A 48,683-nucleotide genomic window follows, 5' to 3' on the forward strand; every position below is an offset into this window, starting at 1 on the left:
GAGGCCGTCCTATGTCAGAAGAAGATTTGACGAGGAAMCGAGGATCTTATGCGTGATTACCGCTTGATCCAATACGACATCACTGCAGGCAAGAATTATCTGAAGGACACTGGATTCATGACAACGCCATCGAGATAGGTTGTCTGTTTGTTCGTGTGGCATTGGTCACGGACTTGAACGTCTTGTGGATATGAGGCGTTCATATCCTTGACGTTTCTCGTGAAAATGGCTCGGGCTTAAGATGTGTCAAGAGACACATCTTAAAAGCCCGAGTCCATTTCAACGAGAAACGTCAAGGATATGAACGCCTCATATCCACAAGACGTTCAAGTCCGTGACCAATGCCACACGAACAAACAGACAACCTATCTCGATGGCGTTGTCATGAATCCAGTGTCCTTCAGATAATTCTTGCCTGCAGTGATGTCGTATTGGATCAAGCGGTAATCACGCATAAGATCCTCGGTTTCCTCGTCAAAATCTTCTTCTGACATAGGACGGCCCTCATTGTCCAAATAGACGGATTGGCCTTCGGGAATGCGATCCCAGCCCTGAATATTATTCACCACAGGTGGTTCCAAAGCGGCTATTTTCTCGTGCAATTCAGTCAGGAATGCCAAGTACGGGGAAACCTTGGCATTCATATGCTCCGCGGTCTGTGCCACAAAGAAATTCGGCGAAGAATACGCACTGTCGTCATTCTTCGTTCCCCTGCTCGCAGAAGCCGTATTGGACCAAATGAAGTAGTCAGTCAGATGCAATGCCAAAGAGTTATCGGCATTCGCCCCGGCCGAGGAATAAATACCCGGCAGGTGATCGCCATAGAATACCACGGTGACCGGTTTGTCAAGGGAATCGAGTTCATCCAGGAACGCCTGTGTGGCGTCATCCGTCAGGCTCACGCCCTTGGCATAGGTTTCTATGGAAACTCGTTCCCCATCATCCAATGGCGCCGCAGGATCAACGCTGTGTGCCGTGAAATCGTTATTGGCATACCAGCTGTTGTACGGCATATGGTTCTGCATGGTTATGATCTGGATGAACTGGTTGTCATCATTGGAGGAAATCGTCTCCAATGCGGACTCGTATGTCGACTCGTCAGAAACATATGGGGAATTGTCGATCTTATCCTGATACGCAATCACATCAGGAGCCTGCAATGTGTAGAAATGCGAGAACCCGAACTTCTTGTAGTTAGTGGCACGCGAATACATTGACGGCTCATATGGGTGGAAAGCAATGGAATTGGACGGCGCTCCCCACATCTGGTTGATCGTTGGTGTCCAATGTTCACTCGGCACCAACTGCTGATACGGACTGGTGAGTGAGGCATCGAAATTCGCCATGCTCAATCCGGTCAATCCCATATATTCAAGATTTGCAGTACCGCCGCCATAGCCAGAAGACAACATCAATCCGCTGGTGGTTTCGGATTTGATCTCACGGATATTGGGCATGGCATCCTTGTTGACCTGCAGACCGGGAACCCTTGCAGGATCCGAGAAGGACTCTGAAAGCACAAAAACAACCGTGTTGTCATTCAAATATGCGTTGCGCTCGGCATTGATGGAATCGGCATCCGAAGCATATCTTGCCGCTATCTCATCCATGGTCTCTTGACTGTATCCGTCAGGCTCCTCCATCACCTTGGGGTTGAGCTGGCGCAGGAAAGATACCAATGGGCCATTGCGTTGCGCATCATACACGGAATCCCACATTGATGGGATGTCTCCCATACGCTTGGAAAATGTGTTCGCCCACGAATCGACTGTGGCTACCTGATTGATATAGAGCGTGAGGAAAAGGCAAGGAATGGCCAGTAATATCAGCCGCAAAGAAATGGAAAGCCCTGCGTTCCTGAATCGAAATATCCTGCCATGGCGACCATCCATATGACTGAGCACAATGCACAGCACGGCAAATGCCGTGAAGGACACTATAGAACCGCTGATGACCCAGAACGCCCCTGTCGGAGAGAAGCTGAGAATTTCACCCGTGTTGGAACCCAGGAAATTGAGATCCGAAGGCAAAATGGCCTCATATCGAATCTGGATCTTGAACCGCTCGATAACCGCGATAACGATGGCAATAGCCATCAACACCGGCGTAGCGAGCCAAAATCTGTTGAATAGCAAGATTACGACGGCATATATTGCACCGAGGAGCAACAGATTGAGCAGAAATACATAATTCTGCTCGCCCCACATCTTCGAGACGATACCCCACACACCCAGCAATGGACTGGACAGCTCCACTCGTGTGCTCGATTGGGTCACACCCCATTGCAATACCATGACCATAGCAGCGTCAAAGATGACGAATAGCAGGGCATAAAGCCACAGCGGGAACCCTTTGCGCTTGGGTGTTTCTTCTGCATCATCCGAAGCGTCCGCGCGCTGTGCCACATCATCCGATGTTGCGACCCGGGCACCGCCCTGTTCACCATCTTGGCCGTTCGGGCCATTCAAAAAGGCATCCTGATCCTGAGCGTGAGATGTCGTTGGATTCAATTCCTCATCACGCACACTCATCTCATTGCCCGTATCTGGCATCTTCGCGTTCTCAGTCATAAGCCTTCTATTCGTATCCAGTTGGGAAAGCCAGCGTCTTCGTATGTCAATCTGGCATCGTGCACCCTTGCCGAATGCATATCGGTTCCAAGTCAATAGTGCACCATAATAGCCCTAGCTCTCAACCCATAACCTTTTACACAAGGGACAGGCGAGAGCTTTCATCAACGATTCACAAACCAAGGGCAAACCAAGTGATTTGAGGGCTCCAATCCCCAACGAATATCCTGCATGCATCCCGTATACACACAGGATATTCTCGATATGAGCCATTGCCTCTCGGCATATGCACTCAGGTTAAGCGGCGGCAAAGGCTTTGACCAGAGCACCGATCCATTCATGAAGGTCGGAATATTGCTGCGGCATTTGTTCACTGAGCTCCACAATGGGAATGTTGTGTTCCTTGGCAGTTGCGGCAATGCGCTCGGAGACGCTATTCGATTCCTGTGAATTGACGATCAGAAGCGCGGCATCACCGGATGACAATGTGTTTTGCATGGCAAGGATATCCGATGCGCTCGGCTCGCTTTCGTTGGACATCGCCTGCGCATATCCCGAATCAGTTCCGTCCTTCATGCCCAGATCATCTGCCAGATACCAACCGACTGATTCTGTCGCCACATACGTTTTGCCTTCGGTTGTGGATTTCGCGGTATCGATCTGTGACTGGAGATCCTGCTCTGCACTCTCCCACTGCTCAAAGTTCTTCGAGTACTCAGCACTGTGTTGGGGATCTTTCTGCGCGTATGCATCGCTCAATGCCTTGGCAAACGCTTTTCTGACCGCAGCAGAGAACCAAATATGTGGATTGCTGCCATCCTTGATCCCTGCGACCTGTGCGGCATTGACTACGGTCGCCTTGGTGGATTCTGCCGCCTGCTGTGCCCACGAATCATATCCTGCGCCATTCACCACAATGATGTCAGCTGCTGATATCGCGGAAACATCGGCTGTTGTCGGCTCATAATCATGGGCCTCCACCGAGGTATTGCTCAAAATATTGGTCACCTCGACATGAGATCCGCCCAAGGACTGGGCCACTGAGCCCCATTGGTTAATGCTCGATGAGACTCGAATCGCGGCTTGTGACGAGTTATTCGTCGAACCGGTGCCGCATCCGCTCAGCAAGAGTCCCAATGCCGCAATTCCGGCAACCACTGACACGATGTTGTGAACACGTTGCATATTCTTTCTCGCTTCCATTCATGCACTTCAATGTTTTCAATGCCATCGTACACTATATTGAGAATCATTATCATTATAGAGTGTCGACAATCCTCAGACTTGGTCACAATTCATTCATTCCACATGCCTCAGGCCATTGCCGACAACACTGTCGTCACAAGCAAGGATGCCTAGAACACCGATCTCACCGATCCATCCGCATATTATGCGGCAGCGCGGCAATCCTCACACAGGCCAAATACTTCCAAGGTATGCGAATGGACGATGAAGCCGTGCTCCCCTGCCACTTTGCGCACCCAGAGCTCATCAGGAGGTTCAATTTCTACGGTTTTGCCGCAATGTTCACACACCAAATGATGGTGATGCGCGTGATCTTCGCATAATCGGAACAGCTGCTGTCCATTAAGCTGGATGGTGTCCACATCACCTGATTCCGCCATCGATTTGAGCTGACGGTACACGGTCGCCAAACCGACCTCGACCCCGGTTTGCGACATCTGCTGATGGAGATCCTGGGCCGACATGAAATCACTGCTTCCACGCAACGCGCGCAATACGGCATCTTTCTGCCTGGTATGCCGCTGTGCAGAAGTCTTTTTCACGTTCACACCATCCTCTTTCCGTGTCGCAAGTAATGCACACCATATTCAAAAACAATGAGGTATGAAACCAACCCTTGCTCTCGGTTGGTTTCATACCTCTTCACCATACGGAAGGACTAGACCTCCGACTCAGTGTTGCGCCACGAGCCGAAGCATATCGCCAATCATTTCAGATCATCCCAGCATCCTGTGGCCTCAAGCTGTTCCACGATTTGCTCGGTGTCATCACCCAATACCGTGATATGCCCCATCTTCCGGTTATGCTTCACCGTGGCCTTGCCGTAATCATGCACATTCCATTCCGGATGATCCGCGATAAGCTCACGGGTTGGTGCCACATGCTGCCCCAGCACATTCACCATAACCGCATTGCTCAGCAATTTCGGTTGAGGAAGCGGCCAGCCTGCTATGCCGCGAATATGGGCATCAAATTGATCGATCGAACATGCCTCTATGGTGTAATGCCCCGAATTATGCGGCCTAGGAGCCAACTCGTTGACTATGACACGACCTTCGGAGGTCACGAACAACTCAATCGCAAGAATGCCGGAGAGCTCGAAGCCACGGGCCAAGCGCATGGCCAAACCCCTGGCTTGCTCGGCGACCGCAGCATCCACAGCAGCAGGAGCGATCGTCATATGCAGGATATTATTGCGATGTTCATTGCGCACGATGGGGAATGTCACATATTCATTGCCATTGCCGCACACCAGGATGGACGCCTCGAAAGCGAAATCCACGAAGCCTTCCAGTATGGAAGGTGGCATGCCGCCCTGTTCGCAACGGGACTCAATCTCATGCACATCCTGCTCAGTGCGCAATACCGCCTGGCCGTGCCCGTCATATCCGCCTCGACGTGTTTTCAATACTGCCGGAAAACCGATCTCTTCGAGTGCGGAATGGAGTTCATCAACGCTATCCACTTGTCGCCAAGGGGCCGTCGGAGCGCCATGATCGTTAATGAATTGCTTCTCGTTCACGCGGTCCTGCGTGACGCGCAGCAGATCAGTGCCTTGCGGCACAGCAACCGTTCCGCGAACGGTGTCGATTGCATCGGCATTGACATTTTCAAATTCATACGTGATGACATCACTGCGCTCAGCCAATTCACGAATCGCAGCATCATCGTCATAATCGGCAGTTACCTGGAAATCGGCGACCTGCGCGGTCGGGCAATCCTCGGTCGGATCGAGAACACCGATTCTGAACCCCATATATTTTGCCGAAAGGGCCATCATTCGTCCAAGCTGTCCTCCGCCGACGATACCGATCGTCGTACCCGGCATCAACTGCTTGACAGCACCCTTGGTTTCCTCAGATAAGCTCGGCATTGGATTGCTCCACCTTCTGCTTCAAACCATCGCGATAATCCTGCAAGGCCTTCGCCAAACGCTCATCAGTAGTGCTCAAAATACTCACGGCGAGCAAACCTGCATTGGTCGCGCCGGAATTGCCCACAGCGGTCGTGGCAACAGGAATACCACCCGGCATCTGGACAATCGACAGCAGTGAATCCCAGCCAGACAACGTATGCGAGCGCACCGGCACACCTATAACCGGCAATGTGGTCTGCGCCGCAACCATGCCTGGAAGATGAGCTGCACCGCCGGCACCCGCAATAATCACCTTGAGTCCCTTGGAACGGGCCTCATGCGCAAACGTACCCATCAATTCCGGGGTACGGTGTGCCGAAATCACTTGTTTGATGTATGGGACTTCAAATTGGTCGAGCATCTCGCAAGCATGCTTCATGGTTTCCCAATCGCTTGCTGAGCCCATGATTACCGCCACTTCGGGCGTTTGTTCTGCCATGTGCACCTCCAGGTTGGAACATGCTCCACTCTACGCAACGGCACAGAAAAGCAATGTCACCACTCGTCAGCGTTCAGCCACCACAGCACCGCAGCACCTAGGGATAGCAATGAATACGCAGCGAGCCCTCTTCACGGTGCGATGGCAGCCAGCTCTCGAACCTGTTCACCGGATATCCCCATGTATTCCCCAGTCCCAATACGGAGAAGTTGAGGGTATTTGCCCGTATGACTTCCATATACGAAAGCTTTGGTTAGAATGACGGCTTTGGAAACCCTCTGCAGGAAGGAGTCACGTGACAGGGGACGATATGAACGGCATCACTCCAGCCGAGCTGAAATCCATGGACGAGTCCGCTTTGGATGCGCTATGTTCGCAACTTCGCGGGACTTTGCTTGCATATGGCAGAGCGCATGGCGGGCATATCGGTTCCAATCTAGGCATGGTCGAAGCTATTGTGGCTTTGCATCGGGTATTCGACTCCCCTCGCGACGCGTTGATATTCGACGTATCCCACCAAAGCTATGTCCATAAGATGCTGACGGGCAGATGGGATGCGTACACGGATGCCGCACACTTTGATGAGGTGACCGGTTTTACCAATCCAGAGGAAAGCGAGCATGACCGCTTCGTGCTGGGACATACCGGCACTTCCATCTCATTGGCTTGTGGAGTGGCGAAAACACGGGATCTGCAACAGGCCGAAACAGGCAACAGTCCAACCGGCAATGTCGTTGCGATTATCGGAGATGGCGCATTGAGCAGTGCGGTCGCTTTCGAGGGATTGAATAACGCCGCATCCCAGGGAGGCAATCTCATTATTGTTCTCAACGACAATGAGATGTCCATCGCTCAAAATGTGGGCGGGATGTACGGCACCTTGGACAATCTCCGCCGCACGCAGGGCACCTATGAGCCCAACCTATTCCGCGCATTCGGCCTTGATTATCGATACATCGAATCCGGCAATGATGTGCATGCCCTCATACGCGCTTTTCAAGAGGTCAAGGATATCGATCATCCGATCGTTCTGCATATCCATACCTGCAAAGGGCTTGGTTTGGACGAGGTCGATGCACAGGATGGCTTCCTGCCCGGCCAATGTGAATCCAACCACTGGCGCACGCCGATAAGCGCACGGCAGCAGCCGCTTGGCGCCCGTAAATACTACGGGCAACTGGCCATGCAGTATCTGTTGCACCGATTCGCATCAGATCCGGGATTGACAGTCATCTCCCCCGCAACGCCTGGTTCGAACGGCATTACGCCGGAATTTCGTCAACTGGCCGGACAGCACTATGTCGATACCGGAATAACCGAAGAACATGCCGTGGCCTATGCCGCAGGAATCGCGCAGGCAGGAGGAACTCCTGTCCTTGCCACAAGCGCCACATTCTTCCAGCGCGCATATGACCAGTTGCAGCAGGAACTCTCATTGAATGCACAGCCCACAACCTTATTGGTATTCTCAGCAGGTCTTTCAAATGCGGACAATACGCATTCCGGTGCATTCGACATTGCCATGCTCGGCAATATTCCAGGAATGACGTATCTGACTCCAAGCAATGAGCGCGAATTGTTGACCATGCTGGATTGGTCCACGCGCAGTAGGGATCACGGTGCGGTTGCCATTCGCATCCCTTCCCAAGCCGTTTTGGACGAAGACATGGCCAGTGGGAAATCTCGCTATCCATCGCTTGCACTGGCAGACGAAATCGCCACGGGCAGCACAATGCCGATTTCAACGAAAGTCGGCCGGACTGCGCTCTCTTCCAACGGAACCATGCGCCGCACTGTTCCTTCTCCTTTCGAAGAGTATGTCGTGGAACACATGGGCAGCGAAGTTGCCATTATCGGCCTGGGCAATACCATGCCAATCGCACGCAAAGCAGGGTCAATGCTCATGGAGCGAACAGGAGTGAAGGCCAGTATTGTCAAGGCCCGGCAGTGCACCCGAATCGATACTGAAACCTTGACCAATATTTCCGCAAACACCAAGGTTGTCGTGACACTCGAGGATGGACAGCGTGAAGGCGGATGGGGCGAGCATATCGCCTCTTGGATTTCAGGCAATGCCGATCCGACTATCAATGCCATGCATACCGTGGTCATCGGCGCCGACAAGGAATTCACTGACCGCGTTCCGCTCAGCACACTGCAAGAACGTTATGGGCTCACTCCAGAGCTCATCATGCAGCGTATCGCATCTGCCCTATCCGATAATCGATAATGCGATTCAGCAGTAATGCAAATCATCTGCAATGCAAATCATCTGCAATGCATATCACCTGCAATGCGATTCAGGCGCAATGTGATTCGTTTAAAGTCACTGACCATCCGAAATTAATATCCGACGAAACCCAAGTGAAGTGAACGGGACTTGCTGCAGGAGTGGCGTATGCGCAGACTGTGCGGGAAGTATTCACAAGAGCAATCTGCACAATCTGCAACGCGGATTCGCCATGGGGACGTACAACAGGTATCCACCATGAGGGTTCACTACAACGATTCACAATTGTCATCCGAGACAGGCATCCGAAGCCGCATTGAGGCTGATCGGATCGAGAAGAACCAACGGCTTGACCTATTTCCGGTGAAATCCGATATCAATCACCGAAATAACGATTTCGGGGCAAACACTTGCCGAAAACAACGCAAGTGCTTGCCCCGAATACCATCTCAGTTGAGCAGAAAAGCGCTACTGCCTCATAAGATTACGCAAGACGAATTGCAGAATGCCGCCGTTACGGTAGTAATCGGCTTCGCCGGGCGTATCGATACGGACAACAGCATCGAATTCCGTCACACTGCCGTCCTGCTTGGCTGCACGCACATGCACGGTTTCGGGGATGCTCCCCTCATTCAATGCATCGATGCCTTCGATATCGAATACCTCGGTGCCATCCAGTCCGAGCGTCTCATAGGACTCTCCCTCAGGGAATTGCAGAGGCAGAACACCCATGCCGATGAGGTTGCTGCGGTGGATACGCTCGAAGCTCTGCGTAATCACCGCACGCACACCGAGCATCAAGGTTCCTTTCGCGGCCCAATCGCGGGAAGAACCGGTACCGTACTCCTTGCCCGCCAGAACGACCAAAGGCACTTGGGCCTTGCGGTATTGCTCGGAGGCATCGAATATCGTTTCCTCTTCGCCAGTGAGGAAATCATAGGTGAATCCACCCGGCGTGACTTCCTTGCCCACGGATTCCAGAAGCAAATTGCGCAAGCGAATATTGCCGAAGGTGCCGCGAACCATGACTTCGTGGTTTCCGCGACGAGAACCGTATGAATTGAAGTTCTTTTGTTCGATGCCATGATCAATCAAGTATTGTCCTGCAGGGCTGGATGCCTTGAATGCACCGGCAGGTGAAATATGGTCGGTGGTCACCGAATCACCCAGCAAGGCCAGAACACGGGCACCATGGATATTCTGCACTGGCTCCGGATCAGCGCTCATGCCGTCAAAGAAGGTCTGACGCCTGACATACGTGGAGTCCTCATCCCAAGCGAATAGCTCACCCTCAGGAACTTGAAGTCCCTTCCATCGCTCATCACCATCAAATACGCTCGCATAATCAGAGACGAACATTTCTCGTGAAACCGCGGAGTCCACCACTTGCTGAACTTCCTCATTCGACGGCCAAATATCTTTGAGGAAGATATCTTTGCCATCGCAATCTTGACCCAAGGGTTGGCTTTCAAAATCGAAATCCATGGTTCCAGCCAGAGCATACGCAATAACCAAAGGCGGTGATGCCAAGTAATTCATCTTGACATCCGGTGAAATACGGCCTTCGAAGTTACGATTGCCGGAAAGCACTGCGGTGACCGTCAGATCATTGGCATTGATGGCCTGAGAAATCTCCGGCAAAAGCGGTCCGGAATTGCCGATACACGTTGTGCAGCCGAAGCCCACCAATTGGTATCCCAGTGCATCCAGATCCTCTTGCAGACCCGCCTTGTGCAAATAATCCGCAACCACTTGGGAACCTGGAGCCAAGGAAGTCTTCACCCATGGTTTTGGCTGCAAACCCTTGGCATGCGCATTGCGAGCGAGCAGGCCCGCCGCGATCATAACCGACGGATTCGAGGTATTCGTGCAGCTGGTGATCGAAGCGATGGCGACATCACCATTTTTCACTGCAAAATCACCCTTGAATTCAGTGCTTACTGCCACGGGATTCTCATTGGTGTTCTCCGTAGTGTATGCAGGAAGGGTCTTTTCGAAGCTCTGACGTGCCTCGCTGAGCAATATGCGATCCTGAGGACGCTTCGGGCCTGCGATGGATGGCACAACCGTGGAGAGATCGAGTTCCATATATTCTGAATACTGAGGCTCAACATAGTCAGGAGATGTGGTGTCATGCCACAGCTTATTGGCCTTGGCATAGGCTTCGACCAATGCAATATGCTCCTCGCTGCGGCCTGTCAGACGCAAATAGTCCAATGTCACGTCATCGATGGGGAAAATACCGCAAGTCGAGCCGAATTCAGGGCTCATATTGCCTATGGTCGCACGATTTTGCCAAAGGCACCGAGCAACGCCGTCACCATAGAATTCCACAAATTTGCCGACCACGCCGTGCTGGCGCAGCATATCGGTTATGGTCAGGACCACATCGGTTGCGGTCACGCCTTCCGGAATCGAACCGGTGAGCTTGAAACCGACAACACGTGGCACCAGCATGGAGATCGGCTGCCCCAACATGGCTGCTTCCGCTTCAATGCCGCCGACGCCCCAGCCCAAAACGCTCAGGCCATTGACCATGGTGGTGTGCGAATCGGTACCGACACACGAATCCAAGTAGGCAAGCTGACGATCGGCATCGTTCTGACTTTGCTTGGACATCACCACCTGTGCCAGATATTCGATATTGACCTGATGAATAATGCCCGTTCCAGGCGGCACCACACGGAAGTTGCGGAATGCCTGCTGTCCCCAGCGCAGGAATTGGTAGCGTTCGCCATTGCGCTGGTATTCGATATCCATATTGCGTTCTACAGCGTCATCAACGCCATAGGCATCGATTTGCACGGAATGGTCAATCACCATGTCGGCTGGCACCTGAGGGTTGATGACTTCAGGATTTCCGCCCAGCTCCTTGACAGCATCACGCATCGTGGCAAGATCCACAATGCATGGAACGCCAGTGAAATCCTGCATAACCACACGAGACGGGGTGAACTGGATTTCATGGCTGGGTTGCGCCTGGGGATCCCAGTCCAACAATGCGCGAATATGGTCATCGGTGATATTGGCACCATCGATATTGCGCACCAGATTTTCCGCAAGCACTTTCAGGGAATACGGCAAATGGTCAATGCCGGGCAAACCTGCAATATCGTAATAATCGTAAGCAACATCATCCACATTCAATGTAGACAATCGGTCATCGCGCATGGACATAGGCAATCCTCCGAGCTGATTCGAGCAAAGCCGTCGACGAATCGAAACGGCATAGTCTCGATGAGTATCTCAGCCCATCGTATCCACGCTGTAAATTATCTCTGGCGTGTCTGCTTGGAATGCGAGATAATTCGCTCTACGCTCCGAGCCCCCATATTGCACAGCACGAATATTCCTGCCGAACAAGCAAGTGCGGCCAGTGTCGCCATAAGCATGCTCCCCTGAGGCACCTGCAAAGCGAAGAATGTGGCGACTGCCGGAGTCAGCAAGCCAACCAATCCAGCCAAGGCAAAACCAAGAACCAGTAGTCCGCGCCATGAACGCAAAGGTCTTGCCACCTGTGCGAGCACCAATATGCCAAGGAACAGCAGCACCAGTGCGCATGTTGCATTGAGCACAAACAGATCCTGCCTGTTGCGCAAATCCCAACCCATGATTCCCGGCAGGACCCACACGCAGAGCATTATCGAGAGTGCCACGGCAACGCCATATGGCACAGCAAAACGCAATACTCGTTTCAGGAATCCTGGCACATATCGTCGTGTATTCGGTGCAAGCGCCAGAATGAATGCCGGCATGCCGATGGTGAGTGCGCCCACATAGGTGATATGCCTCGGCAAATACGGGAAAGGCGAAGCAGATAGCACCGATGCCAGTGATATCAGCGCGGAATAGACTGTCTTCACCAAAAACAGACTGGCCACACGTTCCATATTTGCCATGACCTGACGTCCGCGAGCCACCACATCGGGCAGGTGGCTGAATTTGGAATCCACTAGTACCACCTGTGCAACTGCCTTGGTGGCAGCGGCAGCATTGCCCATGGCCACACCCAAATCAGCCTCTTTTATGGCCAAGGTGTCATTCACACCATCTCCTGTCATAGCCACGACATGACCACGGCTATGCAAAGCCTGCACAATCGCCTTCTTTTGTTCAGGAAGCACACGACCCAACACATCTACGCCTTCAAGAACCTCTGCCAGCTGTTCAATGTCCTTCGGCAAGTGACGAGCATCCATGGATATGGGCTCGCGATCCCCCGTAAGCCGGACTTTCGCCGCAATCGCACCCACTGTCACAGGATTGTCTCCTGAGATGATCCGGCATCGCACGCCTTGTTCACGGAACCAAGCCAGGGTGGATTGCGCATCTGCACGGATTCTTTCGGCGCATAACGCCAATGCCACGGGGTGAGCACCCGAGGCTATCGTCGGTGAGAGTTCGCCTTCACCATTGACGCCATCAACAGACGCCTTGGCAATCATCAGCACTCGATTGCCTTGCTGGGCATATGACGTCACCGCTTGAGCTACCTGCGCGTAATTGCCGTCCATAGCGGCGAGCAATACTTCAGGCGCTCCCAAATACCAAAGTTCTCCTGATTCGCGTTGAATGGCACTCCATTTGCGGGCCGATGAGAAGGGCAGTCGATCTCTGATCTTGCCTGCCGCGACGCCTTGGTCTTCCAACGCTTGCAATATCGCATCCGCCGTGGCATTGGGATTCTCTTCGTTACTCACGTCATACAGCGCCTGCATCGCTTCCGAGTGGTGCAGTGGCGAAGTCTGTTCACCCAGCATCACCATATCGATGAATTCGATGCCTCCGTCAGTGATCGTCCCTGTTTTATCAAGGTTGAGTGCATCCACCCTTGCCAAGGTCTCCACGGATTCCAACTCCTGAACCAGGGTGTTCTGCCTTGCCAATCGCATTGCGGCAATGGCGAAATTCAGCGATGTGAGCAGCACCAGTCCCTCTGGGATCATGCCCACAACACCTGCCACAGCGGAAATAATGGCATTGCGCCATTGTCCACTTGCAACGGCCTCATGCCAGCCACCGACCGCATTCATCTGCGACCATACGAGCAGCACACATAATGGCACCACGATGAAGGTCATATATTTCAAAATGGTATTGATACCCTTGCTGAGATCAGAAACCGTTTTGGTATATGTTTTTGCCTCGGCGGTGAGTTTTGCCGCATAGCTGTTATTGCCTACCGCAGTGACCGCAACGAGTGCCATGCCGGAGACTGCGGTGGAACCGGAAAATATGGTATCCCCCTCATGCTTGCGAACCGTTACGGATTCGCCTGTGAGCATCGATTCATCGAGTTCAAGCCCCCATGTGTGAACGATTGTCGCATCCGCAGGCACCTGCTCCCCTAATCGCACCCACAACAAATCGTCCATGACGATATCACCATGCCCAACGGCGATATTCTTGCCGTCACGTCGTACCACAACAGGAGACGCCACCAAAATGGACAGTCTATCCAAGGTCACTTTGGCTCTGAGCTCAGTGATAATACCGATTCCGGTATTGATAATGATGACAAAACCGAATACTGCATCACGCCACGATCCGGTAATCAATACTGTCACCATGGCTACCAAAATGATGGCATTGAACATCGTGAACACATTGGCTCGAATAATCGCGCCAAGCGAGCGTGAGGTACTGCGGTGAACCGTATTGCGTTGCCCCTGCTCAATACGTTGCTTAACCTGCTCGGCTTTCAGACCAGATTCCTGCACCTCCGGCATCACGTCATCGAATGGTTGCTCAGATTCCCTACCCGTTGATTGCTGCATATCCACACGACACCTCATATCCGCGGATTCCCCGTCTGACGGGATTCTCATGCCAACTGTATCGAAATCCGCAATCGCGCTGGCTTCAAGTTCACAGTCTTACCGTCATTCTTACATCGTGTGGATTGTCATTGGCTACCAGCATCAATGCATCATCCAAAGCCGTGCTATCCGAATCATGATCTGTGGCATCGCCATCGGATTGATCATCCGTGATAAACACCGCTGCATACAAGGTGTCATCCTGTGGCACATCGATCGGATCGATCAACACCACAGGGATTCCCGCCTGACGAACTTGCTCAAATGCATCGCGCCAATCTTGGGTCAATGCGGTTCCACCCTGCAAATCCAGATGATTGACCACAACAACGCTGACAGGGCGTGCTGTCAGATCAATCATTCCCTGTTGTGCTGCCTGGGCATATGATGCCACATCGCTTGTGGAAACATACACGGCCTTCAGCTGGGATGTTTGGCAGCTCTTCAATATGTTGACATCGGCAGCATCGTCGCTTTTTTCACCGATAAGACCTACGAGCATATCGCTGCGATCGATGCCATCGTGATGAATTGCAGCGCTGGCATCGCTCTGTGTGCGCCCGACCGCCGATCCCTGCGGCGTGCATGCGCTTGTTATGGCGAGCATACACAGTACGAACACCGTCAACCACCGCATTATCAGCGAGCGCCGCATATCCCTGCCTTAATAACCAACGATCAATACCACCAGCATATCAATGCGAGCCGGCATCGGAACATGTGATTTCTTCGATGTCTATGACGATACGTCGAGTCTAGAATCTGGAGTATCGTCAAATACTCAATCCACGACTATCCGCATAATCGTTCAATTGAACAACCACATTGTGATGGAACCATCGAACCATAGCTCTTTCCTCTTTTCTCATCCGCCTGACTCAGCAGGATATGAACCGAGAAGCCGCAGACTACCCTTCCGCCTTCGAAAACACAGCGACTGTCTCTACATGATGCGTCATGGGATAAATATCGAAAGCACGAATATCCTTCAATGCATATCCCAATCCGCTCAAGGTCGCGGTATCGCGGGCCAGGCTGGTCGGATCGCAAGCAATATACACAACAGTTGCAGCCCCGGAATCGGCAATGCTTCTGCATACCTTTGCCTTGGCACCAGCCCGCGGCGGGTCAAGCACGACCACATCGGGATGCTGCAGATCCTTGGGCAAGTGTCCCAGAGTAGCCGCCACATCACCCGTGCGCGCATCCACCATATGCAGATCACGTGCGCGCAAATTCTTTCGGGCATTGGCGGCTGCGACCTTGGCGCCTTCAACGCTCAAGACACGAACGCGCTGGGCGCTCATCTCCGCCAGAGGGAGGGTGAATAATCCCGACCCCGAATACAAATCCCAGACAATGGCGCTATCGGAACCTTGCAACGCTTCTTGTACCTTGGAAATCACATAATTGGGCAGCACTACGGGCGCGTGTCGATGCATTTGCCAGAATCCGGCAGCATCGACAATATAATCAAAATCGACTCCTGCAACATTGACCTGTTCGTGAAGCACTTTGTTTCCGGAGCGGAGCGCCCCATCCACAAGGATTGCGTAATTATCACCGATGGCTTTGAGCAAAGTCGCCGTATCAGGATTGGATTCAAGTCCTCTCGGCTCAGGAACGACCACACGAATCTGCGAACCTGGCTCAAATCCACCATCCCATAGGCCTTCCCGCTCAGCCACGGCGAGCAGTGCTTGTGAAGCAAGTGGCATGTCATCCAGCGGCACGCGGGTATGACTACCGCGACGGTGCATGGATACCTTGCCATTATTGTCAGCTATGAGTTCAATTCGCGTACGCCAGTGCAAGCCAGACAACGATTCATCTTCAGGCATGCGTTCCACAGGAACCGCCGCTATTTCGATGCGTCCCAATCGGCGTAATTGTTCAGCGATAATAGTGGATTTCCAACGCAATTGCCCATCCAAGGAGACATGAACCAGATCAGCGCCACCGACTCCGCCCCCATCTGAGACAGGACCCGCCAAAGGCCATACCGGTTCAACGCGATCCTCGCTTGCTTCCAAGACCTCAACGACTTCGCCTGTCCAGAAGCGATCTTCACGATTGGTAGGCTCATCCAGACGAACCTTGACCAATTCACCCGGAAGTGCGAAACGGACGAAAACCACTCGACCATCAATATGCCCCACACAGCGGCCTTGATCGGCATATCGTTCGATGCGAATCGTTGCTTCCACCACTATTACGCTTTACCTTTCGATCGTCACAACATCGGATATGGTTTGGTATGAAAATAAGGATGACATGCGGCGCGTGCTATGCGGCGATTAGCGAGCTGTCAACAGCCGTCCTATCCACACCGTCATGTGGTTCACGACCATTGCCCTGTTCATCCGATTCCGCGGACTTTTGTGCAATATGCCTGCGCATGGGATCAGCCACCAGCAGATACGAGACCCAAATAGCCAATGCCCAGAAAGGCAATCCCATAAGCAATCGTGTCGTGCCCAATAACGCCACCTGATTGGATAGATACAGCGGCACCTGCACGACCAATCGCAGCGAGAACACTGCAATCCACAGCAGGCTCACACGAACGTATGCGCGATACAATCCCTTGTCATTTCGCCAGTCATCTAGCCACTGCCTGAAGTGATCCATGGGCGTGGAGCGGATATATTCCACAATCAAACCCACGCCGGGCACACGCACAGGCAATGAAGCCAGTAGCAGGACAGTCCATACAGCGTTGGTTATGAAGCCGACCATGTAATAGTTTCTTGCCTCATGACTGGTCCAAGCCCAGATCAGGCATATGGCCACTGAGAACAAGCCGCTTATCGCTCCCATAACCGATTGTCTTTGGACAAGGCGGAGCAACACCTGCACCACGGCAAGCACTGCGGAGACAATCACCGTGAGCACAAGATCGCTTGTCGCTACGAAGAGCACAACAAACACCAGTCCCGGAAGCATTGATTCCACAACGCCACGGGGACCGCCGATGGCATCGATTACGGAAAAATCTTCATCGCCATCGGCGCTGGCCAATGCGGCAATGCCGGTACGTTGACGGGGTGTTTTCGTCATCGTTGCCTTTCGTCAAAGAGCCAAGCGACGATTGCTCAGCGAACCTCGGAGAACATAGGTCCTCTTGACAGCGTGGTCTTGACTTCAACCTGCTGGTCGGAATCAAACGGGCCCTTCGGCTTGTCAGGGATACTGAGCTCCTCCTGCTCTTCTTCGCTGGCCGTCGCATTGGCCGCCTTACGCTGTGCAGGAGAAACAGGAGGATGCATCGGGATCAGATCACGAGGAGCCAAAGGCTCTTCTCCTCGCTCCACAACAATATCCGCGAAGAAATGATTCAAGGCATCGCGTTCTTCGCCAGCTTCTGTCGCCGCTTTTCCTGAGAATATGCCGCGAAGCATCCAGCGTGGTCCGTCGACGCCAACAATGCGAGTCATCACGGTCTTACCGCTTTTCACCGTGACAGGCAGTTGCAGCTCAGTGCCAAACACACCTTCGACCTCGCTTGCCTTGGCGTTGGCCTGCAGCAGATCATCGCGGACATCATCCCACAATCCCATGGTCTTGGGAGCTGCAAATGCTTCGATCTCCAAGCTGGACGAACCGTAGGTTATCGTCGCACCCATGACTTGCTGGGTGGCACGGTTGGCTTTGATACGCAATTCAATGCCTCTGAGGAACGGCAAATAGTACGCGCCGACATCCAAATAGTCGTCATAATCCGGCACATGTTCATCATTGACATCCCAAGGACCGTATTCTTCGCCACGACCCTCATACACCGCTGACGGTTCGTCAGGATATGCGGATTGTTCCTCATCCTGATTCTCGTCACCTTCATCTTGTTGATCGTCCTCGACCGTTTTCTGCGAATACTTGAGCTCGTCGTCATCTTCTTCGTGACGCTTCTTCTTGCCGAATCCAAACAGACCCATGGTTCCTCGTTTCTAACAGGTTGCAACCGTGACTAGCCTAGCACCCTCATATGCGTCGACAACGCAAATTCAGCACATTCCCAGATAGCACGCTGAAGCCAGCATTCATCGCATATCGATTTGCCGTTCCGCAGCAGAACTCATACCTCATAGGTAATGGTCAATGCGGCATGATCCGACCAGCGAGTATCGTAACTAGGCGCCTTGTCGATAACAAATCCCTTTGCCGCCTGCGCGAGCTCAGGAGTGGCGAACTGGTAATCGATACGCCAGCCAGCGTCATTGTCAAATGCCCTGCCTCGCTGGCTCCACCAAGTGTATGGCCCTTGGATATCTCCTGCGAGATCGCGCATGACATCGACGAATTCAAATTCGTTCAGCCAACGGTCAATATATGCCCGTTCTTCAGGGAGGAAGCCTGCTTTGGTTACATTGCCCTTGGCATTTTTGAGATCGGCAGGCGTATGCGCAATATTGAAATCTCCGCAGAGCACAGCCTGTCTGCCACCCTTGGCAGCCTCTTCCTGCAATTGCCCAAGTCGCTCAAGCATGGTATCGAGAAAACGGTATTTCTGTTCCATCTTCACAGGATCTTCCACATCGCCATGGTGCACATATATGCTTGCCACAGTGATGTCATAGCCTTCAGGCGTAGTGATATCGTTCTCTATCCAGCGGCCGGAATCCACGTCCTCCGTCAGCCCCGGCAAACCATAGCGACGTTCAGTCACCGGCAGGTCAGACAGCAAAGCGACGCCGGCACGACCTTTGACACGACAAACCTCATTGGTGCTGTGCAAATCGGCCGCATCGGAAATAGCAGATGCGCTGACATATTCCTCACTGATTTGAGCGATTATTGGATCGATTTCTTCCTGTGGAGCACGTACTTCCTGCATACACCAGATATTCGGAGTTTTGGCCTTTGCCCAATCCAACATGCCCTTGCGCTTTGCGGCACGAATGCCGTTGAGATTGGCCGTCGTAATCGTGATCGTCATAATACCGACCATAGCAGCGGCTTGGGTCAATCATTGCCGCATCCACTCACAGACGAATGCCGATAATACCCCCCATGCTTAGTGAGCTGGACACGACGCCATTGTGCTGCATTGCATGCGTGAGATAAATGCCGAGAAACCAATTGAGGGATATGCGACGCCGAACTGAACTCAATGACTGTCAGAAACGCAATCCTTTAGTGACAATCATTGAGCGGCTTGGCACCGCATATCCCTCAAATGCACGTATTGAATTATTCAGCGCTGAAGCACCGGCACTCAGTCGAGTCCCAGCTGAAGCTTGCCTCCAGGAATGGCATCCAGCAGATCCTGCGTGTACTTCATCTTCGGATGCTCGAATACTTCGTCAGTCGTGGCATGTTCGACCAACTTGCCATGCTGCATCACCACTACCTCGTCGGCGATCTGACGAACCACCGCCAAATCATGCGTGATGAACAAGTAGCTCAGACCCTGCTCCGCCTGCAGATCATTGAGCAAACGAAGCACCTGATCCTGCACCAGAACATCCAGCGCCGAGACAGCTTCGTCGCAGACGATAACGTCCGGATTCAAAGCCATGGCTCGTGCAATGGCGATGCGCTGGCGCTGTCCGCCGGAAAGCTCGTTGGGATATCGGCCCATAACGGATTCTGGCATATTCACCATGTCCAGGAGTTCACGCACACGCTTGCGACGAGACTTGGTATCCCCTATGCCGTGGATACGCAAAGGCTCTTCTATCGAGCGATAGATGGAATACATAGGATCCAATGAGCCATAGGGATTTTGGAACACCGGTTGCACATGGCGGCGGAAGTCCAGCAATTCCTTGCCCTTGAATCCTGCAATATTCTTGCCTTCATACGTCACGGTTCCTGCAGAGGGCTCCAGAAGTTTGAGCACCATATTGGCGACCGTTGACTTGCCTGAGCCGGATTCACCCACAATGGCCAATGTTGTTCCGCGCTTCAGCGAGAACGACACATCGTCAACCGCCTTGAACATCTCCTTGCGACGAGGAAGCTTGAATTCCTTCGTCAGATGATCGACGGTAATGATGTGTTCGCTGCGCTCGAGAGCCGCGTCATCCTTGGTGTGATGTTCCTTGAGCGACTCGGCATCCAGACCTTGCTTTTGCGCCGAGATGATGCGCTGAGATGCCAGAGAAGGAGCGGCTGCGACCAAACGCTTGGTGTACGGATGCTGAGGGTGCTGAAGCACTTCGAGCGACGGACCCGATTCCACGACCTGACCCTTGTACATCACCACGATATGCTGGGCACGCTCTGCCGCCAGGCCCAGATCGTGAGTAATGAACAGCACAGCGGTTCCCAAGGAATCCGTCAGATTGTGCAAATGGTCCAGAATACGCTTTTGCACCGTCACATCCAAAGCGGATGTTGGCTCATCGGCGATGAGCAAATCCGGGCGGCAAGCCAGACCGATTGCGATCAATGCACGCTGACGCATACCACCGGAGAACTCATGAGGGAACTGACGTGCGCGAGTCGCGGCATCAGGCAAACCGGCCTCTGAAAGCAAACCGGCAATGCGATCCTCCATATTGGAACCGGTGACATACTGCTTGGCAATGGCCCAGGCTTCATCATCGCCCATACCGGCCTGAATCAGGTCATCAGCCACACGCCAACGAGTCTGAGAGCCAGCATCCCATTCCTGCTCAAAATGCTGCATGGCGGCCTCAAAACGCTCGCCATCCACACCGGCCTTCTGCAGACCGGACTTGGCAGCCTCCATCAGAGCCGGACGTTCAGCCGAGCTAATGAACAGCTCATCGTCCGCCGACTTGACGGCCACTTCGCCTCCGGCCAAGGCCGTGGCAAGTTTGGAACGCTTCTCGTGAGAGATATCCATGCCGTTGGCGACCAAAGCTTCCTTGACCTGTGTGCCAATGCGCCACACAGGGTTCAGATTGCTCATAGGATCCTGAGGGACCAGGCCCATTTTGCTGCCGCGAAGCTTGTCGAAATCCTTTGGCTTCAACTCGGTCAGTTCTTGTCCGTCCAGCTTGATCGAACCACCGGAAACATGGCCAGTACCGGCAAGCAAGCCAAGCACCGCCATAGCGGATGTTGACTTTCCTGATCCGGATTCGCCTACGATTGCGACCCACTGCCCCGGATATACGCTAAACGAAGCGTCGCGAACTGCATGCACCACACGGTTGCTATCGGTGGTGAAATCCACCTGAAGATTCTTCACTTCCAGCAAAGGGCCTTGTTCGCGCTGCAGTGCCTCAAGATTGTTTGCTGTGTTCATAACTTTACTCATCAGCGATATTCCTCACACTCACGCAGTACGGCTCTTGGGGTCAAGTGCATCCTTCACCGCATCACCCATCATGATGAATGCCAATACCGTGATGGCCAAGGCGGCGGAGGGATAGAACAGCACCATCGGGTCGGTCGTCAATACGCTCTGCGCATCGGAGATATCGCCACCCCAGCTCACAGTCGAAGAAGGCAGACCAACGCCCAGGAAGCTCAACGTAGCCTCGAGAACGATGTAGGTTCCCAACGAAGTGGTGCCGACCACAATAATCGGTGCCAAAGAGTTCGGAATGATGTGGCGGAACAGATTTCGCGTCGGAGTCGAACCCAATGCCGTGGATGCGGTATTGAATTCAAGGTTCTTCGATTCCATAACGGCACCGCGGGCAATGCGAGCGGTGGAAACCCATCCGAACAAGGCCATGACCAACACGACCTTCCAAATGGAAGTGGATGTGCGGAACATCTGGAGCACCACGATTGCGCCAAGCAGAATAGGCAGAGCCAGGAAGATATCGGTCAAACGGCTGAGCACGGCATCGATCCAACCGCCGAAGAAGCCCGCAAGAGCGCCGATCAAGGAACCGATCAAAACGACCAGCACGGTGGCCAAAACACCAACGCTCAATGAAGTACGTGTGCCGTAAATTACTCGTGCGTAAATATCGCAGCCCTGCAGATTAAATCCGAAAGGATGTCCGGCACGAGCAGGTTCCAGAGAGTTATCCAAGGTGCAATAATTCGGATCCTGGTTGGTCAGCACTTGTGGGAACAATGCCACGAATACCACCGCGAGAATCATAATTCCCGAGATGATGAACAAAGGATTCTTACGCAGCGTGCGCCATGCATCAGCCCACATGCTGGCTGCAGGAGCTGCCTCATCGACCGAATCCACCTCATGCAAAGGTGTTTCCTCGATCGGGGCAACATATCGCTCCTGACCTGGCAAAGCGGTATGCGCAGACTGGGAGGTCATCGTCATATCGTCACTCATCAGTACCTTCATTTCTTACGCGTAACGGATGCGGGGGTCAAGAGCCGCATAGAGCAGATCGACCAAGAGGTTGCATACGACGAATATGAGCATCAACAGCGTGACGATGGATACCACCAAATTCGCCTCGCCTTTCAGAATGCTCTGGTAGGTCAGATACCCCACACCATGAATGTTGAAGATCGTTTCTGAAATCATGGCGCCACCCATCAGTACACCCAGATCCTGTCCCAAATACGTGACCACAGGAATCAATGAGTTACGCAGAATATGGCGGAACAATACGGAACGGCTTCCCATGCCCTTTGCACGGGCCGTACGAACATAATCCTCGGCGATATTGGAAGAAACTTCGGCACGGGTCAGTCGAATGATATATGCCATCGAAACCGATCCCAAAACCATGGCTGGCAGCAACAAATCAAAGAATCCAGGATTTGCTCCTGCTGTCACCGGCAAAATTCCCCATTCCACGCCGAACAGGTACTGTCCCAAGAAACCGGTAACGAAAGTAGGCACTGAAATCAGCAACAAGGACACGATGAGGATGACGGTGTCGTACCACTTGCCTTTTTTCAGACCGGAGATGATACCGAATACCACACCGAACAACGCCTCAAAAACAAAAGCCATAAGTGCCAGACGAATGGTCACAGGGAATGCCCTGCCGATTTCATCGATAACGGGCTGGCCCGCAAAGGTGTTACCGAAGTCCAAAGTTAACGCGTTCTTCAGGAAGAGCAGGTATTGCACGATGAACGGCTTGTCAAGATTGTACTCGGCGCGAATCTGGGCTGCGACCGCATCATTTACTGGTTTGTCTCCGAACATTGCCTTCACCGGATCGCCCGGCAGCGCAAAGACGAGAGCGTATACCAAAAGGGTCGTGCCGAGAACCACGGGGATCATCTGCAGAATACGGCGCAGAAGATACTTGCCCATTGATTTCTCCTTATTATCTCTGACCGGAACGCTTCTACACGTTGGTCTCCCATGCCCGGTCGACAAATACGCTCAGTAGTGTACAGCACAGTGTGCACTTTTATGTAACGAACTGGATACGATGAGTTCACCATCATCATATGTCGTTGGAAGCTCTGCTTGTATCGGACAGTAGTTTTGAAGCTCCATCAGGATCTCGTTCCGCATATGCACATCACGCACTTGTGAAATGAAACCGCGGCATCGGGTTTGGTTACGCATGGTTGCAGAGTGCAAATCCGCAATGCACTTCAGCAGTGCTGGTTCCGTGTTGTTCAACAAGAATACAAAAAGCGGAGACGAATCGCTCGTCTCCGCTTTGCTCAGCTGTTGTGTTCAGCTATTACCTTCTGATCACTTGCTCATAGAAGCGTAATCAGGCAGGTTCTGCCAATTCATCTCGAATCCGGTGACGCCAAGTGCAGCAGCGCCGGAGGCATTGGAGTTGAACAGCGGGATCGCAGGCAGATCGCGAAGCAGAATCTCTTCAGCCTGCTGATACAGCTTATTGGCATCGTCTTCGCTTCCTGCAGCTGCAGCCTGGGTCAGCAGGTTGTCAAATTCGGTGTTCTTGTAATCACCATCATTCGAGCCCTTGCCATCAGCTGCTGCAGAGGAGTACAGCGGTCCGAGGTAGTTCTGGATAGAAGGATAATCTGGCTGCCAACCGGAACGGAAAGCACCCTTGATCTGACGGTTGGTCACAGCGTCACGGAACTCCTGGAAAGTCGGCATTGGAGCGCCTTCTGCGTCGATGCCCAGAGCATTCTTGATGGAGTTGGCAACTGCGTCATAGATTGCCTTGTGGCCGCCGTCTGCGTTGTATGCGAAGGTCAGCTTGCCGTCAGAAGGCCATGCGGAAATAGCATTGGCTTCGTCCCACAGCTTCTTGGCTGCATCGGCGTCATACTTCAGCACTTCGTTTCCGGTCAGGGAATCAGAATAGCCCGGAATCATTGGTGAAGAGAAGTCCACTGTAGGGGTGCAGGTACCGTTGCGCACCTTCTCGCAGATGGCGTCACGGTCGATTGCACGGGAGATGGCCTCACGGCGGAGACGACCCTCATCGGTGTTGGTGTTGAAGTGGTCGAGATCCGAAGGGATGGTGAAGGACTGGAACACGGAACCGGCCTTGTTATAAGCCTGAACCTTGCTGTCCTTCTCGAAGGTCTTGGTAGCCGAGGAAGGAACGGTTTCCATGGTGTCAAGGTTGCCTGCCTGGATATCACGGTAGGCTGCCTCATCATCGGTGTAGACCTTGAAGGTGACGCCATCGTTCTTCACGTCGACATTGCCCTTGTAATCGGGGTTCTTCACCACGACGATCTGGGAGTTGTGATCCCACTTGGAGAACTTGTACGGTCCGTTGCTCACAGGATTCTCGCCGAATGCCTTAGGATCCTTGTAGAAGGATTCAGGCAGAGGAGCGAAAGCGACGTAACCGATCTTGGTGCCGAATACGGAATCGGGCTGATTCAGGTCAACGGTGAAGGTGTTGTCATCCACGACCTTCAGACCGGAAAGCTGCTCATCACCGTTGAGGCCATCCTTCTGCAAATCATCATATCCTGCGATGGTCTCGAAGAAGGAAGCGCCCAACTGTGCGTTCTTGGCATTGGCGGTGTAGCTCCATGCCTTGGTGAAGGATTCTGCGGTCACAGGAGTTCCATCGGTGAACTTCCAACCGCTCTTGAGCTTGATGGTGTACTGGGTGGAATCAGCATTCGGCTCGACTGACTCTGCCACTTCGTTGCGCGCATTACCCTTGACGTCGAAGGACACCAAACGGGAGAACAGCAAATCGAGAACCTTGCCGCCGCCGGTCTCATTCGTGTCGCCTGGAATCAATGGATTCTGAGGCTCAGAATTAAAGGCGGTGATAACAACTCCGCTGCCGCTATCCGAGGCGTTGCTCCCGGATCCGCCGCATGCTCCAAGCAGCAGGGCCAATGAGCAGGCCGCCGCCGCGAAAGCGAGTGCTTTCTTCTTCATAGAATCTCCTTGACTGTGTGTGGCAGGCACGATGCCCGCCATCATCGCGTACACGAAAACCAGTGCCTCTCAACACCAATTGCTTGTAATACGCTGATAACTCCCTATTGTTACCCATGACACAGTCAATATGCAATCCGTACTTTGGTCCGTATACTGGGCCGGTGGCGGCAGATGCCAGGCTGCATAGTCGAAGCGTGAAATCGGTTCTAAACGTTGGAATAGCAAGGAAAGCATCAATGTTACAATCACACGAATCCTCAGGAAATTCGTTATGTCACCACGACGGTATCGTATTTCCGACGTGTTAATTTTGCCTTTGCAAATGTCTCACCATGTGATATTCGAGGTTCAGCAAACTTGAAACGCCATGCTGTCTTTGCAAGCACTAGACAAGAATCATTTCGCCAACGACGCATCAAATCAGTAACGCTGCAATCTTCGTCTATGTCACCGCTATTCCCGAATTGCTATCCAATAACGCATTACAAAAAAATAAGACCTATCTCCCCCTGCTGAAAATCCAACCGAGTCGGAACCACAAGGCCGCAAGATGCGCAGCTACGGCTCAGGCACGAGGGAACGCCTGACGATATCGATCTTTCAACTGTTCGATGGATACATGGGTATATCGCTGCGTGGTCGAAAGCGATGCATGCCCCAGCATCTCCTGAACCTCGCGCAAATCAGCGCCACCATTCAATAGATGCGTTGCCGCACTGTGGCGCAGGGCATGCGGCGAAATATCCGGCACGCCCGCCTGCTCGGATGCATGATGAACGACTTCGCGAACAATGCGCGTGTCGATTCGCCCTCCTCGTGCCCCCAGAAATACGGCGTTATGCGAATAGGCCGTGCATAATGCATCACGGCCGCGCTGCAGCCAATCTTCCATGGCCTGGGCAGCTGGGAGACCGAAAGGCACAACCCTTTGTTTATTGCCTTTACCGGTGACTCTCACCGTTCGATCAGACCAGCGAATGTCATCGATGTCCAATCCTGCCAATTCCGCCACTCGTATTCCGGTCGCATACAGTAACTCAACAATCGCCGCATCACGGAGCGCAATAGCCTCCCTGCGCGCAAGATCTTCGCTGCGATCGTCCGGAATCGGCTGCTTGTGCCGTTTGTCGAGATGCATATGTGCACCGGCATCACGATCCAAAACCTCATCCTCTTGGCATTCGACTTCTTCGGCATGCTCATGCACAGCTTCCATCAATTGACTGGCCTGCGATTGAGAAAAGCACCAAGGCAGTGTCATCGGGATTTTAGGCGTGCGCAATGTGGCCGCGGGATTGGTCTCAATGAGGTCATGCTCATATGCCCATGCAAAAAATCTTCGCACTGAGACCGTTTTGCGAGCCATGCTGGACCGAGACACAGTTCGCGAGCGCACAGCCATCCATCCTCGAATATCATCGATACTTACGTCGTTGAGCATATCGACACGATTCGCAATGATCTCCAGACAATCCTTGACATCTGTGACATATGCGTGAATCGTATGCTCACTAAAGCCCCGGTTTGCTCGAAGATATTCGGCAAATCTGTCGAGTGGAGCCTTCCACCAGCCGTGTTCCCTATCGCTTCGCTGTTGTGCCATGCCGCCTCTATGAGCTATGCCTATTACTTCCATGATTGTAACCAACGGAGGCAGTGCAGCGACACCGACGCCTTATGGACGGTTTCTTCATGGCTCAGAGCGTGAAGAGTACCATGGAAATATCGGTGATACCCCGCCGACAGGCGTGCAAACCGGCCACAGCGCTTCAAGGTCAGGAGGCATATCATGACGATTCCAAAGCATATTCCCACCGGTGCGCGCATTGTCGTGCGCACTTTTGACGGTGTCGACGAACATGATCAACGCATGAAATTCCGCGATTTTGTGGGACATGTGCGCTCCTGGGATGGCCAGTCACTTGATTTGATGCGCGATGCTGCAGCCAATGGCTCAAGACCTGCTCAACACGTGGTCATTCCTGCCGATTCCATCGCCACTATCAAGCCCATCCCTGAGAGGCCTCAGCCTCGTCCGTGATCTTGAGTCGATTACAGGTATTGAGCAGGGCAAGACCAGTCCAGATTTCACCGCTGAGATGAGGAACTCCTCGAACTTCGCAATGGGCGCTTCACCACTGGTGACCAATCAGCCATGGAGCGCCCTGAATTTTGACATATATCATCGATTGTCATCTGCACGGCGCAGCAGACTTCATAAGTGCACAGCAGAAATGGTCGTGGCGACACCATATGGATTGCATAATCTAGCTGCACTACGGCATCAGACAGTGCTACTCGATATTGTGCAATCCCAACCCAGTAACCACGGATGCGATATATCCATGTGCCGTTTGGGCAATTTCTTCGATCCGCTCTCCCCTGCGTGCGGATTCTAGCAAAGTGTTTTGCCACCCACCGTCCTCAAGTGCCAAAGTCATCTCTTTGCCATTGTGTATCGCAGCGTCATGCCCGGCGTGCCTGCGCTCGATGGCTTTGTAATCACGGAATGCCTGACCATGAGCGAAGAATTCGGCAATGCCGCCATGGTCTCCTTCATGCAAGGCGTCTGCAAGAGCGTCCAGTCTTCGAGCCATCGAACGGAGCAAGGCTTCAACATTTTCGGCGTCTTCATCAATCATCGCACGGGTACGCTCAGGATCAGTGAGAGCAACGCGCGTCATATCCCGCCAAGACCCGGCTGCCAAAGCGGCGGCAATATTACGATTATCGTCATCCACCAACTGATTGATAAGCGCTGTTGACACGGCGTGGGGCATATGGGAAATAAGCGCCGCAGCACGGTCATGGGAATCATCGTCGACAACGATATATCGATTGCCGACACCACGAGAAATGAGTTCCCCAACCATGGCGCAACGCCACAGATCGCTTCCTTCATCCACGGTTATGGCCCACAGTGCGTCGTCATACAATGACGGGTCCGAGGCTTCGAAACCAGAGAACTCATTGCCTGCCATCGGGTGGGCCCCGATATATCTGTCTGCCAGCCCTGCCTCACGAACCTGTTCGCGAACCATCCCTTTGACACTGCCGACATCGCTGAGCGTGACCTTGGGATTCAGCAGCACCTCATGAAGTTGCGCCAGAATCGATGGCATTGCCTTGAGGGGATTGCACAGCATGATCACATCAAGGGATTGCGCCGCCAATTCAGCCAACGTATCCACGCAATGGATGCCTTCGCTTCTTGCTTGGTCATATGGCCTTGGTGTGCGGTTCCATGCAGTCACGGCGTATCCATTGTGCACCAGTCTTCTCGCCAAAGATCCGCCGATAAGTCCCAGACCTATGACGCCAACATTCATGACCACAATAATTCCCTTCCTGGCAGCTGTGCGTGTTTCCATTGCGTATCGTCCAACGATTGCGGGACCATATGCACTCCACCTTGCGGCAACATCCAGTCATCAACCGGAGGATTCGGGCGTTCGCGCCTCGGATACACAGCCAGTGTTTTCACCCAGTCACCATGCTCAACGACCTCTTCCAAAACGGCTTTCAGTCGCGGTTGCCAAGGAGCCGCATCGATTGTGGCAATGAAACTATATGTGCCATCATGTCCCTTGATTGGCCTGGATATGAAACTGGTCATATTCATCCCTGCGTCACGAAGCACATCCAACAGGTTTGCCAGCACCCCAGGGCCGGTACTCAGTGGAATAAACGTTATTACCGTCTCATATTCCTCAACATCCTGGTTTCTGCTCGCAGACAATAACCCCGGCGCATCATCGCGTGGAGCCAGTACGAGGAAATCAGTATGCGCACCGCGATAATCCTGCACCTGGGACTCCAAGGTATCCAGGTCATACAGCTGCCCGCATATCGAGGGTCCCAAAGCCACTTGGCCATCGCTCACATCACGGCAAGCCGCCGCATTCGAGGCCGCCGGAACCGGGGTGAGATTGTGGGATCGAATGAACCCCGCACACTGCGCCAAACCGTGCGGGTGCGCACTCACCTCTCGAAGTTCTCCGCAATATTGCTTGGGAACAAATGCATCGAATTGCACATCGATGCCGATACGAGCGACACCAACGGCATTATCGGCATCGATCAATGCATCCAGATTGGGAACGACATAACCCTCAACATTGTTTTCCCACGCCAAAACACCCCATGCCCGGCCTGTTTGCACAGCGGACATTATGGCAGGCACTCCATCGCATGCGACCAATTCCACACGGTTGACCCCATACAGCGATTGGATGTGCTCAGATGCCTCCAAAGCTGCCTGATGAGTGAAGGAACCTGCGGGACCGAGAAAACACAGTTGCAACGGATCTGTCTTCACCTCTGCTTGCCTTTCTCCACATCTGTCTGGCGAGATGTCCCGGCACGTCTTGACCGCGCTCCCCTCTTGTCGTTCCCGATTCCGTCAGCTTCAGGGATGACGAAGCATTTCGATGGCACCAGAAGCAATATCACCTGAATGAGAATAATGCCGAATAACCAGAAGTAGCCGGCATATTCGGTGAAATACGGCATCGGTACACTGAATCCGATTGGTATCACCACATCGCCACCTGGACCATATTGCGACATGAACCACGTCACTGTGGAAGAAACGGTCAGATGCCACGCCAATCCTGCAACACCCTGGCGGGATCGAGAGCACCATGCACTGACCAACACCAGCAATAGAGCGAGAGCCAAGCCATAAGGGATATTATCCACGGCACCCATGCGGTGAGCCATGGTGCCGATCAGGGCACTGGCCACTGCCGACGCTGTGGTTACCGCGGTTCGTATAGGGGCCGACTGCCGATGAGACCATGGAAGACTCGTGCGCTGGGAAGAAGTTGCCATGGTGTCCAGTATGCCCCAGCGGGTAGGCATCGGCATGGAGGCTTTTGTCCTATGGAACGATTCGATAGCCAAATCATGCATCAATAGTTGAGGATTCACATCATTGAATCCGACCGGATATGACGGTGCCCTCTGCATGCGCACACGCAGAGGGCACTATGGTCAAGCGAACGGTGAATCAGGCGTTGTTGTTCTGACGACGCTGCTTGGCACGCCACTTATACCATTCATCACGGCTCAAGATGATCTTGCGGATACGAATGGATTCTGGAGTGACCTCTACGCATTCGTCTTCGTTTGCGAAGTCCAAAGACTCCTCAAGACTCATCTTGATAGGAGGAGTCAATGTCTCCAAGACATCAGCGGTCGCGGAGCGCATATTGGTCATATGCTTTGCCAAGGTGATATTCACATCCAGCTCGTCAGGCTTGTTGTTCACGCCCACGACCTGGCCTTCATACACAGGGCTTTGCGGGTCGACAAAGAAGTTTCCGCGAGCCTGCAGACGCTGCATGGCATATGGGGTTGCCACACCCTGACGGTCCGCCACCATGGAACCGTTCTGACGGGTGACGATCGCGCCTGCCCAAGGTGCGAAGCCAGCTGAAATGGAGCTTGCGATGCCCGTGCCGCGCGTAGCGGAAAGCAGGGCGGTGCGGAAGCCGATCAGACCGCGGGATGGAACGGTGAACTGCAAACGAATCCAGCCGGATCCATGATTGCTCATGGACTCCATACGGCCCTTGCGATCCGCCATGAGCTGGGTCACCGTGCCCATGTATTCTTCCGGAACATCGATTGTGGTGTTCTCCATTGGCTCATTCACTGTGCCATCGATGGTCTTGGTCACCACCTGAGGACGACCAACGGTCAATTCATAACCTTCTCGACGCATCTGCTCAGCGAGCACGGCTAGTGCAAGTTCTCCACGACCCTGTACTTCCCAAGCGTCAGGACGGTCGGTGGGAACCACCTTGATGGAGACATTACCGATAAGTTCACGATCAAGACGGTCCTTGATCATACGGGCGGTCAGCTTATGATCCTTGCCTTCGGTACCGGCCAGAGGAGAGTCATTGGTGCCGAAAGTCATGGAAATGGCAGGCTCGTCCACGTGAATGAGCGGCAATGGCTTGGGATCATTGGGATCCACAATCGTCTCGCCTATCATAATGTCGTTCACGCCTGCCACAGCGACGATATCGCCGGGACCTGCAGATTCCACCGGCGTACGCTCCAAGCCCTGGGTGCGCAGCAGTTCAGAAACACGGAAGTTCTCAATGGACCCATCCACACGAGAAAGACCATAGGTCTTGCCCTTTTCCAAAGTGCCGTTATAGATACGTACCAAGCCCAGACGTCCGAGGAAGTCGGAAGAGTCGATATTGGCCACATGTGCCTGCAGAGGAGCGCCCTCTTCGTACTGAGGAGCAGGAATATTGGTGATTATGGACTCGAAAAGCGGCTCCAGATCGTCATTATCTGGCAAGCTGCCGTCAGCCGGCTGGTTGGTGGAAGAATATCCGGCCTTGGCTGCGCAATAAATAACCGGCAGATCCAGCAGGGAATCAAGGTCGAGATCAATGCCCTCTTCAACGACGTCCTGCGCCAGACCAAGCAGCAAATCAGAGGCTTCTCCGACCACTTCTTCAATACGTGAATCCGGGCGATCGACCTTATTGACGCACAGGATAACCGGAAGCTTGGCTTCCAATGCCTTGCGCAAAACGAAACGTGTCTGTGGCAGTGGGCCTTCCGAAGCATCCACCAGCAACACGACACCATCGACCATGGAGATGCCGCGTTCCACTTCGCCGCCGAAATCAGCGTGTCCCGGAGTGTCGATCACATTGATGGTGATGCCCTCGGGATGATCGTATTTCTCCGCCAAAGGACCTGTGTATTGCACAGCGGTGTTCTTGGCCAGAATGGTAATGCCCTTCTCGCGTTCCAGATCATTGGAATCCATGACACGGTCGGGAACTTCCTCGCGTTCGTTGAAAACGTGGGACTGCTGGAGCATAGCGTTCACCAGCGTGGTCTTGCCGTGGTCGACGTGTGCCACAATTGCTACGTTTCGAATATCGCCGCGAACAGCCATCGAAAACCTCTCTTAATAATCGTCATTGGGGGATTGTTCTACCCGAGAATTCGGTACATACACAAACCAACAAAACAATAGCGATATTCCTTGACAGAATTCGATGAAATCCATCCCTGCAGGGTTTGAAGGTCTGTTTCGCTTTTCATCACAAGTCTGCTGGCGCAATGGTTGTACTCCTGGCAGCTCCTAGATGGAAGCGGAATCCTTGCTGCCAGTACAACCATGATGACCCGGGCAACCATTGTGACCCGGGCAACCATTGTGACCCGGGCAACCATTGCAATCCGTTAAACCATTGAGACCACTGCATCCACGATATCCATAATGACACGGTCAGCACTATTTGTTTCACCTGCAATATCTTTACGAACGCAGATGCCGCCTGGATGGAATGGATCTCATCCAGGCGGCATTGCTCTCCCTATCCCCTATCGGACTTTCCATATGACACTAGCGAAGCCAGGTTGGAAAAACCACCAACACGAAGGGACAGAATCAGTCTTCGAGGCTCTTGCCCTGACGCTCCGGCAGGCACAATGCAACAAGGCAGGCGACGATAAATGCCACAGCGAAAATCACGAAGGCTATCGTTTTGTCACCGGAAGACAGGGATAGGAACCATGGCATCATCAATGGGGCGACTATGGCTGCAATACGACCGACAGCGGCAGCGGCACCCGAAGCAGCGGCGCGCATGCGGGTCGGGTAGATCTCAGGGGTCACTGCATACAGCACTCCCCAAGCGCCGAGATTCGATGCCGAAAGCACCATGCCGAAGCCGATGACCGCAGCAACCGAACCTGCCTGCGAGAAGCAGAAGGCGGCAATTGCGGAGACTGCGAGGAACACCGAAAGGGTACGGCGTCTTCCCCACACTTCCACCAACCATGCAGCCAAGAAGTATCCAGGCAATTGTGCCAAGGAGATGATCAATACGTAGCCAAAGGACTTGGTCAAATTGCCGAACTGATCGGTGAGCAGACTCGGCATCCAGGTGAACGCTCCATAATAGGAGAAATTCACGAAGAACCATGTGGCCCAAATGGCCAGCGTACGCGCACGGTAGCTTCCGGAGAAGAGTTCTGCGACGGAGATCGATGGCAAAGGCTTGGAGCGTGGGCTGTCAACAGGCGCGATGCCACTGGCTGATTCGAAATATCGTACAGCGCGTTCGGCTTCGTCATCTCGCCCCTTGGACTCCAAGAACCTCACCGATTCTGGGATGTGGATTCGCGTCACAATGGCATACAACAAAGGCAGAGCACCGATCAGGAGCGCCCAGCGCCATCCCCAATCGCCTGTGCTAGGAATGACGAAGTATCCAATGCAAGCTGCGGCAATCCAGCCCACGGCCCAGAACGATTCCAAAAGCACCGTCATGCGACCGCGATGTTTGGTTGGCGAGAATTCAGACACCAATGTACTGGCCACTGGCAATTCTGCGCCCAGACCCAAGCCGATAACAAAGCGTGCGGCAAGAAGGACCGCCAGAGACCATGCGAAAGCCATCGCGCCGTTGGCCAACCCAAAAATCACCAGAGTCGCGGTAAATACGGTTTTGCGGCCGAAATGATCTGCGAACATGCCGCCCAATGCCGCGCCGATGGCCATGCCGACGAATCCGATCGACAGTACCCAGCTCTTTTCCACTGTGGTGAGATTGAAATGCGGATCCGCTGCTATGGCAGCCACAACGAAGGACACCAATCCCACGTCCATGGCGTCAAAGGCCCATCCAACGCCCGAAGACACCAACAGTTTGCGGTGTGCCTTGTTCAAAGGCAAGCGGTCAAGCCGCTCATTGCGCGTCAATGCAGGCCTGTCAGGGCTCTGTGTTGCGGTCATTTCTTCTCCATTTCACTGGTATGACGCCCAAGTAGAAACAACACCCACTCGGGCAAATGTTGACGATTATGTGCGAGAAATCACCGAGTAATCGGATTCGCCCACGGCATGAGAGGGACTATGGCAGCGTTAGCATCCTCGGATGCCTCAGCGGCATCCTCCAATGTCCTCAATTCCTCTTGTGTCCAACCATGCAGAGCATCAGCGTCATGATGCTCCTGCATGCGGTATCGATACACCATCGCAGGACGCTGTCTGCCCTCGCGGATCTTGTCTCCGGTTTCCTCCAACTGCCCCGAAGCGAGCATTTTGCGGCGGAAATTTGCCACATCAATCTCGCTTCCCGTCACCGCTTCAAATACCCTATGCAATTGAGCAAGCGTGAACCGTTCTCCGATGAGGCGTGAGGCCACACGCGGATAGGCGACATTGTGCCGCAACCGGGTCAGGGCAAAATCCACTATGCGCCGATGGTCGAAAGCGAGCTCAGGCAAATGCTTCTCGCTGAACCATTGCACATTGGTGGTTGTGGTGAAATCGACCGATTCCACTCCTCCGACCAGAGCCCAATAGGCAATCGACACCATCGGCAAGCCGGAAGATGAACGTTTCGGATCGCCAAAGGCATAGAGCTGTTCGAGGTATTGAGGACGTAAATCGGTTGTGGATGACAATGCTTCGTAGGCGGCCTGTTCCAGGGACTTACCGCTGATAAGCGATCCGCCAGGCAAAGCCCAGCGTCCCAGAAAAGGCTCGCGGACGCGTTTGACGAGGGGCATCCAGAGCGTTCCGGGAGTGCCGTCATGCTCATCCGGCCCCAAAGCGAGCACCACGACGGATACTCCGATTTGCGGTGGCTGCATCCGGCGTTCCGAAACATTGCCAAAGCCCATGCGTATCGCCTATTCTCTATGCGTTTTCGTCAACAAACACAGCCTAACACCACTTATAGTCAATATGACTATAAGTCAGAATATGGGCGTTCACATCCGCAATGACACACGGAATTTCCGCGTATTGTCACGGCATGTCTGGTGACATACCGTTTCGCATATCATTCGAATCAGGGAGCATAGGAGCCAATGACGGCAGCTCTTCCACAGATGCAATGCCCATATAATCCAAGAAGAGTTCTGAAGTGCCCAGCAAAGCGGCACGAGTCTCCTCATCGACACCGCATTCCCGAATCAAACCCCGGACCATTAACGAGCGGATCACACCATCCGAATTCACGCCGCGTATCGCCGCAACCTGCGCACGGGTCATCGGCTGCTTATACGCAATGATCGCAAGTGCCTCCAAAGCCGCCTGTGACAATCGTGCGTTCTGTCCATCAGTGATGAACGCGGAGACCACCTGTTCATATTCCGCTCGACTTGCGTATTGCCAGCCTCGAGCGGTTTTTCTCAATTCAAACCCTCGCATCTCAGGCAATGCTGCACCATCGTCGCCATCCACACTCGTACCTTCATATTCCTTCTGCATACGAAGTAACGTTTCTTCGATCTCCTCAACACCGGCAGAAAGAATGCGTGCAAAATCCTGTGCCGTCTGCGGTTGATCAGCAGCCATCAATATAGCCTCAAGGCAAGCTTTCAGACCTCCGGGGAAATCATCGACATCAATACGGCTCGTATGGGGTTTCGGTTGCGCAACCTTGGTGTCTGCAGCCGGCGCATGGCCCACCTCATCGGATCGGTCTTGCTCGGTTGCCCCATGCATTACGGCTGCTTGAGAATCGGCGCTGACAATGGCCTCATCTGAGCCCCGCCCTGTGCTTCCCTCTTCACTCTGCATCACGCAAAATCCTCCTCGCTCATCACCTTGTCCGATTCTTGCGTAGCTTCGCCCGACCATCGCAGATGCAATGGAGCAAAAGGTCCCTCCTGCCGAAATTGCACCAGACCCTGCTTGAATAACGCCAGTATCGCCAAAAATCGCGCGACGACTTCACTATTGCCGTTCGTCCCCTGCACAAGCTGGTCAAATGTGATTGATTCGCCACGCTCAAGGCCACGCAATCTGCGCTGAACGATTATCGACTGTTGCTGAAGATCCACCAAAGGCACATGCAATTGGCGTACCGAAACCTCCTGGCTGGGCGCATTGCTCATGGCCTGAACGGCAAGTCTTGCAAGCTCTTCAGGGGTCAGTGTCCACACAAGCTGAGGCAACAATGCTTCAAAGATGCCATCAACGAATGCAGGATGTGCGAATCGTCCTGCATTGTGCGCGATTCGCATACGGAACGTATCGGCCGCAAGCCGGAAGGCGCGATATTGCAATAGGCGTGCGAATAGCAGATCGCGTTCACGCAGGGCTTCCATATTGTATTCGTCGCGTTCTTCGGACTCGTCATGCGGCAAAAGCGACACGCTTTTGGCCTCCACCAAAATAGAAGCCACATCCAAAAACGCACTGGCCTGCTCCATATTTGCCCCGAGATCCAAACCGCGCACATAGGCCAGGAATTCTTCGGTTATCGCGGATAAGGAAACCTCTGACAATTCCAAACGCTTATTGGCAATCAGCCCCAGCAATGCGTCAAATGGGCCACTATATACATCAAGATCAACGACAAAGCCGGAACCGACTGCTGACGATTCCGGACTTTGGCCGACGCTTTCTTGCAACTCCACGGATGCACCTGCACACAATCGAATGCGTTATGCCACAATGCCCTTTGTGACCAGTTCACGTGCTATCTCACGGTATTCCTTGGCCGTTTTATGCCCTGGGGCATATATGGTTATCGGAGCCGCGGCAACCGTGGAATCCGGAAGCTTTATGGAACGCGAAATAACCGAATGGAAGACCTTGTCCTGGAACGCTTCGTAAATACGCTGCAGCACTTCTTCGCAATGCAGGGTGCGCGTGAACATCGTGACCAGCACACCATACACTTCCAGCCCTGGATTGATACGCGACTGCACTTTTTCTATGGACTGCATCAGCAAAGCCACCCCGCGCAATGCGAAGAATTCCGCAGCCACTGGAATAATCACGCCATCTGCGGCAGTCAGCGCATTCACCGTGAGCAATCCCAACGACGGTTGGCAGTCGATGATGATGACGTCATATTCATTGCGCACCTTGCGCAGCACTCCGGCCAAAACCTGCTCGCGACCCACTTCGGTGACCAGCTGCACCTCTGCTGCCGAAAGGTCGATATTGGCAGGCATGACGTCGATGTTTTCGAACTCGGTGTGTTGAATCACCTCATGCACATCAATGGAATCATTGAACAACGCTGTATACACCGTATTCTCCACAGTGTTCGCGTTAACACCCAAGCCAACCGTGGCAGCGCCCTGCGGATCAAAGTCAACGATCAAGACACGGCGGCCATACTGGCTCAAGGCACCGGCGATATTAATGGAACTAGTGGTTTTGCCCACGCCACCCTTTTGATTACACATCGCGATAATGCGTGCAGGACCATGTTGTTGCAACGGTTCAGGCACGCGGAAAGTCTCATACTCTCGTCCAAGCATATCCGTAGGCATAATGTTCACCTTATCAAATGGTGTACTCACTGCATCGTCAACCGGTTGCACCGCAATAGTCCCCGAAATAGGCAGTACACCCTGAGCAAAACCGTTCCTGCGGATGCCTCCGTGCACCGCGCCTTCATCCTTACCGGACATGGGCTACTCTCCTCATGCATCAGGTCACACATGGCGACGCCTCACATGGGATACCCTACCACTTCTCTTTCGTAGCATGCCGTATATGAGGGGTCGCAAGCCGTGACGATGCCATTTCAACGAGCCCTCGGATGGGCCGTGGCATATGTTTCCATAAGGGCCTGCGGGCTGACATGCGTATATATTTGCGTTGTGGTGACACTGGCATGTCCGAGCAATTCCTGAACCGTACGCACATCCGCTCCTCCCTGTATCAGATGTGTGGCAAAGGAATGCCGCAAGGTGTGCGGATGCAAATGCTTGGACAAGTGGGCACGTTCGCCGGCCAGAGCAATGATCTCCCACGCTGATTGACGTGATAATCGTCGTCCGCGCTTATTGAGGAAAATGGCCCTGCGCTCAAAGCCGCGCTTCGATTTGGACTCCAGAACACTTCGTCCAAGATGCACATAGCGTTCCAGTGCATCGCATGCATATCTGCCAACTGGCACCAATCGCTGTTTCGAGCCCTTACCCGTTAGTCGCACAACACGTTCCTGCAGATCGATATCCTCCAGATTGGCTCCGACTGCTTCAGAAATGCGCGCCCCCGTGGCATAGAGAAATTCCAATAAGGCATAGTCGCGCAGTACCACAGGATCTTCGCTGCCATGCATAGCGGCGGTGTCCAACAGTCTGTTGACCTCATCAATTTCCAGAACATCGGGAAGCTCCTGTGCAGCCTTGGGCGCTTTCACCGTAGACGAAACATCTTGAGACACCGCATGCTGTGCCACCGCAAATCGATGCCACTCATGGATACTGGCCAAACGCCGCGCCACACTGCGTGTGCTCTCCCCCTGTTCGACCAACCAAGCGACATATTCTTCCACATTGCGCACGGTGATCTGGCGGGGATCGTGAATGCCATGCGCAACGAGCCACTGCACATATCGTTTGATATCAGACTCATATGCACGCACCGTTGCCTGTGCCAGACCCCGCTCAACGCCAATATAAGCAATGAACTGTTCGTTTAATCGCGCATAGGCCGAGTAATCATCGGACACCGACGATGGCATTGTCTGCAGTTCTTCGGTATGTAATCCCGTGGCGCTCATACTCCCACCTCACCGCACCGTTGATACAACAAAACCCCGCCAATATATGACGGGGTTTCATATTCTACGCTAGCTTCGGCTACTCAGGCAGCCACAGGAGCGTTGATGTCGGCAGGCAGAGCGTTCTTTGCTTCAGCCACAATTGCGGTGAAGGTCTCAGGATCGGAGACAGCCAGCTCAGCCAGAGCACGACGATCCAGCTCGATGCCAGCCAAACGCAGGCCCTGCATAAAGCGGTTGTAGGTGATGCCTTCAGCGCGGACGGCAGCGTTGATGCGCTGGATCCACAGCTTGCGGAAGTCGCCCTTGCGTGCCTTGCGGTCACGGAAGTTGTAGGTAAAGGAATGCAGCAGCTGTTCCTTTGCCTTACGATACAAACGGGAGCGCTGACCGCGGTAACCCGAAGCCCTCTCGAGAACGACGCGACGCTTCTTATGGGCGTTGACTGCGCGCTTTACACGTGCCATATGTTTTCCTCAGCTTTCTTTTAACGTCAGTAACGATCGGGCGGCTTACAGGCCGAGCAGCTTCTTCATCTTCTTGGACTGTGCCGGAGCCAAAACCTCATCAGCCTTCAAGGCACGGCGCTTACGAGCCGACTTGTGCTCAAGGTTGTGGCGCATGGCGCTACCGGCCGACATCAGCTTGCCCGATCCGGTGACACGGACGCGCTTGGACGCGGCGGAATTCGTTTTCATCTTCGGCATTGCTGCCCTCCTTGTGGTTTATGTTCAAATCTTGAATGACGATCGAGATCAATGCCTACGGCAGTCTCATCACTTGCTTTCTTGGGCTCCCGCTTCGGCAATCTGCGCCTTGGCCTGTGCCGCAGCCTGAGCCTGTGACTCCTGCTTGGCAGCCAATCGTGCCGCCTGACGAGCCTGGCGTTCAGCGCGGGACTCCGCACCACGACGGCGTTGCTCTGATTGGGTATGCACCTTCTTGCCCTTGGGAGCCAAGGTCATGATGATATTGCGGCCTTCTTGCTTCGGAGCGAATTCAACGCTGCCGTATTCCTCGACCTCTTCGGCCAGACGTTGCAGCAATTCGACACCGCCAATCGGGCGCGACTGCTCGCGTCCGCGAAGCATGATGGTGACCTTGACCTTGTCTCCGCCATTGAGGAAGCGGATGACATGACCCTTCTTGACATCGAAATCGTGGGCGTCGATCTTCAGACGGAAGCGAATCTCCTTGACTTCGGCCGTGCTTTGATTACGACGTGCCTCACGAGCTTTGATCTTCTCGTTGTACTTGTATTTGCCGTAATCGATGAGCTTGGCGACCGGAGGCTTCGCGTTAGGCGCAACCTCAACGAGATCAAGGTTCGCCTCCTTGGCCAGGTTCAATGCTACCGAGGTCGCGATGACCCCGACCTGCTCGCCTTTCGGCCCGATCAGGCGCACCTGGGAGACGCGAATCTCGTCGTTAATGCGTGGTTCGTCGCTGATGATGACTCCAATCCTTCATAGTTCTTGGCCGACACGTCCCATGAAGCATGCAAAGTCGAATTCACCCTGCAATACGCACTGAAGCATATTGCACACAGCAATGTTGACTTCAAACTCTTATCAACAATCGCTCACATCGTTCTCCAACGATGCTGTGAACCCGAAACCATACAAGGCTTCCAGGTGGGGCGCACCCACTTTCTTGACTTTCTCAAGCCGTCGACAAGTGTATCACATGTCTTGACACAGGCGACACGCCAAGGCCATATATGCAATACCGCAGCAGGTACCCTTCAACAGCTCATTCACCGGCCTCAGGGCTCCGCAGCCCAACGCGATGGTCATGCAATACCGCAGCCTTCCCCATTGAGGAATTCACACCGTTGCAGGCTCAGGTTTGGCTCCGTCATGCACAAAGAATACGTCGTACCACGTAAGGAAGGAATACACCGTCCAGATCTTGCGCCGATCATCGCTTTTGCCTTCATAATTGTCATCAATCATCCGCAGCAAGGCATCCTGGTCGAAGAATTGCGCAACATAATCGCGTTCAAAGACCTCACGCACCAAACGATAGAACTTTTCCTCACGAAGCCACTTCGAAATGGGAACAGGAAATCCAAGCTTCTCCCTGTCATACCATTCCTTCGGCAGATGGCGTGCAGCCGCCTGACGGAACGCGAATTTCGTATTCTCATCATTGATCAAATATTTGGTAGGCACTTTCTGCGCCACCGACATCAATTCCTTGTCAAGCAGCGGGACACGCAGCTCAAGCGAATGCGCCATGGTGAGCTTATCCGCCTTGAGCAGGATGTCGCCGGGCATCCACTGATGCATATCTAGATACTGCTTCTTTTTGATTTCAGACAGTCCTTTGCCTGCAATGCGGGCATAAATGCGCCCTACGATATCCGCAACCGACGGGCCTTTGCGATATTCAGGCTTGAGCAAGGCCTTGGCTTCCGATTCACGGAATACCTGAGCCTGTCCGATAAAGCTTTCTTCGGCAGGTGCCAGATTCGCATACAAATGCCACGCGCCATGGAAGGTCTTGCCCTGCGCAAACCGAGCAATGGCGTGGCGTGCCGGGGCGGGCAGATGCGTCAACCAGCGAGTCACCATCTTGATGATCTTTGAACGGGTATGCACGCCATATCCAAGATATCCGGCAAACAATTCATCCGCTCCCTCACCGCTGAGCACCACGCGAAGATCTCGTGAAGCGAGTTCCGAAAGGAAGAACAGCGGCACGCAGGAAGGATTGGAATCAGGCTCATCCAAATGCCATTGGATCTGAGGGAAGTATGAGAACGCGTCTTCCCCATCCAAGGTCTCGGATGTGTTATTGAGTTTGATTAATTGCGCCAGCTCCTTGGCCTGCTGCGATTCGTTGTAGGTTCCCTTGCCAAATCCTATCGAGTAGGTATGTTCTGGACGGGCGACGGCAGCCACATAACTGGAATCGACACCGCTGGAGAGGAAGGAACCTACCTCCACATCTGCTATCTGATGGGCAGCGACCGAATCCACCACGGTTTGATCGATATCCTCCACCAGGTCATCGAGATTCTGCTTGCTCTCTTCGAAATTGCAATCCCAATACTCATGAATATTCATGCAGCCATTGCGATAAGTGAAGTAGTGGCCCTCTTTGAGTTTGAACACGCCTTTGAAAAAGGTCTCATCGGTTGCGGGGTACTGGAATGTCATATATGGCTTGAGGGCGTCCTTATTGAGCTCCTTGACGAAATCGGGATGCTGCAACATGCTCTTGATTTCCGAGGCATACATGAAGGTGCCGTTCATCGTGGCGTAATAGAAAGGCTTGATGCCGAAATGATCGCGAGCGCCGAAGAGCTCCTGGCGCGTGCTGTCCCAGATGACGAAGGCGAACATACCACGGATACGTTCTAGGAGCTTGCCCCCCCATTCCTCATAGCCATGAAGCAGTACTTCAGTGTCGGATTGCGTGGTGAAGGTGTGTCCGGCCTTGATCAGGGCTTCACGCAAGGGACGGTAATTGTAGATCTCACCATTGAAGGTAATCGCCATGGTGCCGTCTTCATTGAGGATCGGCTGGTTTCCGCCGCCCAGATCGATTATGCTCAGTCTTCTGAATCCCAAAGCGGCATGGGCGTCCACGAATTGACCCTCAGAATCCGGACCACGGTGTGCTATCACATCGGTCATTCGTTGCAAAACGACTCGCTTGCTATCTTCGGCAACATTGTTTACGAATCCCACAATCCCACACATCGCTACGGTCTCACTTTCCTGCGTCCATATATTGTCGAAATGTAACAGCATTCTACATGAAACATGGGTAACGAAAAACCCGATTTGAGTTACCTCATATTCGTGCAGTCAACCACCTGATCCACTCCTCCAAGCCTCAGGCTCGGCCCCGTGCATGCCGGTTGCCGGGGCAACATGATACACCTGCGGAATTTGAAGTCAAACGCTTGGCATTCCGCCATAATCTCGCAAGGCGCTGCACCGTTTTTCTGTAATGCCAACTCTTTTCGCGGCTTTCAGGATTCACGACTTCACCGCTTATCATCACACTGTTTGCACACCTTTTCCCTGGTGTTCATACGATCGTATGAACACCGTACGGCATCGTCGCTCTCAGGCAGCTGCGAATCCTCCTCATATTCGAAGGCAATGTCAGGAATCGACCGATCAATATATGCATGGATCTGGCTAGAGTGAATGCCATGACTGAGCGGAAGATTTGCCTGGTATTTGCCGCAGGAGAGTATTATCACCTCGATCAACCTCTTCCAACACCCTGGAAAACCATGCTGCATGGCGATCAGCCTTATGCGTCGCAGCCGACGGCGGAGCTGATCATACGCGGCGCGCAGCCATCCACCCCGATGTGGTCATAGGCGATTTCGATTCCATCCAGGAAGGCCTGCCCAGCGATTCCCACGTTGTGCGACTTTCGCCAGACAAAGACGACACCGATATGATGGCGGCCCTGAAAATCGGCTGGTCCCAAGGATGCAGGGAGTTCCATATATATGGTGCATTGGGAGGACGTATCGACCACACCATTTCCAATATCCAGATTCTCGCCAAGCTCGCTCGCCAAGGCGGTATCGGCTACGCATACGGCAACGGTTCTATTCTGTGCGCAATAAGCAATGCAGAGCTCCTATTCGACGGTGACCAAACCAAGGTCGGCGGCATCGTATCCGTGCTTTCCCACGCGGACACCTCATACGATATCGACGAAGAAGGCTTGAAATTCAAACTCGACCACGCCACTATGACGAATGATATGGTGCAGGGGGTAAGCAATGAATTCCTCCCGGGAACGCCTGCACGCATAGCCGTGGGAGCTGGCGTCATCACCGTAACCTATCCCATTGCAGCAGGATTGCCCCAATGGCAGCCCCATATTCATATCGATGGAGACCTCGGTCCCATCGATACCGGCGCATCCCAGGCACTGGCCCACCCGAATATGCGGTGAATGGCTGCGTGTGCAAGAGGCATGGCAAACACCTGGCAGATCACCTGTGGCGTTGCGCACAAGCAAATTGATGTGAACGTTCACTGTCTGGCAATAACCCATATATCGCAAGTGTTACGCCTGCGGCAAGCAAGTCGATTGCCCTCGTACAGACGGCGCATTAGAGTAGTCAATGTTGGATAACAACGGCTGCGGTGCACCTTTGCGTGCTTCCGCGCCCACCTCCAAGGGAGAACTACATGACAGTAAAGATTGGCATCAACGGCTTTGGCCGTATTGGTCGTCTCGCTTTCCGCCGCATTTTCGATTTGCAGCAGAGGGGCGGAGAAGCCGGTGATATCGAGGTCACCGCAATCAACGACCTGACCTCGCCTTCCGCCTTGGCATACCTGCTGAAGTATGACAGCACTCATGGCACCTTCAAGCATGTCGACGGCACCCCAGTCGAGGTTTCCGCCACCGATTCCGCTATCGTCGTGGACGGCAAGGAATACCCTGTGTATGCCGAGCCTGATGCAAACAACATCCCGTGGGTCAAGAACGACGGTGTCGAGTTCGTGCTCGAGTGCACCGGTTTCTACACCTCCGCCGAGAAGTCCCAGGCCCACCTGAACGCCGGCGCCAAGAAGGTGCTGATCTCCGCTCCTGCAAAGGACGAGACCACCCCTACCGTCGTCTTCGGCGTGAACCACGACATCCTCAAGGCTTCGGACAATATCGTGTCCGCCGGTTCCTGCACCACCAACTCCTTGGCCGCAATGGTCAAGCTACTCAACGAGAAGTGGGGCATCAAGGCCGGCTTCATGACCACGATCCACGCCTACACCGGAACCCAGATGATTCTGGACGGACCTCGCGGCAAGAAGGAAGGCCGTGCACTGCGCGCTGCAGCAATCAATACCATTCCTCACTCCACCGGTGCCGCCAAGGCCATCGGCAAGGTTGTTCCTGAGGTCAACGGCAAGCTGCAGGGACACGCTCAGCGCGTCCAGGTTCCAGATGGATCCATCACCGAGCTGACCAGCGTTCTGGAGAAGAGCGCAACCACAGAGGAAATCAACGCAGCGTTCAAGGAAGCCTTCGAGAACACTGACTTCTACGGCTACAACGAAGACGGCATCGTCTCCGGCGACATCGTTGGCGACACCCACGGTGGCCTATTTGATCCGACTCAGACCGATGTCAATGAAGTTGACGGCACCACCCTCGTGCGCACCGTCGCCTTCTACGACAATGAGTACGGCTTCACCTCCAATATGGTGCGTACTTTGGCATACTTCGCAGAAATCGCTGAGTAAACCTCACGTCGCTTAACAAATGGCCTCGCCTTGGTGCGGGGCCATTTGCATATCTGAGCACAGCGCGCATATTCTTCAGGCAACGCATCCAAAAGCAATCTGAATCCCGCATGCAATTCCTGTATGCAAGCCAGCGCTATCATCGTCTCAGGTTCCAGCTCCTTCGCGGGCTCACCCTTAGACCCAGCGTCGTATTATGGGGCCCATGGCAAAGAAATCACGAAAAGAAACCGCTGCTTCAACTCCTGCAACGGCCCAACTCAATAAGGCAGGCATCGAATTCCAAACATTTTCATATGACCATGACCGTGATCATATGGATGAGGGATATGGTATCGAAGCGGCATCAAAGCTCGGATTTGCACAAGAACAGGTATTCAAGACCCTGATGGCAGATACCGGCGACGCCCGGGTAATAGGCGTAGTTCCGGTCAGTGGCCATCTCGACCTCAAGGCACTCGCAGCCGCTGTAGGCGCAAAAAAGGCCAGCATGGCCGACGCAAAAACCGCCGAACGAGAAAGTGGATATGTTCTGGGAGGCATCTCCCCTCTCGGACAGCGCACACGGCATGTCACCGTACTCGATGCAAGCGCCATGCAATATGATCAGATTCTCGTTTCCGGAGGAAAACGAGGATTCGACATTGGTATCAATCCTCAGGATTTGGTAACTGTGCTCAATGCCGTCGTTGCACAAATCGGCACTTGGTAGAGCGCTCAGTGCGCCTTTTGCTCACGATTCGCCGGGTCTTATCGCAGTGCCGCGGGTAGCACGAATTTCATATTCTCCTTCACCGTCTCCTCATATGTGATATCGGTGAAATCCAGTGTGCTCAACCAATCGACAACGCCTGATACCAATTCGTCCGGGACCGAAGCTCCTGAAGAGATGCCCACGGTGTCTACCCCATCGAACCATTCAGTCTTCAGTTCTCCGGCATCATCGACTCGGTGAGCCTTGCCCCGCTCACCAAGGGATTCCTGAGCAACCTCCATCAACCGCACTGAATTGGAGGAATTGGCAGATCCCACAATAATGACGCAATCGCTGCGTTGGGCCATGGCCTTGACTGCTGTCTGCCTGTTCTGGGTCGCATAACAAATATCCGAGCTCGGCGGTTCCTCGATCCATGGGAAGCGTTGTTTGAGCACTGCCACCAAATCCGCCGTCTCATCAACGCTCAATGTTGTCTGGCTGAGCATGACCAACTTGCTCCCAGGCTGGAAATGCAAGGAATCCACATCATCCTCATGCTCGATGAGATGCACATGCTCAGGCGATTCCCCGACCACGCCAATCGCCTCATCATGCCCACGATGGCCGATGTACACGATTTCGTATCCGTCACGTACAAAACGCAGGACTTCTCGATGCACCTTGCTGACCAAGGGGCACGTCGCATCCACGATATACATCCCGCGTCTGCGCGCCTCTTCCTGAACGGTCGGCGAGACGCCATGAGCGGAAAACACCACAGGAATCCCCGCCTGAACCGCATCATCCGGTATCTCATCCAGCTCGTCTACGAACACCGCACCTTGGCCTGCGAGCTCATCGACAACATGCCTATTATGAACGATCTGCCGGCGCACATATACGGGTGGAATATGGCCTGGTGCCGATTCAGGACGAGCCGCCTTCAAAATGGTTCGCACTGCGAGTATCGCTCGATCCACACCGGCACAAAACCCTCGTGGATCCGCCAATATTATGCGCTTATTCACACCAACCGCCATTCGCATATCCCTTATTACTGTGCATTACCCGCAATTGAGCAAAATACATGAAGCTTTCGCACTCTGAAGTCAATTGAGCCATCACCACAGAGCGAACTCCATCATTGCACATACTTGGCGATTTCTCAGCTTTCGCCACATGATATCCCCAAGTTTCCCAACGGGCTGAATGAGCAAACCAAGTCTGCGCCGCTCTTCAATCGTTAGGCATCGCGGTACGATAGTGAGCGGTAACAACCGTGCATTCACTATGGGAGTGACAGATATGATCAGCAGGCAATTGCCGCCGCGCACAGGCCAACAATTCACGATTGCATACGGCGAGTATCGCGCAGTCATAACCGAACTTGGCGCCACACTGCGCAAGCTCACGTATCGAGGAGAAGATATCACCGTTCCGCTCGGACCGGACGATGCCGTCACTTGCTGCCACGGGCAGATTCTCATCCCCTTCCCCAACCGCATCGAAGGTGGCGAATACACTTTCGAAGGCACCACATACACGCTGCCTATCGACGAACATGACCGCAACACCGCCATCCATGGCTACGGCTACCGATCGTTCTGGAAGTTGGAATCCGCCGACGAGAACAGCGTTTCGCTGTCCTGGCGCGTTCCCAATATGAACGGCTATCCCTTTGATCTTGTGGTTCAGGCCACCTACACCTTGCAAGAAGATGGCTTGAGATTGAAACTCGAGGCATACAACCACGGAGACTCAAATGCACCGTGGGCCGCTGCCATCCATCCTTGGCTGGCAAACGGACTTCACGGATACGGTGACGAGATCGACGGTCACAATGCGCAATGCCGTCTGACCGTTCCTGCCGACACACATGTGACGGTTGACGAGAATCTCATTCCAACCGGAACCGAAGGTGTGGATGGCACCAAATACGATCTCCGTAAAGATCCTCTGCTTGTCGATCAGCCTTTTGACGATGCCTGGACCAATGTGCAGCATGATGATGACGGCAAGGTCACAGCGGTACTCACCCGTCCTGATGGCATGCGCGTGTTTGTCGGCGGCGATGAAAGCATTACCTCATTCCAGGTATGCACCGGAACGGGCTTCCCTGCATTCCAGCATCCTGCAGGTGTCGCAGTGGAGCCACAAACCGCCTATGCAAATGCATTCAATACCGGCGATGAGCTTATTGTCATCGAACCGGGGCAAAGTTCGGCTACTGAATTCTTCATTCGCGCTCAGGCAGCCTGAACGCTTCGGATTTCGCGCGCGCATTCCGCGTCATACGCCATGATTTCGCCACTGTGACTTGTGTACGTCTCGCCGATGTGCGATAATCCCGTAGGCTTATTAATTCTTGAGTAAAGGAGTCCATTATGGGCATGCGTGGACGTAAGCGCAAGGCACGTCGCAAAAAGGCAGCTAACCACGGCAAAAGGCCAAATGCCTGATCCGTGCCAACTGTGTTTCCGGTGACACACCGGAAACACTACGAAATGACCCCGTCGGATGAACTATCCGGCGGGGTCATTTTCATTCAGCAAGCATTAAGATCGCAGATATACGGGTTATAGGCCAAATTGTGTGTCTGGTGGTGGTTTTATTCGGTGGCGTTTGGGTATCTGGTGCTGGTGTGGAATTCGTTCCAGTCGATGCCGGTTCCGTATCGGTTGGGTATGCCGAACGTTTCGTATGCGGCCTTGGGGCTCCTTTCCATGCCAGCCTGTGGAGTTCCTCGATTTTCTGGTCGGTGAACTGCGTTTTCCACCAGTCCAGGATGCGGGTTCGGGATGTT

At 53.5% G+C, this 48,683-nt stretch carries 39 protein-coding genes and 1 pseudogene; 7 read left to right on the forward strand and 33 right to left on the reverse strand.

The features are described from left to right. Positions 1-365: 365 nt before the first annotated feature. From BITS_RS05515 to purE, 5 genes are all read right to left on the reverse strand, one after another. Positions 366-2,570, reverse strand: a complete 2,205-nt coding sequence (locus tag BITS_RS05515) for an LTA synthase family protein (RefSeq protein ID WP_238556554.1) — start codon at positions 2,568-2,570, stop codon at positions 366-368. 297 nt (positions 2,571-2,867) lie between these two features. Further along, complete coding sequence (locus tag BITS_RS05520; RefSeq protein ID WP_420795462.1) at positions 2,868-3,773, reverse strand: metal ABC transporter solute-binding protein, Zn/Mn family; 906 nt, start codon at positions 3,771-3,773, stop codon at positions 2,868-2,870. A 185-nt stretch (positions 3,774-3,958) separates the two neighbouring features. After that, complete coding sequence (locus BITS_RS05525) at positions 3,959-4,357, reverse strand: Fur family transcriptional regulator (RefSeq protein ID WP_034534219.1); 399 nt, start codon at positions 4,355-4,357, stop codon at positions 3,959-3,961. Between the two features lie 164 nt (positions 4,358-4,521). Continuing rightward, positions 4,522-5,688: a 5-(carboxyamino)imidazole ribonucleotide synthase gene (gene purK, locus BITS_RS05530; protein WP_026642529.1), complete on the reverse strand. Its 1,167-nt coding sequence runs from the start codon at positions 5,686-5,688 to the stop codon at positions 4,522-4,524. Next, on the reverse strand, positions 5,672-6,169 hold the full coding sequence (gene purE / locus BITS_RS05535; RefSeq protein WP_026642530.1) for a 5-(carboxyamino)imidazole ribonucleotide mutase: 498 nt from the start codon (positions 6,167-6,169) through the stop codon (positions 5,672-5,674). The genes purK and purE overlap by 17 nt, the downstream gene beginning before the upstream one ends. A 295-nt stretch (positions 6,170-6,464) precedes the next feature. Between purE and BITS_RS05540 the strand changes: the two genes are divergently transcribed. Further along, positions 6,465-8,399 (forward strand): 1-deoxy-D-xylulose-5-phosphate synthase, encoded by a 1,935-nt coding sequence (locus BITS_RS05540; RefSeq protein ID WP_026642531.1) that lies wholly within the window; start codon positions 6,465-6,467, stop codon positions 8,397-8,399. A 468-nt stretch (positions 8,400-8,867) separates the two neighbouring features. On the opposite strand, the gene acnA is transcribed toward BITS_RS05540, so the two are convergent. The 12 genes from acnA to BITS_RS05600 form a co-directional block, all read right to left on the reverse strand. Then, on the reverse strand, positions 8,868-11,576 hold the full coding sequence (gene acnA / locus BITS_RS05545) for an aconitate hydratase AcnA (RefSeq protein ID WP_044259575.1): 2,709 nt from the start codon (positions 11,574-11,576) through the stop codon (positions 8,868-8,870). Between the two features lie 95 nt (positions 11,577-11,671). Further along, positions 11,672-14,128 (reverse strand): HAD-IC family P-type ATPase, encoded by a 2,457-nt coding sequence (locus BITS_RS05550; protein ID WP_026642533.1) that lies wholly within the window; start codon positions 14,126-14,128, stop codon positions 11,672-11,674. Positions 14,129-14,267: 139 nt separating this feature from the next. Next, positions 14,268-14,846: a hypothetical protein gene (locus tag BITS_RS05555; RefSeq protein WP_152571258.1), complete on the reverse strand. Its 579-nt coding sequence runs from the start codon at positions 14,844-14,846 to the stop codon at positions 14,268-14,270. Between the two features lie 280 nt (positions 14,847-15,126). Continuing rightward, the gene (locus tag BITS_RS05560) at positions 15,127-16,425 is read right to left on the reverse strand and encodes a class I SAM-dependent RNA methyltransferase (RefSeq protein ID WP_026642535.1); all 1,299 of its coding nucleotides are present in this window, start codon (positions 16,423-16,425) and stop codon (positions 15,127-15,129) included. A gap of 79 nt (positions 16,426-16,504) precedes the next feature. Next, positions 16,505-17,278 (reverse strand): DUF3159 domain-containing protein, encoded by a 774-nt coding sequence (locus BITS_RS05565; protein ID WP_044259576.1) that lies wholly within the window; start codon positions 17,276-17,278, stop codon positions 16,505-16,507. A 35-nt stretch (positions 17,279-17,313) separates the two neighbouring features. Next, positions 17,314-18,153 carry a DUF3710 domain-containing protein gene (locus tag BITS_RS05570; RefSeq protein WP_026642536.1) on the reverse strand — a complete coding sequence of 280 codons (840 nt, stop codon included), beginning with the start codon at positions 18,151-18,153 and terminating at the stop codon, positions 17,314-17,316. Between the two features lie 140 nt (positions 18,154-18,293). Continuing rightward, positions 18,294-19,154 (reverse strand): exodeoxyribonuclease III, encoded by an 861-nt coding sequence (locus tag BITS_RS05575; protein ID WP_026642537.1) that lies wholly within the window; start codon positions 19,152-19,154, stop codon positions 18,294-18,296. A gap of 279 nt (positions 19,155-19,433) precedes the next feature. Then, a complete protein-coding gene (locus BITS_RS05580) occupies positions 19,434-21,437 on the reverse strand; it encodes a dipeptide ABC transporter ATP-binding protein (protein WP_026642538.1) in 2,004 nt (667 codons plus the stop codon). A 30-nt stretch (positions 21,438-21,467) separates the two neighbouring features. After that, complete coding sequence (locus BITS_RS05585; RefSeq protein ID WP_407712193.1) at positions 21,468-22,445, reverse strand: ABC transporter permease; 978 nt, start codon at positions 22,443-22,445, stop codon at positions 21,468-21,470. Between the two features lie 15 nt (positions 22,446-22,460). After that, a complete protein-coding gene (locus tag BITS_RS05590; protein ID WP_026642540.1) occupies positions 22,461-23,387 on the reverse strand; it encodes an ABC transporter permease in 927 nt (308 codons plus the stop codon). A 393-nt stretch (positions 23,388-23,780) separates the two neighbouring features. Beyond that, the gene (locus BITS_RS05595; protein WP_026642541.1) at positions 23,781-25,418 is read right to left on the reverse strand and encodes a peptide ABC transporter substrate-binding protein; all 1,638 of its coding nucleotides are present in this window, start codon (positions 25,416-25,418) and stop codon (positions 23,781-23,783) included. A gap of 568 nt (positions 25,419-25,986) precedes the next feature. After that, complete coding sequence (locus tag BITS_RS05600; protein ID WP_044259577.1) at positions 25,987-27,024, reverse strand: tyrosine recombinase XerC; 1,038 nt, start codon at positions 27,022-27,024, stop codon at positions 25,987-25,989. A 186-nt stretch (positions 27,025-27,210) separates the two neighbouring features. Between BITS_RS05600 and BITS_RS05605 the strand changes: the two genes are divergently transcribed. Further along, positions 27,211-27,462 (forward strand): DUF6725 family protein, encoded by a 252-nt coding sequence (locus BITS_RS05605; protein ID WP_026642542.1) that lies wholly within the window; start codon positions 27,211-27,213, stop codon positions 27,460-27,462. 253 nt (positions 27,463-27,715) lie between these two features. Here the strand turns inward: BITS_RS05605 and BITS_RS05610 are convergent, their stop codons facing one another. From BITS_RS05610 to asnB, 14 genes are all read right to left on the reverse strand, one after another. Continuing rightward, positions 27,716-28,756 (reverse strand): prephenate dehydrogenase, encoded by a 1,041-nt coding sequence (locus BITS_RS05610; protein WP_193345822.1) that lies wholly within the window; start codon positions 28,754-28,756, stop codon positions 27,716-27,718. After that, positions 28,747-29,724, reverse strand: a complete 978-nt coding sequence (locus BITS_RS05615) for a prephenate dehydratase (RefSeq protein WP_026642543.1) — start codon at positions 29,722-29,724, stop codon at positions 28,747-28,749. Before BITS_RS05615 ends, BITS_RS05610 begins: the two co-directional genes overlap by 10 nt. Positions 29,725-29,735: 11 nt before the next feature. Beyond that, positions 29,736-30,254 carry an alcohol dehydrogenase gene (locus BITS_RS05620; protein ID WP_229774913.1) on the reverse strand — a complete coding sequence of 173 codons (519 nt, stop codon included), beginning with the start codon at positions 30,252-30,254 and terminating at the stop codon, positions 29,736-29,738. Between the two features lie 178 nt (positions 30,255-30,432). Then, a complete protein-coding gene (gene typA / locus BITS_RS05625) occupies positions 30,433-32,355 on the reverse strand; it encodes a translational GTPase TypA (protein WP_026642544.1) in 1,923 nt (640 codons plus the stop codon). A gap of 498 nt (positions 32,356-32,853) precedes the next feature. Beyond that, the gene (locus tag BITS_RS05630; protein ID WP_026642545.1) at positions 32,854-34,203 is read right to left on the reverse strand and encodes an MFS transporter; all 1,350 of its coding nucleotides are present in this window, start codon (positions 34,201-34,203) and stop codon (positions 32,854-32,856) included. A gap of 80 nt (positions 34,204-34,283) precedes the next feature. Further along, a complete protein-coding gene (locus BITS_RS05635; protein ID WP_026642546.1) occupies positions 34,284-35,096 on the reverse strand; it encodes an NUDIX hydrolase in 813 nt (270 codons plus the stop codon). A gap of 127 nt (positions 35,097-35,223) precedes the next feature. Continuing rightward, on the reverse strand, positions 35,224-35,775 hold the full coding sequence (gene scpB, locus BITS_RS05640) for an SMC-Scp complex subunit ScpB (RefSeq protein WP_407712195.1): 552 nt from the start codon (positions 35,773-35,775) through the stop codon (positions 35,224-35,226). Between the two features lie 224 nt (positions 35,776-35,999). After that, positions 36,000-36,842 (reverse strand): segregation and condensation protein A, encoded by an 843-nt coding sequence (locus BITS_RS05645; protein WP_152571260.1) that lies wholly within the window; start codon positions 36,840-36,842, stop codon positions 36,000-36,002. Between the two features lie 27 nt (positions 36,843-36,869). Further along, positions 36,870-37,709, reverse strand: coding sequence for a ParA family protein (locus BITS_RS05650; RefSeq protein WP_026642549.1), 840 nt, complete (start codon positions 37,707-37,709; stop codon positions 36,870-36,872). Between the two features lie 257 nt (positions 37,710-37,966). Further along, positions 37,967-38,911, reverse strand: coding sequence for a site-specific tyrosine recombinase XerD (gene xerD / locus BITS_RS05655; RefSeq protein ID WP_044259582.1), 945 nt, complete (start codon positions 38,909-38,911; stop codon positions 37,967-37,969). Positions 38,912-39,033: 122 nt separating this feature from the next. Then, positions 39,034-39,417 carry a 50S ribosomal protein L20 gene (rplT, locus tag BITS_RS05660; RefSeq protein ID WP_026642551.1) on the reverse strand — a complete coding sequence of 128 codons (384 nt, stop codon included), beginning with the start codon at positions 39,415-39,417 and terminating at the stop codon, positions 39,034-39,036. 45 nt (positions 39,418-39,462) lie between these two features. Next, a complete protein-coding gene (gene rpmI / locus BITS_RS05665) occupies positions 39,463-39,657 on the reverse strand; it encodes a 50S ribosomal protein L35 (protein WP_026642552.1) in 195 nt (64 codons plus the stop codon). A 69-nt stretch (positions 39,658-39,726) separates the two neighbouring features. Beyond that, on the reverse strand, positions 39,727-40,413 hold the full coding sequence (gene infC / locus BITS_RS05670; RefSeq protein WP_034534214.1) for a translation initiation factor IF-3: 687 nt from the start codon (positions 40,411-40,413) through the stop codon (positions 39,727-39,729). 363 nt (positions 40,414-40,776) lie between these two features. Further along, the gene (asnB, locus tag BITS_RS05675) at positions 40,777-42,660 is read right to left on the reverse strand and encodes an asparagine synthase (glutamine-hydrolyzing) (RefSeq protein WP_026642553.1); all 1,884 of its coding nucleotides are present in this window, start codon (positions 42,658-42,660) and stop codon (positions 40,777-40,779) included. Between the two features lie 478 nt (positions 42,661-43,138). Here asnB and BITS_RS05680 point away from each other — a divergent pair, with 478 nt between their 5' ends. The 3 genes from BITS_RS05680 to ybaK all read left to right on the forward strand — a co-directional run bounded on the left by BITS_RS05680 (position 43,139) and on the right by ybaK (position 45,895). Further along, the gene (locus tag BITS_RS05680) at positions 43,139-43,885 is read left to right on the forward strand and encodes a thiamine diphosphokinase (RefSeq protein ID WP_238556555.1); all 747 of its coding nucleotides are present in this window, start codon (positions 43,139-43,141) and stop codon (positions 43,883-43,885) included. A gap of 239 nt (positions 43,886-44,124) precedes the next feature. Continuing rightward, entirely contained in the window at positions 44,125-45,183 is a 1,059-nt protein-coding gene (gene gap / locus BITS_RS05685) for a type I glyceraldehyde-3-phosphate dehydrogenase (RefSeq protein ID WP_026642556.1), read from the forward strand. A gap of 205 nt (positions 45,184-45,388) precedes the next feature. Continuing rightward, positions 45,389-45,895: a Cys-tRNA(Pro) deacylase gene (ybaK, locus tag BITS_RS05690; RefSeq protein ID WP_026642557.1), complete on the forward strand. Its 507-nt coding sequence runs from the start codon at positions 45,389-45,391 to the stop codon at positions 45,893-45,895. 38 nt (positions 45,896-45,933) lie between these two features. On the opposite strand, the gene BITS_RS05695 is transcribed toward ybaK, so the two are convergent. Continuing rightward, on the reverse strand, positions 45,934-46,926 hold the full coding sequence (locus BITS_RS05695; protein ID WP_195838139.1) for a 4-hydroxy-3-methylbut-2-enyl diphosphate reductase: 993 nt from the start codon (positions 46,924-46,926) through the stop codon (positions 45,934-45,936). 259 nt (positions 46,927-47,185) lie between these two features. On the opposite strand from BITS_RS05695, the gene BITS_RS05700 reads away from it, so the two are divergent. Both BITS_RS05700 and BITS_RS09725 read left to right on the forward strand, forming a co-directional pair. Continuing rightward, positions 47,186-48,139, forward strand: a complete 954-nt coding sequence (locus tag BITS_RS05700; protein ID WP_026642559.1) for an aldose 1-epimerase family protein — start codon at positions 47,186-47,188, stop codon at positions 48,137-48,139. Positions 48,140-48,264: 125 nt separating this feature from the next. Beyond that, positions 48,265-48,339 carry a 50S ribosomal protein bL37 gene (locus BITS_RS09725; RefSeq protein ID WP_369803150.1) on the forward strand — a complete coding sequence of 25 codons (75 nt, stop codon included), beginning with the start codon at positions 48,265-48,267 and terminating at the stop codon, positions 48,337-48,339. 149 nt (positions 48,340-48,488) lie between these two features. Here the strand turns inward: BITS_RS09725 and BITS_RS09235 are convergent. Beyond that, a pseudogene (locus BITS_RS09235) lies at positions 48,489-48,683 on the reverse strand (IS256 family transposase); the annotation flags it as partial.

The sequence above is a fragment of the Bifidobacterium tsurumiense genome (genome assembly GCF_000741765.1).
Lineage (GTDB): Bacteria > Actinomycetota > Actinomycetes > Actinomycetales > Bifidobacteriaceae > Bifidobacterium > Bifidobacterium tsurumiense.

What these genes read in the sequence shown, in the direction of transcription:
- ybaK (WP_026642557.1), top strand. Translation starts at nt 45,389, where the DNA reads ATGGCAAAGAAATCACGAAAAGAAACCGCTGCTTCAACTCCTGCAACG.
- typA (WP_026642544.1), bottom strand. Translation starts at nt 32,355, where the DNA reads ATGGCTGTTCGCGGCGATATTCGAAACGTAGCAATTGTGGCACACGTC.
- BITS_RS05520 (WP_420795462.1), bottom strand. Translation starts at nt 3,773, where the DNA reads ATGGAAGCGAGAAAGAATATGCAACGTGTTCACAACATCGTGTCAGTG.
- BITS_RS05620 (WP_229774913.1), bottom strand. Translation starts at nt 30,254, where the DNA reads ATGGCAACTTCTTCCCAGCGCACGAGTCTTCCATGGTCTCATCGGCAG.
- BITS_RS05635 (WP_026642546.1), bottom strand. Translation starts at nt 35,096, where the DNA reads ATGGGCTTTGGCAATGTTTCGGAACGCCGGATGCAGCCACCGCAAATC.
- BITS_RS05630 (WP_026642545.1), bottom strand. Translation starts at nt 34,203, where the DNA reads ATGACCGCAACACAGAGCCCTGACAGGCCTGCATTGACGCGCAATGAG.
- BITS_RS05585 (WP_407712193.1), bottom strand. Translation starts at nt 22,445, where the DNA reads ATGAGTGACGATATGACGATGACCTCCCAGTCTGCGCATACCGCTTTG.
- BITS_RS05550 (WP_026642533.1), bottom strand. Translation starts at nt 14,128, where the DNA reads ATGCCGGAGGTGCAGGAATCTGGTCTGAAAGCCGAGCAGGTTAAGCAA.
- BITS_RS05565 (WP_044259576.1), bottom strand. Translation starts at nt 17,278, where the DNA reads ATGACGAAAACACCCCGTCAACGTACCGGCATTGCCGCATTGGCCAGC.
- BITS_RS05570 (WP_026642536.1), bottom strand. Translation starts at nt 18,153, where the DNA reads ATGGGTCTGTTTGGATTCGGCAAGAAGAAGCGTCACGAAGAAGATGAC.
- gap (WP_026642556.1), top strand. Translation starts at nt 44,125, where the DNA reads ATGACAGTAAAGATTGGCATCAACGGCTTTGGCCGTATTGGTCGTCTC.
- rplT (WP_026642551.1), bottom strand. Translation starts at nt 39,417, where the DNA reads ATGGCACGTGTAAAGCGCGCAGTCAACGCCCATAAGAAGCGTCGCGTC.
- BITS_RS05515 (WP_238556554.1), bottom strand. Translation starts at nt 2,570, where the DNA reads ATGACTGAGAACGCGAAGATGCCAGATACGGGCAATGAGATGAGTGTG.
- BITS_RS05700 (WP_026642559.1), top strand. Translation starts at nt 47,186, where the DNA reads ATGATCAGCAGGCAATTGCCGCCGCGCACAGGCCAACAATTCACGATT.
- BITS_RS05650 (WP_026642549.1), bottom strand. Translation starts at nt 37,709, where the DNA reads ATGCCTACGGATATGCTTGGACGAGAGTATGAGACTTTCCGCGTGCCT.
- BITS_RS05600 (WP_044259577.1), bottom strand. Translation starts at nt 27,024, where the DNA reads ATGGCACAACAGCGAAGCGATAGGGAACACGGCTGGTGGAAGGCTCCA.
- BITS_RS05590 (WP_026642540.1), bottom strand. Translation starts at nt 23,387, where the DNA reads ATGGGCAAGTATCTTCTGCGCCGTATTCTGCAGATGATCCCCGTGGTT.
- BITS_RS05595 (WP_026642541.1), bottom strand. Translation starts at nt 25,418, where the DNA reads ATGAAGAAGAAAGCACTCGCTTTCGCGGCGGCGGCCTGCTCATTGGCC.
- BITS_RS05580 (WP_026642538.1), bottom strand. Translation starts at nt 21,437, where the DNA reads ATGAACACAGCAAACAATCTTGAGGCACTGCAGCGCGAACAAGGCCCT.
- acnA (WP_044259575.1), bottom strand. Translation starts at nt 11,576, where the DNA reads ATGTCCATGCGCGATGACCGATTGTCTACATTGAATGTGGATGATGTT.
- xerD (WP_044259582.1), bottom strand. Translation starts at nt 38,911, where the DNA reads ATGCCATCGTCGGTGTCCGATGATTACTCGGCCTATGCGCGATTAAAC.
- purK (WP_026642529.1), bottom strand. Translation starts at nt 5,688, where the DNA reads ATGCCGAGCTTATCTGAGGAAACCAAGGGTGCTGTCAAGCAGTTGATG.
- scpB (WP_407712195.1), bottom strand. Translation starts at nt 35,775, where the DNA reads ATGGCTGCTGATCAACCGCAGACGGCACAGGATTTTGCACGCATTCTT.
- BITS_RS05575 (WP_026642537.1), bottom strand. Translation starts at nt 19,154, where the DNA reads ATGACGATCACGATTACGACGGCCAATCTCAACGGCATTCGTGCCGCA.
- asnB (WP_026642553.1), bottom strand. Translation starts at nt 42,660, where the DNA reads ATGTGTGGGATTGTGGGATTCGTAAACAATGTTGCCGAAGATAGCAAG.
- BITS_RS05695 (WP_195838139.1), bottom strand. Translation starts at nt 46,926, where the DNA reads ATGCGAATGGCGGTTGGTGTGAATAAGCGCATAATATTGGCGGATCCA.
- rpmI (WP_026642552.1), bottom strand. Translation starts at nt 39,657, where the DNA reads ATGCCGAAGATGAAAACGAATTCCGCCGCGTCCAAGCGCGTCCGTGTC.
- purE (WP_026642530.1), bottom strand. Translation starts at nt 6,169, where the DNA reads ATGGCAGAACAAACGCCCGAAGTGGCGGTAATCATGGGCTCAGCAAGC.
- BITS_RS05605 (WP_026642542.1), top strand. Translation starts at nt 27,211, where the DNA reads ATGACGATTCCAAAGCATATTCCCACCGGTGCGCGCATTGTCGTGCGC.